The sequence below is a fragment of the uncultured Microbacterium sp. genome (assembly GCF_964244775.1).
Taxonomy (GTDB): domain Bacteria; phylum Actinomycetota; class Actinomycetes; order Actinomycetales; family Microbacteriaceae; genus Microbacterium.
Genome location: NZ_CAXTJR010000006.1, coordinates 113,712 through 158,217 on the forward strand (window position 1 = coordinate 113,712; position 44,506 = coordinate 158,217).

The 44,506-nt window shown below is 68.5% G+C and carries 37 protein-coding genes and 3 tRNA genes (1 of these 40 running past the window's edge); 24 read left to right on the plus strand and 16 right to left on the minus strand.

All coding sequences use genetic code 11. The annotated features are described in order from the left end of the window. Positions 1 to 596, minus strand: the 5' end (the start) of a protein-coding gene (locus tag ACFE6Z_RS11805; protein ID WP_375385884.1) for a LuxR C-terminal-related transcriptional regulator. It extends 1,939 nt beyond the left edge of the window; only the first 596 of its 2,535 coding nucleotides appear in the window; it begins with the start codon at positions 594 to 596; its stop codon lies beyond the left edge, outside the window. Further along, positions 593 to 1,861: an Hsp70 family protein gene (locus ACFE6Z_RS11810; RefSeq protein ID WP_375385885.1), complete on the minus strand. Its 1,269-nt coding sequence runs from the start codon at positions 1,859 to 1,861 to the stop codon at positions 593 to 595. The genes ACFE6Z_RS11805 and ACFE6Z_RS11810 overlap by 4 nt, the downstream gene beginning before the upstream one ends. 224 nt (positions 1,862 to 2,085) lie before the next feature. On the opposite strand from ACFE6Z_RS11810, the gene groES reads away from it, so the two are divergent. The 3 genes from groES (at position 2,086) to ACFE6Z_RS11825 (ending at position 4,916) form a co-directional block, all read left to right on the plus strand. Next, positions 2,086 to 2,394, plus strand: coding sequence for a co-chaperone GroES (groES, locus tag ACFE6Z_RS11815; protein WP_375385886.1), 309 nt, complete (start codon positions 2,086 to 2,088; stop codon positions 2,392 to 2,394). Between the two features lie 90 nt (positions 2,395 to 2,484). Next, positions 2,485 to 3,429 (plus strand): EamA family transporter RarD, encoded by a 945-nt coding sequence (rarD, locus tag ACFE6Z_RS11820; RefSeq protein WP_375385887.1) that lies wholly within the window; start codon positions 2,485 to 2,487, stop codon positions 3,427 to 3,429. Between the two features lie 152 nt (positions 3,430 to 3,581). Next, a complete protein-coding gene (locus ACFE6Z_RS11825) occupies positions 3,582 to 4,916 on the plus strand; it encodes an ABC transporter substrate-binding protein (protein WP_375385888.1) in 1,335 nt (444 codons plus the stop codon). A gap of 58 nt (positions 4,917 to 4,974) precedes the next feature. On the opposite strand, the gene ACFE6Z_RS11830 is transcribed toward ACFE6Z_RS11825, so the two are convergent. The 4 genes from ACFE6Z_RS11830 to ACFE6Z_RS11845 are packed head-to-tail and all read right to left on the minus strand — an operon-like array spanning position 4,975 to position 9,051. After that, positions 4,975 to 5,754, minus strand: a complete 780-nt coding sequence (locus ACFE6Z_RS11830) for an ABC transporter ATP-binding protein (protein ID WP_375385889.1) — start codon at positions 5,752 to 5,754, stop codon at positions 4,975 to 4,977. Beyond that, entirely contained in the window at positions 5,751 to 6,716 is a 966-nt protein-coding gene (locus ACFE6Z_RS11835; protein ID WP_375385890.1) for an ABC transporter ATP-binding protein, read from the minus strand. The genes ACFE6Z_RS11830 and ACFE6Z_RS11835 overlap by 4 nt, the downstream gene beginning before the upstream one ends. Next, positions 6,709 to 7,704, minus strand: a complete 996-nt coding sequence (locus tag ACFE6Z_RS11840; RefSeq protein WP_375385891.1) for a branched-chain amino acid ABC transporter permease — start codon at positions 7,702 to 7,704, stop codon at positions 6,709 to 6,711. Before ACFE6Z_RS11840 ends, ACFE6Z_RS11835 begins: the two co-directional genes overlap by 8 nt. A gap of 12 nt (positions 7,705 to 7,716) precedes the next feature. Continuing rightward, positions 7,717 to 9,051, minus strand: coding sequence for a branched-chain amino acid ABC transporter permease (locus ACFE6Z_RS11845; RefSeq protein ID WP_375385892.1), 1,335 nt, complete (start codon positions 9,049 to 9,051; stop codon positions 7,717 to 7,719). A 291-nt stretch (positions 9,052 to 9,342) separates the two neighbouring features. Here ACFE6Z_RS11845 and guaB point away from each other — a divergent pair, with 291 nt between their 5' ends. Together guaB and ACFE6Z_RS11855 are read left to right on the plus strand one after the other, a co-directional pair. Further along, complete coding sequence (guaB, locus tag ACFE6Z_RS11850; protein ID WP_375385893.1) at positions 9,343 to 10,845, plus strand: IMP dehydrogenase; 1,503 nt, start codon at positions 9,343 to 9,345, stop codon at positions 10,843 to 10,845. 241 nt (positions 10,846 to 11,086) lie between these two features. Further along, the gene (locus ACFE6Z_RS11855; protein WP_375385894.1) at positions 11,087 to 12,775 is read left to right on the plus strand and encodes an ABC-F family ATP-binding cassette domain-containing protein; all 1,689 of its coding nucleotides are present in this window, start codon (positions 11,087 to 11,089) and stop codon (positions 12,773 to 12,775) included. 17 nt (positions 12,776 to 12,792) lie between these two features. On the opposite strand, the gene ACFE6Z_RS11860 is transcribed toward ACFE6Z_RS11855, so the two are convergent. Further along, positions 12,793 to 14,271 carry an MFS transporter gene (locus ACFE6Z_RS11860; protein WP_375385895.1) on the minus strand — a complete coding sequence of 493 codons (1,479 nt, stop codon included), beginning with the start codon at positions 14,269 to 14,271 and terminating at the stop codon, positions 12,793 to 12,795. A 105-nt stretch (positions 14,272 to 14,376) separates the two neighbouring features. On the opposite strand from ACFE6Z_RS11860, the gene ACFE6Z_RS11865 reads away from it, so the two are divergent. From ACFE6Z_RS11865 to guaA, 5 genes are all read left to right on the plus strand, one after another. Then, positions 14,377 to 14,994 carry a TetR/AcrR family transcriptional regulator gene (locus ACFE6Z_RS11865; protein WP_375385896.1) on the plus strand — a complete coding sequence of 206 codons (618 nt, stop codon included), beginning with the start codon at positions 14,377 to 14,379 and terminating at the stop codon, positions 14,992 to 14,994. A 96-nt stretch (positions 14,995 to 15,090) separates the two neighbouring features. Beyond that, a complete protein-coding gene (locus ACFE6Z_RS11870) occupies positions 15,091 to 16,209 on the plus strand; it encodes a GuaB3 family IMP dehydrogenase-related protein (RefSeq protein WP_375385923.1) in 1,119 nt (372 codons plus the stop codon). Positions 16,210 to 16,214: 5 nt separating this feature from the next. Further along, on the plus strand, positions 16,215 to 17,087 hold the full coding sequence (locus tag ACFE6Z_RS11875; RefSeq protein WP_375385897.1) for an SURF1 family protein: 873 nt from the start codon (positions 16,215 to 16,217) through the stop codon (positions 17,085 to 17,087). 41 nt (positions 17,088 to 17,128) lie between these two features. After that, complete coding sequence (locus tag ACFE6Z_RS11880; protein WP_375385898.1) at positions 17,129 to 17,662, plus strand: DUF3817 domain-containing protein; 534 nt, start codon at positions 17,129 to 17,131, stop codon at positions 17,660 to 17,662. Then, positions 17,659 to 19,257: a glutamine-hydrolyzing GMP synthase gene (gene guaA, locus ACFE6Z_RS11885; protein WP_375385899.1), complete on the plus strand. Its 1,599-nt coding sequence runs from the start codon at positions 17,659 to 17,661 to the stop codon at positions 19,255 to 19,257. Before ACFE6Z_RS11880 ends, guaA begins: the two co-directional genes overlap by 4 nt. A 389-nt stretch (positions 19,258 to 19,646) precedes the next feature. On the opposite strand, the gene ACFE6Z_RS11890 is transcribed toward guaA, so the two are convergent. Further along, the gene (locus tag ACFE6Z_RS11890) at positions 19,647 to 20,705 is read right to left on the minus strand and encodes a linear amide C-N hydrolase (protein ID WP_375385900.1); all 1,059 of its coding nucleotides are present in this window, start codon (positions 20,703 to 20,705) and stop codon (positions 19,647 to 19,649) included. A 107-nt stretch (positions 20,706 to 20,812) separates the two neighbouring features. On the opposite strand from ACFE6Z_RS11890, the gene ACFE6Z_RS11895 reads away from it, so the two are divergent. Beyond that, on the plus strand, positions 20,813 to 21,262 hold the full coding sequence (locus ACFE6Z_RS11895; protein ID WP_375385901.1) for a nitroreductase family deazaflavin-dependent oxidoreductase: 450 nt from the start codon (positions 20,813 to 20,815) through the stop codon (positions 21,260 to 21,262). Beyond that, complete coding sequence (locus ACFE6Z_RS11900) at positions 21,259 to 22,677, plus strand: glycosyltransferase (protein ID WP_375385902.1); 1,419 nt, start codon at positions 21,259 to 21,261, stop codon at positions 22,675 to 22,677. Before ACFE6Z_RS11895 ends, ACFE6Z_RS11900 begins: the two co-directional genes overlap by 4 nt. A 202-nt stretch (positions 22,678 to 22,879) precedes the next feature. Here the strand turns inward: ACFE6Z_RS11900 and ACFE6Z_RS11905 are convergent, their stop codons facing one another. From ACFE6Z_RS11905 to ACFE6Z_RS11920, 4 genes are all read right to left on the minus strand, one after another. Continuing rightward, positions 22,880 to 24,472, minus strand: a complete 1,593-nt coding sequence (locus ACFE6Z_RS11905; RefSeq protein WP_375385903.1) for an ABC-F family ATP-binding cassette domain-containing protein — start codon at positions 24,470 to 24,472, stop codon at positions 22,880 to 22,882. Positions 24,473 to 24,500: 28 nt separating this feature from the next. After that, positions 24,501 to 25,739 (minus strand): non-homologous end-joining DNA ligase, encoded by a 1,239-nt coding sequence (gene ligD, locus ACFE6Z_RS11910; RefSeq protein WP_375385904.1) that lies wholly within the window; start codon positions 25,737 to 25,739, stop codon positions 24,501 to 24,503. Between the two features lie 69 nt (positions 25,740 to 25,808). Continuing rightward, positions 25,809 to 28,388, minus strand: a complete 2,580-nt coding sequence (locus ACFE6Z_RS11915; protein WP_375385905.1) for a 5'-nucleotidase C-terminal domain-containing protein — start codon at positions 28,386 to 28,388, stop codon at positions 25,809 to 25,811. A 279-nt stretch (positions 28,389 to 28,667) separates the two neighbouring features. After that, positions 28,668 to 29,582 (minus strand): Bax inhibitor-1/YccA family protein, encoded by a 915-nt coding sequence (locus ACFE6Z_RS11920; RefSeq protein WP_375385924.1) that lies wholly within the window; start codon positions 29,580 to 29,582, stop codon positions 28,668 to 28,670. Positions 29,583 to 29,710: 128 nt separating this feature from the next. Here ACFE6Z_RS11920 and ACFE6Z_RS11925 point away from each other — a divergent pair, with 128 nt between their 5' ends. Continuing rightward, positions 29,711 to 30,703: a glycerophosphodiester phosphodiesterase family protein gene (locus tag ACFE6Z_RS11925; protein ID WP_375385906.1), complete on the plus strand. Its 993-nt coding sequence runs from the start codon at positions 29,711 to 29,713 to the stop codon at positions 30,701 to 30,703. 32 nt (positions 30,704 to 30,735) lie between these two features. Here ACFE6Z_RS11925 and ACFE6Z_RS11930 read toward each other — a convergent pair whose 3' ends face one another. Together ACFE6Z_RS11930 and ACFE6Z_RS11935 are read right to left on the minus strand one after the other, a co-directional pair. Further along, positions 30,736 to 31,569, minus strand: a complete 834-nt coding sequence (locus ACFE6Z_RS11930) for an LLM class F420-dependent oxidoreductase (protein WP_375385907.1) — start codon at positions 31,567 to 31,569, stop codon at positions 30,736 to 30,738. After that, the gene (locus tag ACFE6Z_RS11935; protein WP_375385908.1) at positions 31,566 to 32,054 is read right to left on the minus strand and encodes a YajQ family cyclic di-GMP-binding protein; all 489 of its coding nucleotides are present in this window, start codon (positions 32,052 to 32,054) and stop codon (positions 31,566 to 31,568) included. The genes ACFE6Z_RS11930 and ACFE6Z_RS11935 overlap by 4 nt, the downstream gene beginning before the upstream one ends. Before the next feature lie 98 nt (positions 32,055 to 32,152). On the opposite strand from ACFE6Z_RS11935, the gene ACFE6Z_RS11940 reads away from it, so the two are divergent. The 3 genes from ACFE6Z_RS11940 to ACFE6Z_RS11950 all read left to right on the plus strand — a co-directional run bounded on the left by ACFE6Z_RS11940 (position 32,153) and on the right by ACFE6Z_RS11950 (position 35,243). Beyond that, positions 32,153 to 33,559, plus strand: a complete 1,407-nt coding sequence (locus ACFE6Z_RS11940; RefSeq protein ID WP_375385909.1) for an alpha amylase C-terminal domain-containing protein — start codon at positions 32,153 to 32,155, stop codon at positions 33,557 to 33,559. A gap of 275 nt (positions 33,560 to 33,834) precedes the next feature. Further along, positions 33,835 to 34,335: an FBP domain-containing protein gene (locus tag ACFE6Z_RS11945; protein WP_375385910.1), complete on the plus strand. Its 501-nt coding sequence runs from the start codon at positions 33,835 to 33,837 to the stop codon at positions 34,333 to 34,335. Further along, on the plus strand, positions 34,332 to 35,243 hold the full coding sequence (locus ACFE6Z_RS11950; protein ID WP_375385911.1) for a PfkB family carbohydrate kinase: 912 nt from the start codon (positions 34,332 to 34,334) through the stop codon (positions 35,241 to 35,243). The genes ACFE6Z_RS11945 and ACFE6Z_RS11950 overlap by 4 nt, the downstream gene beginning before the upstream one ends. A 72-nt stretch (positions 35,244 to 35,315) precedes the next feature. On the opposite strand, the gene ACFE6Z_RS11955 is transcribed toward ACFE6Z_RS11950, so the two are convergent. Continuing rightward, positions 35,316 to 35,397 (minus strand) — tRNA-Tyr (locus tag ACFE6Z_RS11955). A 204-nt stretch (positions 35,398 to 35,601) separates the two neighbouring features. Between ACFE6Z_RS11955 and ACFE6Z_RS11960 the strand changes: the two genes are divergently transcribed. Beyond that, positions 35,602 to 36,585, plus strand: coding sequence for a hypothetical protein (locus ACFE6Z_RS11960; protein ID WP_375385912.1), 984 nt, complete (start codon positions 35,602 to 35,604; stop codon positions 36,583 to 36,585). Between the two features lie 136 nt (positions 36,586 to 36,721). On the opposite strand, the gene ACFE6Z_RS11965 is transcribed toward ACFE6Z_RS11960, so the two are convergent. Beyond that, positions 36,722 to 38,335, minus strand: coding sequence for a phytoene desaturase family protein (locus ACFE6Z_RS11965; protein ID WP_375385913.1), 1,614 nt, complete (start codon positions 38,333 to 38,335; stop codon positions 36,722 to 36,724). A 58-nt stretch (positions 38,336 to 38,393) separates the two neighbouring features. On the opposite strand from ACFE6Z_RS11965, the gene ACFE6Z_RS11970 reads away from it, so the two are divergent. From ACFE6Z_RS11970 to ACFE6Z_RS12000, 7 genes are all read left to right on the plus strand, one after another. Continuing rightward, positions 38,394 to 39,191, plus strand: a complete 798-nt coding sequence (locus ACFE6Z_RS11970; RefSeq protein WP_375385914.1) for an inositol monophosphatase family protein — start codon at positions 38,394 to 38,396, stop codon at positions 39,189 to 39,191. A 198-nt stretch (positions 39,192 to 39,389) separates the two neighbouring features. Then, the gene (locus tag ACFE6Z_RS11975; protein ID WP_375385915.1) at positions 39,390 to 40,820 is read left to right on the plus strand and encodes a peptidoglycan DD-metalloendopeptidase family protein; all 1,431 of its coding nucleotides are present in this window, start codon (positions 39,390 to 39,392) and stop codon (positions 40,818 to 40,820) included. 65 nt (positions 40,821 to 40,885) lie between these two features. Then, positions 40,886 to 40,957 (plus strand) — tRNA-Thr (locus ACFE6Z_RS11980). Between the two features lie 32 nt (positions 40,958 to 40,989). Beyond that, positions 40,990 to 41,066, plus strand: a tRNA-Met gene (locus tag ACFE6Z_RS11985). Positions 41,067 to 41,166: 100 nt separating this feature from the next. Next, positions 41,167 to 41,466 (plus strand): hypothetical protein, encoded by a 300-nt coding sequence (locus tag ACFE6Z_RS11990; protein ID WP_375385916.1) that lies wholly within the window; start codon positions 41,167 to 41,169, stop codon positions 41,464 to 41,466. Between the two features lie 728 nt (positions 41,467 to 42,194). Then, positions 42,195 to 44,027, plus strand: coding sequence for a hypothetical protein (locus tag ACFE6Z_RS11995; RefSeq protein WP_375385917.1), 1,833 nt, complete (start codon positions 42,195 to 42,197; stop codon positions 44,025 to 44,027). Then, on the plus strand, positions 44,003 to 44,494 hold the full coding sequence (locus ACFE6Z_RS12000; protein WP_375385918.1) for a hypothetical protein: 492 nt from the start codon (positions 44,003 to 44,005) through the stop codon (positions 44,492 to 44,494). Before ACFE6Z_RS11995 ends, ACFE6Z_RS12000 begins: the two co-directional genes overlap by 25 nt. Positions 44,495 to 44,506 lie beyond the last annotated feature (12 nt).

Genomic DNA, 44,506 nt, shown 5'->3' on the forward strand with positions numbered 1-44,506 from the left:
TCGAGGAGCCCGGTGTGCGCGTGGTCGTCCGCGCACCCGGACGCATCGTGGATCGCGAGGCACTCGCCCACGAGCCACGAGATGCCGCCCGTCAGATGGAGGATGGCATCCACGCATGCCGGCAGCGGGCCCGTCTCCGCCAGCACGCGGCCCACGTCCGCGCGCGACAGGTGCCCGAGCAGGATCGCCGGCTGGGTGTGCTCGAGGGCGTCCACGATCGCCGTCAACGCCGCATCCTGCGGCCAGGGCCGGGCGGCGAGGACGATCATGGCCTCGGGGTCGGCGATCCGTGCGGCGATCTGCGCGAGCCGATCGCTCGAGAGCAGGTGGGCGTCGTCGATGAGCGCGACGCTGTCAGCGGGGAGCGCCTCGATGCGGTCGCGAGCGCCGACCACGACGAATTCGCGCCCGGCGTGGGCGAGCGTGTGCCGGAGCTGCCGCATCAGCCGCGATTTGCCTGCCCCGGCCGGCCCCAGCACGACCGCGCGGTACGGCGCGTCGCCCGCCGCCATCGTTGCGAGATGGATGCCGGCGACCCGCGTCAGCATCGGCGCGTGAGAGGTCGTGGCGACGGGGAAGATCGTGGGTGCGGTCATAAGGGCTCCGGGATGCTGAGTGGGCGGTCCGAGAGATGAACGGGGATGCGGGGTGCCGTCGTCGAAGCGGTCGCCATGCCGCGCCCGAACCATCGCCGACGTCGGGGCGGCCGGCTCGTCGCGGATCCGGGCTCGGGCAGTTCCTCCTCGGCGTCTTCTTCCGCGTCGACGACCCGCGCGCGCCGGGCGGAGTCGGCCGCCACGCGGGCGGCACCGAGCGCGATGATCGCCTTCGGATCGGCGTCGACGGCGACCGGGCGATCGAACCGCTCCGAGAGCAGCTGCGCGACGCGGGGGATGCGTGACGAGCCGCCCGTCAGGAGAATCGCCTCGACGTCCGCGACGTCGACCGACGTCGAGTCGAATGCGTCGGCCATGAGATCGATCGCCGTCGCGATGCCGGCCTCGATCATCCCCTCGAACTCCGACCGCGTGAGGCGCACGGTGGCGTACCCGTCGGCCAGGAGCACGGGGATCACCGTCTCGGAGTCGAACGAGAGCGCCTCCTTCGCCTCGACGCATTCACGTCGGAGTGCCGCGAGTGCGACACGCTCGGCGGCTCCGCCGCGGAGATCGCGGGCGGATCGCCCGGCCGCGGCGAGGACATGCCGCACGACGATGTCGTCGAAGTCCGAGCCGCCGAAGGCATCCATGCCTCCCGGTTCGCCGAGTACGACGATCTCGTCCGTCTCGTCCTTGCGGAGCACGGCCGTGTCGAACGTTCCGCCGCCGAGATCGAATACGGCGATCAGGCGACCGGGGGGCAGAGGCCATTCGGCTTCGTAGTGCCGCGCCGCCGCGACGGGTTCGGCGATGACGGAGATGTCGCTCCACCCCTCGCGAGCGATCGCCGAGCGCACGAGGCCGATGCGGAACTCGGTCCACGATGCCGGCACGGTGACGCTGACCGCCAGCGGCGGTTGGCCTTCGCGCTCGATGACGTTCTCGACCGCCCAGGCCACCGTCTGCGCGTAGAGCTGTTCGGGCAGGAGCTGGCGGTCGCCGGCGAGGATCGGCACGTCGTCGCCGATCCGGCGCGTGAATTCGCGGAGGACTCGCTCGGGGTGTGCGATGCCGCGCCGGGCGGCGGCGTCACCGAAGAGCAGCTCGCCCTCGCCGACGAAGACCACGCTCGGCGCGCTGTCGGAATGGCGGCCGAGAGGAAACGATGCCGTCGAGATGGTTCCGTCATCGCGGATGCGGGCCGTGGCAGCCGCCGTGCGGCTGGTGCCGACATCGACGGCCAGGAAATACGGCGCTGCCATTTCTCAATCACCCCAGTCGATTGGATGCGGAGTGGGCTGGGCGTACCGAGGCAGCCATCACCCGCATACGATCGATTCGGATCAGAACACGAGTCGGATTGGAATCTTGCGTTGGCACTCGCGTTGCACGAGTGCCAGCTCTTGCCTACACTGGCGTTAGCACTCTCATGCAGTGGGTGCTAATCAGACTTAGTGTCAAGATCTCAAGAAAGCAGAGGTAGACCGTGACGGTTTCCACTCAGGTTTCCATCAAGCCGCTCGAGGACCGCATCGTCATCCGCCAGATCGAGGCTGAGCAGACCACCTCCAGCGGTCTGGTCATCCCCGACACCGCCAAGGAGAAGCCCCAGGAGGGCGAGGTCGTGGCGGTCGGCCCCGGCCGCATCGACGACAACGGCAATCGCGTCCCGCTCGACGTCTCGGTCGGCGACCGCGTGATCTACAGCAAGTACGGCGGAACCGAAGTCAAGTTCGGCGCCGACGAGTTCCTCGTGCTGTCCGCTCGCGACGTGCTCGCAGTGGTCGTGCGCTGACCCGCGACACCCCGTAGATGAAGGACCCGGATGCTGCGGCATCCGGGTCCTTCATCGTTGGGTCTCGTGCTGCCGCCGTAGGCTGAACGAGTGTCCGACGCTCCCGCCCCCACGCGTGAGCGCACACTCGGCGGCGTCTACGCGCTCCTGGCCTATCTGTTGTGGGGCATTCTTCCGCTGTACTTCCTCGCGCTCGCACCGATCGGGCCCTTCGAGCTCGTGGCGTGGCGTGTGCTCCTCTCCCTCGTCTTCTGCGTGGTGCTCCTGACCGTGACCCGCGGCTGGGCGACGCTCGCGCGGATCATGCGCCTGCCCAGGCTGCTCGGACTCTCCGCCCTCGCCGGCGTGCTGATCTACATCAACTGGCAGGTCTTCGTGGTCGCAGCCCTGTCGGGGCACGTGATCGAGACGAGCCTGGGCTACTTCATCAACCCGATCGTGACGGTGCTCCTGGGCGTCCTGCTGCTGCATGAGCGGCTCCGCCGCATCCAGTGGGTCGCGATCGGCATCGCGGCGGTCGCGGTCGGGGTGATCGTCGTCGGCTACGGCGCCTTCCCCTGGATCGCGATCACCCTCGCGCTGTCGTTCGGCGCGTACGGACTCGTCAAGAAGACCATCGGACCGTCGGTGGATGCGGTCAGCGGCCTCACTCTCGAGACCATGTGGCTCACCCCCGTCGCCGTGGTGACCCTGATCGTGGTCGCCTCGCTCGGCGGGGTCACCGGCTTCTCGCAGGGTGCGTGGCACACCGTGATGCTCCTCGGCGCCGGGGTGGTCACCGCGATCCCGCTGCTCCTGTTCGCCGCGGGCGCGCGCCGCGTGCCGCTGTCGGTGATGGGGCTGCTGCAGTTCCTCACGCCGGTCATGCAGTTCATCACCGGGGCGTGGCTGCTGGGCGAGCCGATGTCGCTCGAACGCTGGATCGGGTTCGGTCTGGTGTGGCTCGCCCTCGTGCTCCTCACGATCGACTCGCTCGCGGCAGCGCGCCGCGCGCGGAGCGAGACGGATGCGTCGGACCTCGCTGAGCTGACCTGAGCGACCCGCCGTTCATAACGATTTCGTCGCAGATCGTGAACGATTGCATGAGTGAAACATGTTCGTGACACAGGCGGGATAGCTTGGCGCGCAAGCGGACGAGGGGAAGTGGTTCCTGCACGCCGCGCATTAACCCGAAAGGACAGAGCCAGATGGTTCATCCCAAGAAAGCCTTCGTGGCGGCGGCAGCCCTGGTGGGCGCCGCAACGCTGGTGCTGGCAGGATGCTCGAGCTCGAGCACTCCCAGCAGCAGCAGCAGCGCGACCGAGACGGTCGCGGCCCACGTCGATCCCGCTGCGGCCTGCAAGCCCGGCACCCCCAGCACCGGTCCGCTGAAGGTCGCGACGATCCTGCCGCAGACCGGTTCGCTCGCCTACCTCAACCCGCCCGCAGAGGCCGGTTACGGTCTGGCCGTCTCCGACATCAACGCCGCAGGCGGCGTGCTCGGCCAGCCGATCGTGGTCGACCCGGTCACCGACTCGGGCGCCTCGAGCGACCTGTCGATCTCGACCGCTTCGGCATCTCAGATCGCCAGCTCGGACGCACAGGTCGTGCTCGGTGCCGAATCCTCCAGCGTCACGCTGAACTTCATCGACACCATCACCTCCAAGTGCAAGGTGCAGATCTCGCCGGCCAACACCGCGACCGCGCTCAGCGGCTACTCCAGCTACTACTTCCGGACCGCTCCGCCGGACACGGTGCAGGGCTCCGCGCTCGGCAACCTGATCGTCGGCGACGGCGTCTCGAACGTGGCGTTCATCGTCTTCAACGACGCGTACGGCACCGGCCTGCGTGACGTGGCAGAGCAGACGATCACGGATGCCGGCGGCAAGGTCGTGTACGGCGCGAACGGTGCGGGCCAGGAGTTCGCCCCCGGTCAGAAGACGTTCTCGTCCGAGGTGTCGGCTGCTATCGCCGCCAAGCCCGACGCGATCGTCATCCTCGCGTTCGACGAGACCAAGCAGATCGTCCCCGAGCTGCAGGCGCAGGGCTGGGACATGTCAAAGGTCTACATGGTCGACGGCAACACGGCCGACTACAGCAAGGACTTCGCAGCCGGAACCCTGACGGATTCGCAGGGCACCATCCCGGGCGCGCAGCCTGACCCGGCCTTCCGCCAGGCGCTCGTGGACTTCTACAAGACGACCGCCAACGCCGACCTGAAGGACTTCTCGTACGCTCCTGAGTCCTACGACGCCATCGTCCTGGCGGCCCTCGCCGCCGAGAAGGGCAAGGGCACCGACGGCCCGACGATCCAGGCCAACCTGGCTGCGGTCTCCGGAGCCGGCAAGGGTGAAGCGTGCACCGACTTCGCATCGTGCCTCACGATCATCAAGTCGGGCAAGGACATCACCTACACCGGTAAGGCGGGCATCGGGGCGTTCAACGACCAGAACGACCCGTCCAGCGCCTACATCGGCATCTACAAGTTCGGCGCCGACAACGTGCCGGTCTTCCAGAAGTCGGTTCAGGGCTCGGTTCAGTAACTGATCTGAACGAGGAGGGGCGGATGCTGACAGCATCCGCCCCTCCTTCTGTCTGTCGTCAGTGGCCCGCTGCATCCTCCACCTCGGCGGCGAGGGTGCCGAGGTACAGCTCGATGACCTTGGGGTCTTTGGCGAGATCCCGGCCCGTGCCCTCGTAGGCGTTGCGGCCCTGGTCGAGGACATAGGCGCGGTCGCAGATCTGCAGGCAGCGACGGGCGTTCTGCTCGACCATGACGATCGTCACGCCGGTCTTGTTGATCTCGCGGGTGCGGATGAAGGTCTCGTCCTGGCGCACGGGCGACAGGCCCGCGCTCGGCTCGTCCAGCAGCAGCACCTTGGGGTTCATCATGAGCGCGCGCGCCATGGCGACCGACTGGCGCTCGCCGCCGGAGAGCGACCCGGCGCGCTGACTGCGGCGTTCGCCGAGGACGGGGAACAGCTCCCAGATCTCGGAGACGCGCCGGGAGAACTCCTTGGGCTTGAGGTACATGCCCATCTGCATGTTCTCCTCGATCGTGAGCGAGGGAAACACGTTGTTGGTCTGGGGCACGAAGCCGATGCCTGCCCGCACGAGGCTGTTGGCCTTGTGATTGGTGATGTCTTCACCCGCGAGCGTCACGGTGCCGCTGTTGACCGTCACAAGGCCGAACAGGGCCTTGAGAAGCGTCGACTTGCCGGCGCCGTTGGGGCCGATGATCCCGACGAGTTCACCCTGGAAGGCTTCGAGCGTGCAGTCGTTGAGGATGTTGACGCCGGGGATGTATCCCGCGGTCAAGCTGTCGGCCCTTACGACGGGCGTGGCGGTGTTCGTGGCGGTCGTGGCTGCCGCGTCGGTCATCGGGCTTCCTCCTCGGCCTCGACCTGCTGCTCGATCTTGTCGATGAGCCCGGTCGTGATGGCCGAATCATCGCCCAGATCGGTGTCGTGGTAGGCGCCGAGGTAGGCGTCGATCACGGCGGGGTTCTTCATCACGAGCTCGGGGGCGCCTTCGGCGACGATCTCGCCCTGCGCCATGACGACGACCCAGTCCGAGATGTGGCGCACCATGTGCATGTCGTGCTCGACGAACAGCACCGTGGTGCCGTCGTCGCGCAGCGCCCGGATGTGCTCGAGAAGGCTCTGGGTCAGTGCGGGGTTCACCCCGGCCATCGGCTCGTCGAGCATGATCATCAGCGGGTCGCTCATGAGCGCACGCGCCATCTCGAGCAGCTTCTTCTGACCACCCGAGAGGCTGCCGGCCATGTCGTCGCGCTTGTTGTCGAGCTTGAAGCGCGCCAGCAGCTCTTCGGCCTTGAGGGTGTTGGCCTTCTCGGCTTTCGACCAGAGCGCGGGGATCAGACCCACGGCCAGGTTCTCGCCGGGGTTGCCCCTCGCCCCGATCAGCATGTTCTCGATCACCGTCATCCGCGACAGCGCCTTGGTCAGCTGGAACGTGCGCACCATCCCGGCACGCGCGACCTTCGAGGCTGCGGTGTTGCCCATCGTGCGACCGTCGAACGACCAGCGTGCGGCGTCCTCACTGGACGGCCCGCCGATCAGGCGCTTCGCGCTCGTCGGCTTGTCGAACCCGGTGATGAGATTGAAGAACGTCGTCTTGCCCGCACCGTTGGGGCCGATGAGCGCCGTGATCGCGCCGCGCTGCACTTCGAGATGGTCGACGTCGACGGCGGTCATGCCTCCGAAGTGGCGCACGATGTTGTCGACGACCAGGATCGGGTCGGGCTTGGTCGAGCCGGGCGTGTCGGGGACGGTCGCCAGCTGCGCGCGGATCGATGTGGTGATCGGGCCGAGGTCAGGCATTGAAGCTCAGCTCCTTCTTGTTTCCGAGTATGCCCTGTGGACGGAAGATCACCAGGAGCATGAGTGCGACGCCGATGAACACCCACGACAGCGCCTGCGTCTGCTGGGCGTTGAGGATCGAGGTCGGGATGAATTCGCCGGCGACCTGCACGATCGCGACGCGCACGACGAAGAAGATGATCGCGCCCAGCACCGGACCGAAGATCGTCGCGGCGCCGCCCAGGAGCATCACCGTCCAGAGGTTGAAGGTGAGCGTGCGGCTGAAGCCGTCCGGCTGCACGGATGAGGGCAGCACGATCAGCACTCCGCCGATGCCGCCGAGCACGCCACCGATGATGAGCGACTGCATCTTGTACGAGTACGAGCTCTTGCCGAGGCTGCGCACTGCGTCCTCGTCCTCGCGGATGCCCTTCAGGACACGGCCCCACGGGCTCCGCATCGCGAGGAAGGTGAACAGCAGGAACACCGCGACCAGACCCCAGGCCACCATGCGCGTCCACCAGTCGTTGCCGCTGCCCGGGTCGGTGTTCGGGTAGTTGAACCACAGGATCTGCGTCGTGCCGGGCGGCAGGGGCGAGAGCTCGGTGAACGGGCCGCGGTAGGTCGGGCCGACCAGGCCCGTCGATCCGCCCGTGACGCTCGCGAGCGCGGCGAGGCGTCCGACCATACGCACGATCTCGGCCGCGCAGATGGTCACGATCGCGAGGTAATCGCCACGCAGTCGCAGTGTCGGTATACCGAGGATGAACGCGAAGACCACGCACGCCACGATCGACACCACCAGAGCGAGCCAGAACCCGCCACCCGCGATGATCGTGAGGGCGAAGCCGTAGGCGCCGAGGAGCATGAAGCCGGCTTGGCCCATGTTCATCAGGCCCGTGAATCCGAAGTGAATGTTCAAGCCGATGGCGGCGATGACGTAGGCCGCCGTGACGGGCGCGATCGCCGTCTCCGACAGCTGCATGAAAAGAGAACTCCAGAAGTCCATCGCTGTTCCTCCTTAGCCGACTCGCTCGCGGCGGCCGAAGATGCCCTGTGGCCTGACCAGCAGGATGAGAATGAGCAGCGCAAGCGCCGTCGCGTACTTGAGATCGCCGGGCAGCCAGATGTTGGTCAGCTCGACGATGAGTCCGATGATCATGGCACCCACAAAGGCACCGAAGGCCGTCCCGAGACCGCCGAGGGTGACTGCGGCGAACAGCAGCAGCAGCAGCTGGCCACCCGTCTCCCAGCCGATGCCGTTGAGTACCAGTCCGAGCAGCACACCCGAGAGGCCGGCCAGACCCGCGCCGATGATCCAGACCCCGCGGATGACGCTGTCGACGTCGATGCCGGAGGCCGAGGCCAGCGCCGGGTTGTCCGACACGGCGCGCGTGGCCCGGCCGAACCGGGTGAACAGCAGCCCGAGGCCGACGCCCACGATCGCGATGATTGCGATGCCCATCGAGATGTAGGACTGCACGGTCAGGGTGACCCCGAGCAGCGTCACGGTCTGCGGGGTCGATCGGTCGATGCGCACCGTTCCGGCGCCGATCCACAGCTGCAGCACGTACTGCAGGGCGATGGACAGACCGATCGAGACGATCATCATCTGCGTCAGGCTGAGTCTTTTTCGCCGCAGCGGACGCCAGAGTCCGGCATCCTGCGCCCAACCGAACGCGGCCATCACGACGACCGCGGCAAGCCCGGCGAGCCATAGGTTGGCACCAAAGATCGGAATCGACATGAAAAACCAGGCCAGCACGCCGCCGAGGCTCACCATCTCGCCCTGTGCGAAGTTGCTGAGGCCGGTCGTGCCGAAGACCAGCGAGAGGCCGAGCGCGGCGAGTGCGAGCAGGAGCCCGAGCCGGATGCCCTGGGCGAACTGCTGCCAGAACCTCGGCCAGTCGAACCCGGTCGACGCGGCGGCCGCGCCGTCTGCGCTGTTACTCAGGTTGAAGATCGCCGAGCTGTTTGACCCCAGAGCCGCTGCGACCGTGCGGGTCTCGTCGCTGGCGAGGAACTGGCCGTCGGGGAGCGAGTCCTTGTCGATCTTCACGACGTAGGACCCGGCCTTGGTCACCGCGAACACCCACTTGCCGGTGTCGTCCGTCGTCGTGGACGGGTCGGTCGCGGCAGGACCGGTGATCGTGAGCTTGACGCCGCTCGCCGGCTCGCCCGCGCTCGTGCGGATGGTGCCCTGGATGCAGGCGGTGGTGGCGTCGGCGCTGCACACGTCGGCGGCGCGCGCCGCGCTCATCGGGACGAGAAGCGTGAACAGCAGGCCGACGGCGACCACCAGGGCGGCGATGCCGGCGAGCCGACGTCGCTGTGTATACGCGGGATGCACGGTCATCGTCCTCCACGGGTATCAGAGAAAGCATGAGTGCAGGACGGCACGCGTGCTTGTCGAAGACACTAGAACCCCCATGTGTCAGGGGTGTTTCGACGCTCCGCCCGGTGAGCACCGCGCATCAGCATCGATGACAGAGCCCGCAGGAGGAGGTGGGGGAATCATACCCATTCCCCGCGTAACCTCAGGCCTCCTCGGGGAATACGTGCAGGCGCCCGCCGTTAGAATCGCTACGCGGGAATTCTCCGCGCTTCGCCCGTTCGACACCTCCGGTGTGGCCGTATTGGAGAACGCATGGACCAGCACGACCCCTTCGGATTCGTCGGACTCACGTATGACGACGTGCTCCTGCTCCCCGGGCACACGGACGTCATTCCGAGCGAGGCCGACACGTCCTCGCGGGTGAGCCGCAGGATCACGGTTGCGACACCGCTTCTGTCGAGCGCCATGGACACCGTCACCGAGGCCCGGCTGGCGATCGCGGTCGCGCGCGAGGGTGGCCTCGGCATCCTGCATCGCAATCTGTCGATCCAGGATCAGGCCGCACAGGTCGACCGGGTCAAGCGCAGCGAGTCGGGAATGATCACCGACCCCATCACGACCACCCCCGACGCGACCATCGACGAGGTCGAGGCGCTGTGCGCGCAGTTCCGCATCTCGGGCCTGCCGGTCATCGACTCCGACGGGCGCCTGGTCGGCATCGTCACCAACCGCGACATGCGCTTCGTCTCGGCGTTCGAGCGGACCACCACCCTCGTCAGAGACGTCATGACCAGCGAGGGCCTGGTGACCGCCCCCGTCGGCATCGGCGCGAATGATGTCATCGCACTCTTCGCCAAGCACCGTGTCGAGAAGCTCCCGCTCATCGACGGCGACGGCCGCCTCGCCGGACTCATCACCGTCAAAGACTTCGACAAGAGCGAGAAGTACCCCCTCGCGACCAAGGACGAGCAGGGTCGCCTGCGCGTCGGCGCCGCGATCGGGTTCTTCGGCGATGCCTGGGAGCGCGCCGAGGCGCTGCGCGACGCGGGCGTCGACGTGATCGTCGTCGATACCGCCAACGGGCAGTCGCAGGGCGTGATCGACATTGTCAAACGGCTCAAGGCCGACCCCTCGTTCGAGCACATCGACATCATCGGCGGCAACGTCGCGACCCGCGAGGGCGCGCAAGCGCTCATCGATGCGGGAGTGGATGCTGTCAAAGTCGGCGTCGGACCGGGTTCGATCTGCACGACGCGCATCGTCGCCGGGGTCGGCGTGCCGCAGGTCACAGCGATCTACGAGGCCTACCTCGCCGCCCGCGAGGCCGACATCCCGGTGATCGCCGACGGCGGCCTGCAGTACTCGGGCGACATCGCCAAGGCCCTCGTCGCCGGTGCAGACACCGTGATGCTCGGGTCGCTGCTGGCGGGCACAGACGAGTCGCCGGGAGAGATCGTCTTCCAGGGCGGCAAGCAGTTCAAGCTGTACCGCGGGATGGGGTCGCTCGGGGCGATGCAGACGCGCGGCAAGCAGACCTCGTACTCGAAGGACCGCTACTTCCAGGCCGACGTGCCCAGCGACGACAAGCTGATTCCCGAGGGCATCGAGGGTCAGGTCGCCTACCGCGGCCCCGTCTCGGCCGTGGCGTACCAGCTGGTCGGTGGCCTGCGTCAGTCGATGTTCTACGTCGGCGCACGCACGATCGAAGAGCTCAAGGCCAAGGGCAGGTTCGTGCGCATCACGGCGGCCGGGCTGAAGGAATCGCATCCCCACGACGTGCAGATCGTTGTCGAGGCGCCCAACTACAAGCGCTGATCGAGCGCACGATGCGGTGATCGAGCGCGCGATGCGGTGATCGAGTAGCGAGCTTGCGAGCGTATCGAGATCCCTCGGACCGACGTGCTACGCAGGTTTTGATCTCGATACGGCGCGGGCGCGCCTGTGCGGGCTGCGGGCGGCGGTGGCCGCGATGCCGAGCCCTGGATAGACTGGTCGGCTCGCCGTCGTCGAGCCACCCGTGCTCTACAGGCGGGTGCAACCGGCCGGAAGCACTGACGTGGGATACATCGACATCAACGCCGTCTCGTTCGTGCTGCCCGACGGACGACCGCTGCTCGACGAGGTCGCCTTCCGCGTCGGCGAAGGCTCGACCACCGCGCTCATCGGGCCGAACGGCGCGGGCAAGTCCACGCTCCTGCGGATCGTGCGCGGCGACGAGCGCGCGCACGGCGGCGCGGTGTCGATCGGCGGCGGCCTCGGAGTCATGGATCAGTTCATCGGCCACGGGCGCGACGGCGCGACCGTGCACGACCTGCTCATCGAGGTCGCGCCCGCGCGGGTGCGCGGGGCGGCACTGGAGCTCGAGGCATCCGAACTCGCGATCATCGAGCGCGACGACACCGACACCCAGCTGCGGTACGCGTCGGCGCTCGCCGACTACGCCGACGCCGGCGGGTACGAGCACGAGACGGTGTGGGACCGGTGCACGATCGCCGCTCTCGGGCTGCCGTTCGAGCGGGCGCGGTTCCGTGAGCTGTCGACCCTGTCCGGTGGCGAGCAGAAGCGGCTCGCGCTCGAGGCGCTCCTGCGAGGACCCGACGAGGTGCTGCTGCTGGACGAACCCGACAACTACCTCGACGTGCCCGGCAAGCGCTGGCTCGAAGGGCAGCTGAAGGCCACGCCGAAGACCGTGCTCCTCGTCTCGCACGACCGCGAGCTGCTGGCGCGTGCAGCCGATCGCATCGTGACCCTCGAGACCGGTGGCGCCGGGAGCACCGCGTGGGTGCATGGCGGCTCGTTCCGCACATACGGGGCGGCGCGCGAGGAGCGGATGAGCCGGCTCGACGAGTTGCGTCGCCGCTGGGACGAGGAGCACGCCAAACTCCGTACCCTCGTCGCGACCATGCGGGCCAAAGCGACGGCGAGCGACGAGTTCGCCTCGCGCTACCGCGCGGCCCAGACCCGGCTCGCCCGATTCGAGGAAGCGGGACCACCCGAGGAGCGCCCGCCCGAGCAAGACCTCCAGCTGCGCCTGCGGGGCGCGCGCACCGGCAAGCGAGCCGTCATCGCCGAGAAGCTCGAGCTCACCGGGCTCATGAAGCCGTTCGACCTCGAGGTCTGGTTCGGCGACCGCGTGGCGGTGCTGGGTTCGAACGGCTCGGGAAAGTCGCATTTCCTCCGGATGCTGGCGCGCGGCGGCACGGATCCGGATGCCCTCCTCGGCCATCGCACGAGCGTGGGCGCGGGTCTGGATCCGGTGGCACACACTGGGCGTGCGGTGCTCGGCGCGCGTGTGGTGCCCGGATGGTTCGCCCAGACCCACCGGCATCCTGAGTTCACCGGCAAGACGCTGCTCGATCTGCTGCACCGCGGCGACGACGACCGCCCGGGGATGGCCCGCGAGGCGGCGAGTTCGGCGCTGGATCGGTACGGCCTTGTCGGCCAGGCGCAGCAGCCGTTCGAGACGCTCTCGGGCGGGCAGCAGGCGCGGTTCCAGATTCTGCTGCTGGAGCTGTCGGGCACGACCCTGCTGCTTCTGGACGAGCCCACCGACAACCTCGACCTCGCGTCGGCCGAGGCGCTCGAAGTGGCGCTGGCCCATTTCGAGGGGACGGTGCTCGCCGTCACCCACGATCGCTGGTTCGCGCGGTCGTTCGACCGGTTCCTCGTGTTCGGCGCCGATGGCGACGTGTACGAGTCCGCCACGCCGGTGTGGGAAGAGGGGCGGGTGGCGCGGGCCAGGTGACGGGTCGCTTTCGCCCGTCAGCCCCGGACGAGCGCGGGTGAGTCGGGAGTGCCGGATGCCTGGGCCCCAGCATCCTGTTCCGTCGCCGCCTTCTCGACCACGGTCGAGCGGCCCGCCGGCAGCCACAGCGCCACGATCATGCCCACCAGGAGCACGGCGGCTCCGGTCATGACGGCCGGCCGCGCCGCGTCCACGTAGAGGTCGGGGGAGAGCTGGCCGCCCGCCCCGACGAAGATCGCGGTCATGACGGCGGTGCCGAGGGCCACGCCGATCTCACGGACGGTCGAATTGACCCCCGACGCCTTGGCGTGGTCGATCACTCCGAGAGTGGCCAGCAGCGCGGTCGCCGACGGGGCGAACACCAGACCCATGCCGACGCCGGCCATGATGAACGGCACGACGAGCGCGGCGTAGTCGAGGTCGGTCGACAGGAGCAGCGCGAGCCAGGCCAGGGCGACGCCCTGGAGGAACAGCCCGCCGACCAGCAGCAGCCGCGTGCCGATGCGTGGAGCGAAGATGCCTGCGAGGGGCGCCACGACCATGGGCGCGAGGGTCCAGGGGGTCGTCTGCACCGCGGCTTCGAGCGGGGAGGCGCCCTGCACGACCTGCATGTACTGGATGAGGATGAAGATCGCGCCGAACGTGCCGAAGCTGAACGCGAAACCGACGACGTTGGTGACCGAGAACGATCGGTCGCGGAAGAGCCGCAGCGGCATGATCGGAGCGCGCGAACGGCTCTGCCAGAGAAGGAAACCGGCGATCAGCACCACGCCGAGCGCGAGTTCGGTCACGACCGGCACCGACGACCAGCCGTCGTCATTGCCCCGGACGATGCCGAGCACGATCGCGAGCACTCCCGCGCCGGCCAGCGCCGCGCCGAACACGTCGATACGCCCGCGGGCGCCGAAGTCGTTGCGCAGGGCGTACAAGGCCAGCGGGATCGCGATGACGGCCACAGGCACGTTCAGCCAGAAGATGGCCTGCCAGTTCCAGCCCGACATGACCGCGCCGCCGACGAGCGGACCCACGGCGACGCCGAGACCCGAGATACCGCCCCAGATGCCGATCGCGAGGGGTCTGCGCTCGGCGCTCACGCCACCGGCGAGGAGGGCGAGCGAGAGGGGGAGTACCCCGGCGCCGCCGAACCCCTGCACGGCGCGGGCGACGATGAGCTGCGTCGGATCGGTGCTGAGCGCGGCGGCGATCGAGCCCGCGGCGAAGATGCCGATGCCGATCAGGAACACCGTGCGTCGCCCGAAGCGGTCGCCGAGGGCCGAGGCGATGAGGATCGTGCTCGCGAATGTCAGCGTGTAGGCGTTCACGAACCACTGCAGCTGCTCGACGGTCGCGCCGAGCTCGGCGTGCAGCACGGGCAGGGCATTGGTCGTGACCAGGTTGTCGAGGGTGGCCATGAACATCGGGAGGGATGCTGCGGCGATGACGAGCCCGAAGGGCCGAGCTCGCCGGCCGTCGGCGGCGCGGGGGGAAAGGGACATCGGCAGATCCTTCGTCTCGGCTGGGTGGTGGTGAGATCGTGCTGTTGTAATCGAATGATTACTACGTCCGACTCAATGTAGTAATCGACTGATAACATGTCAAGCGTGAGTGAGAAAGCCATCCCCGACGCCGGTCGCCGCCTGAGTTCCGACGAACGCCGTGAGCAGATCGTCGAGGCAGCGATGGCCGTCTTCGGCGCACGTGGCTACGTCGGGACCACAACCGACGAGGTCGCACGCGCAGCATCCGTCAGTCAGCCCTATGTGGTGCGGCTGTTCGGCACGAAGGAGAACCTCTTCCTCGCCGCGATCGGCGAGGCGCTCCAGCGCCTGCTCGCCGCGTTCCGTGCCGCGCCGACCGGGGAGGACCTGCCCGCGCGCAGAGACGCGATGGGGGCGGCATACCTCGGCCTGCTCGAGGTGCGCGGGCTTCACCAGATCCTGTCCCACGCGTTCCTCCTCGGCGCGCACCCCGTGATCGGCCCCTGCGCCCGCGACGGGTTCGCCGAGGTCTGGCGTTACCTGCGTCATGAGGCCGGGTTCTCGGCCGAAGAGGCGCAGAAGTTCCTCGCGGCCGGCATGCTCATCAACACGATGGTGGGGCTGCGCCTCACCGACGAGTACGGCAAGGACGCCGGCATGACCGAGCTCTTCGATGAATGCTTCCCCGCCAGTGTGGGGTACGTGCTCGACGCGGCGCCCCGGGTCGACGAGCTCTGGTGAGTGGGCCGCGCGGGCAGCGGAAGCACGCCACTCGGGCTTCGTGCCGATGCACTGACGGCCCCCGATAACGGGCACCGGTAGGCTGAGGGTGTGAGCATGGAGATCGAGGTCGGCCGCGCGAAGCGCGCTCGCCGCGCCTATACCTTCGACGACATCGCCGTCGTCCCCTCTCGGCGCACCCGCAACCCGGAGGACGTCTCGACCGCGTGGTCGATCGACGCCTTCCAGTTCGCGATCCCGGTTCTCGGCGCTCCGATGGACTCGGTCGTGAGCCCCCGCACCGCCATCATGCTCGGTCAGCTCGGCGGTCTCGGGGTCCTCGATCTCGAGGGCCTGTGGACGCGCTACGACGACCCCACGCCGCTCCTCGCCGAGATCGCGGGCCTCGAGAAGGCCGCCGCGACCCGGCGCATGCAGGAGGTGTACACCGAGCCGATCAAGCCCGAGCTGGTGCGCGACCGGCTCGCCGAGATCCGCGCCGCCGGAGTCACGGTCGCCGGCGCCCTGACGCCCCAGCGCACACAGGAGCTGTACGAGACCGTCGTCGCGGCCGGCGTCGACCTCTTCGTGATCCGCGGCACGACAGTGTCGGCCGAGCACGTGTCGTCGGCCCTCCAGCCGCTGAACCTCAAGAAGTTCATCTACGACCTCGATGTGCCCGTGATCGTGGGCGGAGCGGCCACCTACACCGCGGCGCTGCACCTCATGCGCACGGGCGCCGCAGGCGTGCTCGTCGGATTCGGCGGGGGAGCAGCATCCACCACCCGCGCCACACTCGGCCTCCATGCCCCGATGGCGACCGCGGTCGCCGATGTGGCGGGCGCGCGCCGCGACTACCTCGACGAGTCGGGCGGTCGCTACGTGCACGTCATCGCCGACGGCGGGGTCGGCACGTCGGGCGACATCGTGAAGGCTCTGGCGATGGGAGCGGATGCTGTCATGCTCGGCGTCGCGCTCGCCCGCGCCACCGACGCTCCGGGTCTCGGCTACCACTGGGGCCCCGAGTCGCATCACCCCCAGCTTCCGCGCGGCAAGCGTGTCAAGGTCGATCAGGTCGCGCCGCTCGAGGGCATCCTGTACGGCCCTGCGCCCGTCGCAGACGGCACCGCGAACCTGATCGGCGCGCTCAGGAAGTCGATGGCGACGACCGGCTACTCCGACCTCAAGGAGTTCCAGCGGGTCGAGATCGTGGTCGCGCCCTACAGCGCGAAATGAGTTCGGTGACCGGGACGACGAGCTCGGGGACCACCGGTCCCGTCGTCTTCCCTCCGACACTGCGCGAAGTGCTGCTGCGCCCGCGCTGGCTCGGGATGCTGGCGCTCTGCCTCGTGGTCGCGGGAGTGTTCGCATGGCTCGGCCAATGGCAGCTGGGCCGTGCCCTGCAGACGGATCCGACGCCGCCCGGTGCCACCGAGCAGGTCGAGCCCATCGCCGACGTCGTGGCGCCAGGGGCGTACCTGCCCGAACCGCTCGTCGGACAGCGGGTGACCGTGTCGGGCACCTGGGTGCCGGATGACTTCCTCGTCGTCGCCTCGCGCTTCAACAACGGCACCGAGGGCTACTGGGTGACCGGGCAGCTGCGCGTCGTCCCGGATGCGGGAAGCACCGGCCCCACCTCGATCGCCGTCGCGATCGGCTGGGCGCCGAGCCTCGATGTCGCGCACGCCGCCATCGATCGACTGCAGCAGGATGCCTCGGCCGCAGGTGCGTCGTCGCAGCCGTTCGACGTGGTGGGTCGGATCATCTCCGATGAAGGCCCCGCGCTGCCTCGGCACGACATCGACCCGCAGACCATGACGAGCATGTCGCCCGCGGCGCTGCTCGGCCAGTGGCACGACGTCGACGGGCTCTCGGTCTATCGGCCGTACCTCGCATCCCAGACCGCGCCGCAGCCCCTCGCCGATATCGCCTCGCCGCCCCCGCCGACGGGGTCGACCGTCAACTGGCTCAATATCTTCTACGCCGTCGAATGGGCGGTCTTCGCGGGCTTCGCGTTCTACCTCTGGTACCGGCTCGGCAAGGACGCCTGGGAGCGCGAGGTGGAGGACATCGAGGATGCTGCGGCCGCCGCATCCCCGCCGCGACCTGCCTGAACCGGGCGAGGGCGCCGAGAGCGCCGGGTAGAGTGGAGCGCATGGCCCGCGCCCCGAAACTCGCCTCGTTCCCGGCCATCCGCGGTGCGCTGAAGTTCTACCAGATCTGCTCGGTCATCACCGGCGTCGGCCTGCTTCTGCTGTGCACCGAGATGGTCCTGAAGTACACGCCGCTGCACGTCGAGCTGTTCCTGGGCGGATCGGGCGGGTTCCTCTGGTTCGCCCCCGTGGTCGAAGGCCCGACCGGTCTGGTCTCGACCGGCGACGGCATCAACCTGTCGCTGGGCATCCTGATCGTGCACGGCTGGTTCTACGTCGTGTACCTGTTCTCGTGCTTCCGCATCTGGAGCCTGATGCGCTGGCACTTCGCGCGATTCCTCTTGCTCGCGGCGGGCGGCGTCGTGCCCCTGCTGTCGTTCTTCATGGAGGCGCGCGTCGGCCGTGACGTCACGCGCTACCTCGCCGAGCGCGAAGCCGCCGAGCTCGGCAGCCAGACCGAGCACTCCATCCAGACCGAGCACTCCAACGTGACCGATTCCACCCCGACGCCGACAAGCGCGGAGAACCAGCGTTGAGCCAGCGCACGTCAGAAACAGCGACCGAGACCGACCAGCGCCCCGTTCTCGTCGTCGACTTCGGCGCGCAGTACGCGCAGCTGATCGCGCGACGGGTGCGTGAGGCAGGCGTCTACAGCGAGATCGTGCCGCACACGGCTACGGCCGCCGAGATCGCAGCCCGCAACCCGGTCGGCATCATCCTCTCCGGCGGACCGTCGTCGGTGTACGAGCCCGGCGCCCCGACGCTCGACCCCGGCGTGCTCGAGCTGGGGTTGCCGACGCTCGGCATCTGCTACGGCTTCCAGGTCATGGCGCAGCAGCTCGGCGGCGAGGTTGCGAACACAGGACTGCGCGAGTACGGGGCGACGGATGCCGAGCTCACCGGCGACGGCGGCACACTCCTCGGCGGCCAGCCGGCCGCGCAGAACGTGTGGATGAGCCACGGCGACCAGGTCTCCCAGGCGCCCGCGGGCTTCACCGTGCTCGCCTCGACCGCCGCCACCCCCGTGGCCGCGTTCGGCAACGACGAGCGTCGCTTGTACGGCGTGCAGTGGCATCCCGAGGTCAAGCACACCGACTTCGGTCAGCGCGTCATCGAGAACTTCCTGCACGACGGAGCGGGGCTCGCCGCAGACTGGAACTCGGGCAACGTCATCGCCGAGCAGGTCGCGCGCATCCGTGAGCAGGTCGGCACCTCCCGGGTTATCTGCGGCCTGTCGGGCGGAGTCGACTCGGCCGTCGCCGCGGCGATCGTGCACGAGGCCGTCGGCGACCAGCTCGTCTGCATCTTCGTCGATCACGGTCTCCTGCGTAAGAACGAGCGCGAGCAGGTGGAGAACGACTACGTCGCCTCCACCGGCGTGCGCCTGGTCACGATCGATGCCCGCGAGCAGTTCCTCACCGCCCTCGCCGGAGTCAGCGACCCCGAGCAGAAGCGGAAGATCATCGGGCGCGAGTTCATCCGCACGTTCGAGGCGGCCGAGAAAGCGCTCGTTGCCGAGGCCGCAGCCGACGGCGAGCCGATCCGCTTCCTCGTGCAGGGCACGCTCTACCCCGACGTCGTAGAGTCCGGCGGCGGCACCGGCACCGCGAACATCAAGTCGCACCACAACGTCGGCGGCCTCCCCGAAGATCTGCAGTTCGAGCTCGTCGAGCCCCTCCGCACCCTCTTCAAGGACGAGGTCCGCGCCATCGGCCGCGAACTGGGGGTGCCCGAGGTGATCGTCGGCCGACAGCCGTTCCCGGGGCCCGGCCTCGGCATCCGGATCGTCGGTGAGGTCACCGCTGACAACCTCGAGATTCTGCGTGAGGCCGACGCCATCGCGCGTGAAGAGCTGACCCGTGCAGGATTGGATGCTGAGATCTGGCAGTGCCCTGTGGTGCTGCTGGCCGGGGTCCGGTCCGTGGGCGTGCAGGGCGACGGTCGCACGTACGGTCACCCGATCGTGCTGCGTCCGGTCTCGAGCGAAGACGCGATGACCGCCGACTGGACGCGCCTGCCGTACGACGTGCTCGCCCGGATCTCGAACCGCATCACGAACGAGGTGCGCGAGGTCAACCGTGTGGTGCTCGACGTGACGAGCAAGCCGCCGGGCACCATCGAGTGGGAGTAGTCGCCGCGCGGCGGGGTGTCCCGGCCGCGCGCCAGTCCCCCGCGGCGGCCTTCGGTCGGCGCTCCCGCCAGACCCGATGCCTGTCGCGCCGACGGGACACCCCGCTGCGCGCGTGACCTGCCGCGGGATTCTGCGCAACTTCGGTGACCCGCGCAGGCTCGGCGGGTTCGGGCGCTGGCGGCCCGAAGAACGGCAGACTTCCGAAGTTGTGCAAGGCCATGTTGCGGTGATCGAGTAGCGAGCGCCAGCGAGCGCGCCCTCCTGCGGTGATCGAGTAGCGAACGCCAGCGAGCGTATCGAGATCCCTCGGACCGACGCGTTACGCGGGTGGTGATCTCGATACGGCCTGGCGCGCCTACTCGATCTCCGCGGCGGCGGGCCTGGCGCGCCTACTCGATCTCCGCGAAGAGGCGGCGGCGCGCCGCTCCGCCTGACGGGGTCAGACGGTGATCGTCTGGAACGCCCCCGCCGCGAGGTCGACCTGCCGTGGCGCATCCCCGGTGAAATCGGTGCTCGCCAGCTCGACCGCGACGGGCGTCGGATTCGTGGGTGCGCACGATGTAGCGCCGGGCGGTGAGGCTCGCGATGCTCGACCACTTCGTCTGGTCGTCCTGCTCCAGACCCGTCCCGCCGACTCCGCTCATCATGCCGACCGGGATGTCGAAGTTGTTGATCGCGTGCAGGCTCAGCTGCTCGAGGCTGTCGGCGTCCTGCGCCGGCTTCAGCGTCATGACGTAGGCCGTCGCGCGCAGGTAGCGACCGGGGCTGCCCGAATCTCCCGGCAGGCCGACGAAGCCCTGCCCCTGTGCAAGCGGCGCGAATTCCACGCCGTTGATCGTGACGGGTGCGGGGTTGGCGGCGCTGAGCCGCGGCATCCAATTCCGAACATTCTCGTGATGCCATGCGAGGTACGGCGCGTTCGTGGCCACCCCGAGCGGGTTGTCGCGGTGCTGCTGGGCGCCGTGCTCGAACTCGATGACTCCCGAGGCGCCGGTCGCGTCGTGGAGCACGATGTGCAGCGGCGGCACGCCGTTCACCAGCGGGTTGCTCGCGCCCCACACGACGACCTGGGTGAACGCGGCGAACACCTCGGCCACCGTGGCGCACGTGCTGAGGGCGTAGACGACCGCGTCGAGCACCTCCAGGTCGCGGGTCGGGTCATCGCCCGGTTCCTCATAAGATGCGAAGTCCGGCATATAAAGGGCGCCGGCATACAGGCCGGCCTCGTTCATGCCGTCGGTGAGCAGTTGCGGCGTGCCGATGGCATCCATCCCGACCACTCCGTATCGGGTGGTCCACGTCGCACCCGGTCCGCTTGGCGCCGACGATGTGAGCGTCAGCCCCCGCGGGATCACGGTGAGCTTGGCGCCGAGCATGTCGGGGAACTCCATCGTGCGCGCTACCGCCACGCTGCCATCGACGGCCCTCAGCTGAAAACTCGTGCACATGGCCCCGGCCTCTCCGCCTGCGCTTTTGGACGCGCTTCGCGTCAGGGTACACGCGACGCGTGACGACGTGCTCGCTCGGCGCGCAGCAGGGTGCCAGGATGGACAGCGTGAGCCCACGCTATGTGAAACCGACCGGGATGGATGCCGTCTTCAACGGCGCCGTCGGATGGTTGACGCGGATCGGACTGCCCACGGCCGGAAGCCGCGTGCTGTCTGTGCAGGGGCGCAAGAGCGGCGAGTGGCGCTCGACACCGGTCAATCCCCTCCGTGTCGCGGGGGAGCGCTACCTCGTCTCACCGCGCGGGCACACCCAGTGGGTCCGGAACATCCGCATCTCGGGCGAGGGCCGACTCTCGAGCGGGCGCCACGTCGAGGAGTTTCGCGCCGAAGAGGTGCCCGACGAACAGAAGCCGCCGATTCTGCGGGCATATCTGAAGGCCTGGGCGTGGGAGGTCGGCCGCTTCTTCGAGAACGTCGACAAAGACTCGCCCGACGCGCGACTGCTCGAGATTGCGCCGGGGTTCCCGGTCTTCCGGGTGCTGCCTCGCAGCGCATGACCGTGACGCGGCCGGCGGACTTTCCGGACGCCGAGTACCTGATCCTCTCCAGCCGCCTCATCCCCGACATGGACGGCGGCTACACCTTCGCCACCCTCGCTCGCGCCCGGCAGATGGCGGCCGCAGGGGTCGACGAGGGTCGGGGGCCGCTCCTCCTCACGGTCGATCCCGGATCGATCGCCGATCATGCCCGGCATCGCGCGGTGTTCGCCGCTCGCGACCTCGTGCGCGACGCCGACCGCATGCGCAACCTGTTCGACGAGGCGGCCGATCCGCGCGGTGGCGCCACAGGGTGGCTGCGCGACGCGGTCCACCCGGGTGACCCCGACCCCGCGCTGGAGTATCGAGAGATCCCGGATGCTGTGGGCCGCCCCGTCGTGTCGCTCCCGGTCATCGCGAACGACCCCGATTGGCACATCAGCACCGCCCCCGTCGCCGTGCACGACGCCGACGGCTCGATCATCGGCATCCTCGATGGGTTCGGCGCCCTCTACCGGGCCTGGCTCGACCACGTCGTGCACGACGTCCGCGGCGGCGAACCCGCCCGCCCGGTCGTGGTGCTGTGCGAATCCCGCCAGCTCGGCGAGCTTCTCGCCGGCTGGGACGACCCGCACGCCCGCCTGCTGCACACGATCCACACCAGCCACCTCGAGGCGCCGCACACGCCGGACGCGCCGGTAAACGACCTGTGGCGGCGGTGGTTCTCTGTGGCCGACCGCTACGACGCCGTGCTATGGCCGACCACGGCGCAGCGCGACGACGTGCTCGAGCGGTTCGGCTATCGGTCAGGCGGAGCCGAGGTGCACGTCGTGGTGCCGCAGGCCGTCGCCGTGCAGGAACGCATCACCCCGGCGCAGGAGCGCACGCGGGGGCGCGTCGTGATGCTCAACCGGCTCGCCCCGGGCAAGCGCATCGACCAGGCGATCCGCGCGTTCGCCGCCGTGATCGACGCCGTGCCAGACGCCACTCTCGACGTCTTCGGCGAGGGTGCATTGCGGGGGTCGCTGCAGCAGCTCATCGACGACCTCGGGCTCGGCGCGCACGTCACCCTGCGCGGAAACACGACCGAGCCCGGTGCGGTGCTCGACTCGGCATCCGTCTTCCTGTCGACCTCGGCCTACGAGGGGCAGGGGCTGTCGATCGCCGAGGCGCTCGCCCACGGGTGCCCGGTGGTGGCGTACGACGTCCGGTACGGGCCGCGCGAGGCCCTTGCCGGCGGCGGCGGCGTGCTCGTGCCCGACGGCGATGAGGCGGCGCTCGTTGCCGCGCTCGTCCGTGTGCTCAGCGACGCTGGTGAGCACGCGCGGCTCGTGGCCGAGGCATCCGATTCCGCCCGTCGAGTAGACCCGGTGCGCGTGATGGATGCTCTCGCCACCGCTGTGCGCGACGCCCTGTCGCGTCCGATCCGGCGCTGACAGCGTCCCTGCTCGCGGGCTGCGTGTCGGTGGGTGGCTGTGTCGGTGGGTGGCTGTGTCGGTGGGTGGCTGTGTCATAACTCCGCCTGAGCCGCTCACCGTCTGAAGGCCAGCGCGACCAATCCAGGGGAACCCCGTGAGGGAATCCCCGCTCAGGCGGAGTTGCGACACACCGGGCCGAGAGGCCGTGGGCTCCGATCGGTCAGAGGGCTCCGGTGGCCGCGGTCTCGCGCACGTTCGGCGTGCCGTCGAAGATCAGAAGGCGGTCGGCCAGCTTGTCGACGAAGAACCGGTCGTGGCTGACGACGACCACCGCACCGGGGAAATGCGCGAGGGCGCGCTCCATCACCTGAGTGCTCGTGATGTCGAGGTGGTTGGTCGGCTCATCGAGGATGATGACGGCGGCGCCCGACAGGAGGCACTGGGCGATCGCGACGCGCGCGCGCTGCCCGCCCGAGAGGGTGCCGATGCGCGCGTGCAGGTCGGCCTCGGAGAACTGCAGCATCGCGAGGAATCGCGCGACGCTCTTCTTGGTCGCCAAGAACGCGAGCGAATCGGGGTAGGCGCCCACGGCGTGCCCGACCGTGTCTTGGAGGTTCAGTTCGGCGAACACCCGGTTGTATGACACGAACCGGGCGCCCTTGGCCCACCGCACGGTACCGGAATCCGGGGTCGTCTCGCCGGTCAGCACCTCCAGCAACGTCGATTTGCCCGACCCGTTCGACCCGAGAACTGCCACCCGGTCGCCGCGGTGGAGGCTGAAGGTGAGCCCTTCGAAGAGCGGCTCGCCGCCGAATCCCTTGCCGAGGCCTTCGACGGTGAGCAGGTCGTTGCTCACGCGCAGGCCCTCGTAGATGCCGGTGATGATCTGGTCGATCGGGCGCGGTGCCTGCTTCTTCTTGATGTCGGCCAGGCGCCGGGCGATCGCGTTCGACGGATTCCGGGCCGCCTCGCGGCGTGCGGCGCTCGCCGCCTGCTCGTAGGCGAGCAGCTCCTCCTCGTGCGCGAACTGCTTCTCGAGCATCTTGAGCCGCGACTGCTTGGCCTGCACGTAGTCGGAGTAATCGCCCTCGTACTCCTGCAGGCGGTTGTTCTCGATCTCGATGATCCGAGTGACGACACCGTCGAGGAACTGCCGGTCGTGCGAGATGACGAGCACGGCTCCGGCGAAATTCTGCAGCCACCCCTCGATCCACTTCACGCCCTCGAGGTCGAGGAAGTTGGTCGGCTCGTCCAGCAGCAGCACATCGGGGTTCTGGATGAGCAGCAGCGCCAGCGCGGCGCGATTGCCCCATCCGCCCGACAGGCGACCGACGGGCAGCGATCGTCGCTCGTCGTCGAAGCCGAGCCGGGTGAGCACCGTGTCGATCGTGTTCTCGTAGGTCCACGCGCCGAGGCGGTCCATCGCCTCGAGCAGCTCACCTTGTTCGGCGAGCAGCCGGTTCATCTCGACATCGGCCATCGGCTCGGCGAACAGCAGGCCGATCTCGTCGAGGCGCGCCTGCGTGCGGTGCACGTCGGCGAAGTGCGCGCTCAGGATTTCGAGGATGCTCTGCTCGCCGTCGAGCTCGGAGAACTGCGAGAAGTAGCCGATCGTCGTGCCGAGCGAGACGTCGACCGTGCCGGCCGTCGGCTCCTGACGCCCGAGGATCAGCTCGAGGAGCGTGGACTTGCCCGTGCCGTTCTTGCCGATCAGCCCGATCCGGTCGCCGGCTCGCAGCTTCAGGAAGGCGTCGCGGACCACCAGCCGGCCGTCGTAGTCCTTGCTCACGTCGTTCAGGCGGATGAGGCTCACAGGGGTCCAGACTACGTGCGCGCGCCGCCTACTCGCGGCCCGGCCAGGTCTTCCCGGCCCACGGGTCGTAGTCGGCGAGCAGTTCGCCCTGCTCCGGGCGCTCCGCCTCGGGCACATGCTGCAGATTCACCCGCACGCGGTACCAGAGCGAGCTCGACCCGCGCATGCCGTCGACGAGCACGTCGGCGGGTTGCAGCATCCCGGACACGGACGGATGCTGCGACTGCCACTCCGCGAGGGCTGCGAGCGCTTCGGGTTTGGTCTTGGTGCGGGCCACCTCGATGAGCGGCATGGTCGAGGCGCGCCGGCCCGAGCCGTCGCCGGCGCGCGGAGGCTTCTCGGCCGGGCCGAGCTGTGTCGCGAGCGCGAGCAGCCCGCCGAGCGAGCCGACGGCGTCGTCGATGCCGGCGTGCGGGTCACCGATCTCGGCGTAGCGCTCCGGCACCGTCAGCACCGTGAACTCCTCGGGGCGGCGCAGCCGCACCTCGTCCCACCCGAGCGGCGTCGAGACGCGGGCGTCCGGCAGCGGACGCACTGAGTAGGCGGATGCCACGGTCCGGTCTTTCGCGTTCTGATTGAAGTCGACGAACACGCTCTCGCCGCGCTCCTCCTTCCACCACCGCGCGGTCGCGAGCCCGGGCGCTCGATTCTCCACCTCGCGCGCGAGCGTCTCCGCGGCCAGGCGCACCTGCCGGAAGTCCCACTCGGGCCGGATGCGCACGACGATGTGAAGGCCCCGGGATCCGCTGGTCTTCGGCCAGCCGACGAGGCCATGATCGTCGAGCACCTCGCGGGCGACCATCGCGACGTCGACGATCTGGCTCCAATCCACGCCGGGCATGGGGTCGAGGTCGACCCGGAGCTCGTCGGGGTGATCGAGGTCTTCTGCGCGGACAGGGTGAGGGTTCAGGTCGAGGCAGCCGAGGTTGATCACCCAGGCCAGGCCCGCGGCATCCCGGATCACGGTCTCTTCGGCCGAAGTTCCGCGCGCGTAGTGCAGCGTGGCGGTGTCGATGAAGTCGGGGTGGTTCTCGGGCACGCGCTTCTGGAAGAACGCCTCCTGCGCGATGCCCTTCACGAAGCGCTTGAGCACCATCGGGCGCCCGCCCGCTCCCCGCAATGCACCCTCGGCCACCGAGAGGTAGTACTCGACGAGCGCGAGCTTCGTGATGCCCGGCTCGGGGAAGACGATCTTGTCGGGGCTCGAGATGCGCACCTCGCGGCCCGCGACGTCGATCGTGGTGTCTTTGCGCGCAGCAGGACTCACGCCTGCCACGCTAGCCGCAGGGGATGCTGCGGGCCAGCGTGGCAGGCGTGATAAGAGGCAGACCAGGCGCTAGAAGACCAGCACGGCCGCGGTGGCCTTCGATCCTGCCACTGTGTCGGAGCCCGCATAGCTGACCGTCAGGATCTTGAGCCCCCAGCTCGGGAAGCCGGCGACCTGCACGTTCGCGGTTCCGTTGGAGATCGTTCCGGTGCCGACGGTCTGGCCGTTGTAGCTGACCGTGACCTGCCCATCCACCGCAACGCCGTTCGCGACGCTCACGACGAGCACGTTCGAGAGCTGTCCTTTGCGGACGATGAAGCTCGTGTTCAGCGCGTACGTGCTGGATTTCGCCTTGGCCACCACGACATCGACCGTCGTAGACGACGGGGCGATGGTCGTGGATCCGGAGTAGGTCACCGTCAGGGTCTGGGTGCCCGGCGCAAGCGCCGTGCGGCCGAGCGTCACCGTGGCCTTGCCCGCCGCCAGCGTGGCGCTGCCGAGGGCTGCGCCCCCGGCATCCGTCACCGTCACCGTGCCCGTGGGCGTCTGGCCGGGGGAGGCGACGGTCACGGCGATCTTCGCGCCCGTCCCGTACTGCGCGGGTGCGGCGGTCGCGGTGACCGTGCTGGCGGGCAGGCTGACCTGGAGCGGGATGATCGAGCGGGTGCCCGAGGGTGCCGCGTCGAGGATCAGGTAGCCCGCACCCGACGCGGTGGTCGGCAGCGTGATCGACAGGGTCGCTGCACCGCCGGTCACGGTCGCCGTGCCCACCGGCACCGCGCCCACTCCGTCGGCGGACGGGCCGAAGGATGCGGTGAGCGTGGTGTTCGCCGGAGCGCCCGAGCTGGTCAGGTCGAGGTTCGAGACCGAGAACGACTGCGTCGATCCGGCCGCCGGCGACGTATTCAGCCCCGACACCGACACCCCGTGCTTCGCGAAGCTCGGGCTGACCGGCTGGTGCGCGCCGAGGTAGGCGATCCACGCGTCACGGTCGATCAGGCCCGAATCGCGCAGGTTCGTCGCCTGCGTGAACACGCGGAAGTTGTCGCCACCGCCGGACGCCGTCGTGCCCAGGCCCGTGAGGAACGTGAACGTGCCGATGCGGTAGGTGGTCGCCGGGTCGATCGGTGCGCCGTTGAGCATCATCGACGTGATCCGGCTGCCCTCGGGCAGGGCGGCGTCGAACGTGTAGGTGAAGCCCGTGTTCGTGCCGAGCTGCAGGTACGGCCGCGAGGGGATGTTTCCGGCCGCGTCGCGCTGCCACTGCTGCTCGAGCATGGTCTTGACCTGAGCGCCGGTCATGTCGACCGTGGCGAGGTTGTTGATGAAGGGAAGGATGCCGTTCGCTTCGGCGTAGAGGATCGTGCCGTCTGCGTCGGCGGCGTTCGCCGCGGACTTCGCGTAGAGCAGCTCGGCCCGGAGGCCGCCGGGGTTGACGACGGTGATCTGCGCGCCGCCGCGATCGGGTGGCGAGAGCGTGGCGAGCAGGGCGTCGGCGACGAGGTTGCCGAGCGTCGATTCCTTCGCCCGGTCGTCGCGGTTCGACGTCGATGGCGGGGCGGCCGGATTCGGGATGGCCGTGGTGATGTCGGCCGTGAGCGTGCCGACCGGCCGATTGCCGATCACGGCAGCGGCCGCGATCGCGTTGTCGACGGTCGTCTTCACCGCCTGCAGCGACGGGTACTGGCCGATGAGCGTGGCGGCGTCGGTCGTGACCCGCGGGACGTTCTTGACGGTATAGCCGCTCACCGTCTTGCTGTCGCGCTCGACCGTGAGCTGGATCTGGCCCACGTTCGTGGCGTAGTTGCCGGTCTGGAGAACGGGACGCGTCTGACCGGTCGTCGAGCCCGGGACCGGTGCCTGGTAGGCGTAGGTCTGGTGGGTGTGGCCGTTGATGATCGCGGCCACCTTGGGTGAGGTGGTGTTCACGATGTTCGCGAAGACGGGGCTGAGTACTTCATTGGCCGCCAGCGACTGCGCGCCGTCGGTCGCACCCTCGTGGACGCTGGCGATGAGCACGTCGGCCTCGCCGTTGGCCGGGTCACCGTCGGTGAGCCGGTCGGCGACGCGGTTGATCGCCGCAACGGGATCGCCGAACGTCAGCCCGCTCACGCCGCTGGGTGAGACGAGGGTCGGGGTCTCCTGGGTGACTACGCCGATGACCGCGACATTGAGGCCGCCGGCCTGGTAGATGCCGTACTCGGGCAGAGCGGGGGTCTCGGTGCCCGTGAGATACACGTTGGCGCCGAGGTAATCCCACTTGGCGTTCGTCTTGTTGGCCACGACGCGATCTCTCAGGTCGGCCCAGCCCTGGTCGAATTCGTGATTGCCGACCGCAGAGGCCACCATCCCGAGTTCGTTGAAGACGTCGATCGTCGGCTGGTCCTGGGCGCTGGCCGAGGTGAACTCGGAGGCCCCGATGAAGTCGCCCGCGCCGACCAGCAGCGTGTTGGCGCCGTTCGCGCCGTCCGCCGCGCGCAGACCCTCGATCGTGCCGGCGAACTGCACGGTGCTGCTGTTGATGCGACCGTGGAAATCGTTGACGGTGAGGATGTTGAGGGTGATCGGGTCGGCGGCCTGGGCGGGGACTGCGATGCCCACCAACGCGACCCCGGCGGCGAGCGCTACTGCGCTCGCGCCGACGCGCATCCCGGTTCTGCCACTGTGATTTCGAACACTGCGAATTGCCATCGTTCTGCTTTCGGTCCGGTGCTGCTGGGGGAGGGAGGCCGGAGCATCCAGACGAGGGAGCGACGTGAGCGTCGCGCGATGTCCGGCGCGATCGACGCTAGCCAGAACCTCGGCGACCTACAAGGAAACGGCAGGTTACGCGACGGGGTAGGCGGGGCGCGGTCAGCGGAAACGACGATGGGGCCGCCCTTTCGGACGGCCCCATCGGGAGGTACTGCGCGGTGATCCGGCTCGTGTCTAGTTGCTGCCGCGCGCGATGGCGAGGATCCGCAGGATCTCGACGTACAGCCACACGACGGTGACCATGATGCCGAAGGCGCCGAGCCACGCGTACTCACGGGGAGCGCCGTTGCGCACGCCCTGCTGCACGTTGTCGAAGTCGAGCACCAGCGAGTACGCCGCCATGATCACGACGACCACACCGATGATCAGTCCCAGCGGGATGCCGAAGATCTTGTTGCTCAGCAGGCCGAACGCACCGCCGGCGATCGGAACGTTGAAGATCATCAGGCCGACGTTGATGAGCGAGAACACGAGGTAGCCGATCATCGCGATCATGAAGACCTTGGTGGCCTTCTTGGATGCGCGGACCTTGCCGCTCGCGAAGAGCGCCAGCGTCACGCCGACGACCGAGATCGTCGCGAGCGTGGCCTGCAGGACGATGCCCTGGAACTGCACCTCGAAGAACGCGGAGATGCCACCGATGAACAGGCCCTCGAACGCGGCGTACGCGAAGATCAGCGCGGGGCGGATCTTCTTGCGCGACGTGAAGATGACGACCATCGCGAGCACGAAGCCACCGAGCGCGCCGACGATCCACGGGAGGATGTTCAGGGCGGCGGGCTGGGTCGTCGAGGTCCCGCCCAGAGTCCAGAACCATCCGACGGCCGCGGTGACCAGCAGGATCGCGAACAGGCCGACCGTCTTCCAGACGGTGTCTTCGATCGTCATCCGACCGGTTTCGATCGCTCCGGCGGGCGGGGCGGCGAAGGCGCCCTCGAGCCGGGCGTTGGCGGCGGCATCGACCGTCGCGTGCTGGGCCGACGCGGTCTGCGTGCTGTATGCCGCCGGCGGGGTGTTGGTCGGGTACTGCTGACCCGCCTTCTTGTCCTGGAAGGCCGGGTTGTTGAACGCGGGGTTGTTGAGGGCCACTGCTCTCACACTCCAAAGTAGGGTTTCACAGCCCTGTGCTGCATATCCACGATAGCCGACGGCCGCTCGCGGATCGCAGGCGGTGCCTGACAGTGCGCCCAGAGGCCGTGCGCCGTTAGCCTGAAGCCGTGGCCCGCACCCGACCGCTCGTGATCGGGCATCGCGGTGCCCCGGGCTATCGGCCCGAGCACACGCGCGCCTCGTACGAGCTTGCGATCGCGAGGGGGGTGGATGCTGTCGAGCCGGACGTCGTCGTCTCGAAAGACGGTGTGCTGGTCGTGCGGCACGAGAACGAGATCGGATCGACGACGGATGTGGCGCAGCATCCGGAGTTCGCCGATCGCCGCACGATCAGATCCGTCGACGGCGAGGCGCTCACGGGCTGGTTCGTCGAGGATTTCACGTGGGACGAGCTGGCCACGCTCCGCTGCCGGGAGCGCCTGCCGGTGCTCCGGCCCGGGAGCGCATCGTTCGACGATGAGCAGCCGATGCTGCGGCTGCGCGACCTGCTCGACCTCGTGCGGGAGGCCGGACAGGAGCGCGGGCGCCCGATCGGCGTGGTGCTCGAGATCAAGCACGCGACGTATCTCGCCGCGCTCGGGTGGGATGTCGCCGGACTCGTGGATGCCGAGCTGCGCGCCGCGGGCTGGGGGAGCGGTGAACTGTCGCTCGTGATCGAGTCGTTCGAATCGACCGTGCTCGAGCAGGTGAGCGAGCGCGGCATCGTCGCCTCGTACATCTATCTGCTCGCCGCGGAGGGACGCCCCTTCGACCTCGTCGAGCGTGACGGAGACGCGGCACCGACCTATCTGCAGACCGCCGCGCCCGCGGGGCTCGACCTGTTGGCCGGCCGGTTCGACGGGATCAGCATCGACAAGGCGATGATCGTCGGGTCGGCCGCCGGCTCACGGGTGGTCGCCGACGCGCATGACCGGGGCCTGCAGGTCTACACCTGGACGTGCCGGCCAGAGAACGCCTTCCTGACTGCTCGGTTCCGTCGCGGCGCGGCCGAGGCGGCCTTCGGCGACTACGAGGGAGAGTGGGCGATCATCCGGGATGCCGGCATCGATGGCGTCTTCGTCGACCACGCCGACCTCGGGGTGGCGTTCTTCGGCGGCTGACAGCATCCATTCGTCATGCTGATCGACGAGGGTCAGCGCAGGCCGAGCGCTCCCGAGATCTGCGTCAGCGCAGGCAGCACGTCGGAGTTCGCGGGCAGCACCTGCACGCACACATGATTCGCCCCGGCATCCAGGTGAGCGCGTACCGCGGTGGCGAGATCGTCCGCGGTTCCGTGTGCGACGATCTCGTCGACCAGTCGATCGCTGCCGGGCGCGGCGATGTCGTCGTCTGCGAACCCGCCGCGCTGCATGTTGGAGGTGTAGTTGCTCATCGTGAGGTAGGTGGCGAGGAATCTCCGCGCCGTCGCCCTGGCCTGCGCGACATCCGAGTCGAGCACGACCGTCTGCTCGGGCGCCACGATCGCGTCGGGGCCGAGCGCGGTACGGGCCTCGGTGGTCTGGGCGGGAACGGTGAGATACGGATGTGTTCCCGCGCTCCGGTTCGCGGCGACCTCGATCATCCGGGGCCCGAGCGCCGACAGCACCCGCGCGTCGGTGGGCACGCCGCGCTCATCGAGCACATCCAGAAACGCGTTCATGCCCGCTATCGGTCGCACCCGTTCCGGCGTCGCCTCACGGTGCCCCGTGCCGATACCCAGCAGCATCCGCCCGGGGTGACGCGCCTCAATGCGGTGGAATGATGCGGCGAGCTCGACCGGATCGGATTTCCAGATGTTCACGATGCCCGTCGCCACCACGAGGCGCTCCGTGCCGTCGAGAAGCTGCTCGGCCGCGCGGAGGTCTGCGGGGGGCGAGCTGCCTTGCCAGATCGCACCGTAGCCCAGTGCCTCGATGGATGCGGCCATCGAGGCGTCGATCGCGCTGTAGCCGCGCCAGACTCCGACGGTGCCCAGCGACCGGCTCACCGGTAGTTGGTGAACTGGAGATCGACGTCGAGGTCGGCGGCCTTGAGGAGCCGCTGCACTTCCTGAAGGTCGTCGCGGCTCTTGGACTGCACGCGCAGCTCATCGCCCTGGATCTGCGACTTCACGCCCTTGGGGCCTTCGTCGCGGATGATCTTGCCGATCTTCTTGGCATTCTCCTGCGAGATGCCGTCCTTGATCGTGGACGAGATGCGGTACTCCTTGCCGCTCGCGAAGGGTTCGCCCGACTCGAGGCTCTTCAGCGAAATGCCTCGCTTGATGAGCTTGGACTGGAACACGTCGAGCACGGCAAGTGCGCGCTCCTCGGTGCTCGCCTTGATGAGCACCGTCTCGCCGCTCCACTCGACCGAGGCGCCGGTGCCCTTGAAGTCGTAGCGCTGTTCGATCTCTTTGCGGGCCTGGTTCAGGGCGTTCTCCGCCTCCTGGTGATCCACCTTGGAGACGATGTCGAATGAGGAATCAGCCATGGCCGCAAGTCTAACGGCGGGGTCGGATGCCGCATCCTGCGACTCTTGCTGCGATCGCACATCTTCGACCGCCGCGGTGCCGGTAGCGTGAAGCGGATATGTTCCGCACGACATCTGCCCTGGCGGCGCTCGCGGTCGCAGCGCTCGCGCTGACGGCATGCACGGCGCCGCCCCCGGCGCCCGTCGTCGCTGCGGACGCGGCACCCGACGTCGGAGTCGAGCTGTTCGAACTGCCGTGGACCTCGGTCGCGCAGGAGTGCGAGACGACCGTGGGGCCCAACGGGTTCGCCTGGGTGCTCACCTCGCCCGCGCAGCAGCACGCGGCGGGCGATCAGTGGTGGACCTCCTATCAACCCGACGGGTACACGATCGACTCGAAGCTCGGCACGCGAGACGAGTTCGCCGACATGGTCACGCGCTGCAACGCGGCAGGGATCGAGGTGATCGCCAGTGCGGTGATCGTGAGCCCGCCGGGGGAGGGTGCCGCCGCAGATAAGGCGACCGCTGCGCCGTCGCCCTCGCCCTCGCCCTCGCCCTCGCCGACCGTGTCGCCGACGTCGGCGGTCGCGCCCGCGGAGTTCGTCGCCTACCTCGAAGACCTGCTCGCCCTGGGGGTCTCCGGCTTCCGGATCGACGGGGCGATCGGCATCGACGGCACGTTCGGCATCGCCGGCACCACGCCCGTCGCCGCCGACGAGGTGCAGGCGATCGCCGACGCACTGCCGTCGGGCACCATCCTCATGAGCGATCTCACCGACAGCGGCTCCGAGGTTCCCGTCCGGGAGACCTACGCCGGCACGAGTCGCATCTTCGAGTACCAGTACGGGCGCGATCTCAGTGCGCAGCTGTCCACCGGCGCCCTGCACGACCCCGCGCTGGTCGATCCTCGCTCCGCGCATGTGCCCTCGGCATCCGCTGTCGTCTTCGTCGACGATCACGTCTCCGAGCGCGGCGACGCGGGAATCACCTACCGTGACGGGCCGCTGTACCTGCTCGCGAACGTGCTCACCCTCGCCGACGACTACGGCACGCCCATGATCTCGTCGGGGTACGCGTTCCGGTCGCGGGATGCCGGTCCGTCGGCGTCCGCCGACGGCGACGTGCTGCCCGCGTCGTGCGCAGGGCTGACCGAGCCGCGCAACGGCCTCGTCGATGGCGACCGCACGTGTGCGCAGGCATGGACGGCCATCAGCGGCATGCTCGCCTGGCGTTCGGCCGTCGGCGATGCGCCACGACTGGCTGCTTCCAAGGGCGGCGATCTGTACGGGTTCGAGCGGGCGGGGCGCGGCGTCGTCGCCGTCAACCCGGGCGGCACCGAGGGGTGGGTGATCGTGCCCACCTCGATGCCCGACGGCGAGTACTGCGACGTCATCACCGGCGGGGCGGATGCTGCTGCCGACGGCGCGTGCGCGGGTGAGATCTACGAGGTCGACAACGGTTCGGTCACCTTCCACCTGCCCGCGCTGAGCGCGGCGGCGATCCATCTCGGCAGCCGCGCGCCCTGACGACGCCGCCCGACCACCAGATCGGCCCGAGTCGGTCGCCGAATGCCGCTCGGTGACAGCGCATGCCTGCCAACTGGCGGACATGCGCTCGCGCATCGACCATCTCGCAGACACGGTCGCGTTCCCCAGAACGACATGTCGGTGAGACGGCGATTTTGTCTGGCGATGTCCGCCAGCTGGCGGACATGCGTCGTCGATGCTCACGCCTGAGCGGCGGCGAAGGGTGGCGGCAGCATCCCTCGTTCGTAGACTTGCTGCAGACGCGAGGAGGTTGCATGCGCCCCATGACGGAGGAAGGCGTTCGCGAGTCGTTCGTCAACGCGACCCAGGACGACCTTCGCCTGGTCGCGGTAGCGCCCGATTTCGTGCTGACGGATTGGGACCATCTCGACTTCCTGGCGTGGCGCGATCCCCACACGCGGGGCCGCGGATACCTCCTCATCGAGGTCGACGGCCACACCGTCGGGATCGTCCTGCGCGCGGCTGAGACCACATCGAGGGCACGCTCGGGCCTGTGCAACCTGTGTCACACGATGCAGCCCGCCGACCAGGTGTCGCTGTTCACCGCGCGCAAGGCCGGTGACGCGGGCAGAGACGGAGACACCGTGGGCACCTACATGTGCGCCGACCTCTCGTGTCATGAGAATGTGCGGCTCGCCGCCCCGCTCGCGCCGAACGAGATCCGCACGAGCGTCGACCGGCGCATCGACGGCACTCGCCGCCGCACGGAGGCGTTCGTCGAGCGCGTGCTTGATTCGGTGCGGAGCGAGGCATGAGCGACCGCGTGGTGGTCATCGGCGATGCCCTCATCGACGAGCTGCGCGACGACCACGGCGTGCGCGAGTTCGTCGGCGGTGCCGCGCTCAACGTCGCGGTCGGCATCTCTCGACTGGGCGTGCCGGCGACCCTCATCGCGATGGTCGGCGACGACGAGGCGGGCGCGCACATCCGCAGCTATCTCGCCGACTTCGACGTAGAGCTGCTCGCCTCGCCCTCGCTCTACGGGTCGTCGCGCGCGGTCAGCGTGCGCTCCGGCGGAGCCGAGCCCCACTACGAGTTCAACGAGGCGGCACAGAACCGGCGTGTGCGATTCGGAGAAGCCGAGCTCGCCGCGATCGCGGATGCCCCCGTCGTCGTGGTCAGCTGCTTCCCGTTCGACGACGTCGCCCAGACGCTCGAGCTCGCCGCCGCCGTCGGCGGGGCGCGGCTCGCGATCGATCCCAATCCGCGGTCGGGGATGCTGACCGACCGCATCGAGTTCGTCCGCGGCTTCGAGGCGCTCGCCGCCCGCGCCACGCTCGTGAAGGTCGGCGACGACGATGCCGCGCTCCTGTACGACGCACCGCTCGACCAGCTGCGCGCCCGCCTCGTCGACCTCGGAGTCGATGCGGTGGTGGCGACGCAGGGCGCGAGCGGAGCATCCATCGAGGCAGGCGAGATCGTGGTCACGCGACCGATCACACACCTTGCCGGCGACGTCGTCGACACGATGGGCGGCGGGGATGCTGTCCTCGCCGTCGTTGCGGCAGCCCTGGTGGGCGGCGCCCCGGCCGGCGATGACGACTGGGGGGCGGTGCTGCAGTACGCGATGGATGTGGCGGCGGCGACCTGCCGGTTCGAAGGGGCGCTGCTGCGGCTCCCGTCTTCGCTGGAGGGCACCGACCTCGACCGCATCGGCACCTGACCGCGTCGTGGAACGCGAAAGCCCCGGCGCTGCGATTCGCAGCTGACCGGGGCTTTTCTCGAGTGGTGTACGTGGCGAGTGAGGGATTCGAACCCCCGGAGGCTACGCCGGCTGATTTACAGTCAGATCCCTTTGGCCGCTTGGGTAACTCGCCAGAACGCATCCGCCCGGCTTTCTCAGTCGATCGGAGGCGCGATCACCCATATTACAACGACTCGCGGAGTCGTCGAAATCGACTCCTCCCCAGGTCGGCCGGGTCGCGGCATCCCTCCTCGCTCGTGCGCATTCCTCCCGCTCGCGTTGTCCGCCGTGCCAGGATGATCGGGCGGGTGAAGACCCGCGCCGAGAGAGGATCGCCATGAGTGCGCCCGCCCCACAGCCCCCCACGCCGCCCGCAGACGGCGCGCCCACCTCGCTCATGCGCATCGCGATCTGGGTCGCGATAGGGGCGCTCATCGCGGCCGCTCTCGTCTGCGTCGTCTGGGTGCTGGTCGGCTCGGCCGATGGCATCATCGGGCGCGCCTTCCTGACGATCCTGCTGCTGGCGGCCTTCGCCGGCGTCGCGATCCTCGACGCGCACCTCGCACCGCGCCGCCCGGCGTGGTTCGCGCTGACGAGCATGATCGTGTGGGTCGTGACCCTGCTCATCGGGGCATTCATGATCTGGATGCCTGAGCCACCCTTCAGCTTCGGTGTGGGTCGGTTCTTCGCGTTCCTCGTCATCATCCTGATCCTGCAGCTCGCCGTGCTGCACGTGCGCCTCTTTGCGAGGTCGTTCCAGCGTCACGTCACGACGTTCACGAGCACGATCGCGTACATCACGATCGGATTCGTCGCGGTGCTCGCGCTCCTGCTGGTGCTGCCACTCATGCTCAGCGACTACGTCGACTTCGTGGACGGATACTGGCGGGTCGTCGTCGCCGTCACGATCCTCGCGGCGGTCGGTACGGCGTTGATCCCGCTCATGAACGTGCTGTTCGCGCCGAAGACTCCGCGCGTGCCCGTCTCCGGCCCGCCGCAGTACGCCCCGGTCGCCTGGCCGACGTACGTCGACGGCGCGACCCCGCTGCCTGTGCTGCCCGACGGCACGCCCGACTGGAACGCGTACTACACCGGGTACCCGTCCACCCCGCCCCAGGCGATCGCCCCCGTCCAGCCGGTGCCCCCGCAGTGGGCGGCTCCCGAGCCTCAGACGCCCACCCCCGTGGCGGCGCAGCCGGCCGCGGTGGCCACCGGGTGGGTCGCACCGACTACACCGCCCCCGGCCGTTCAGGCTGCCCCGCCCGCCCCGCTCGCCTACCAGGGCTACCCGCCGCCTCCGCCGCTCCCGCCGCAGCAGTAGCCCGTCGAGCCGGCCAGACCGACCCGAGAAACCACATTCCCGTCGAGACCACCCGCAACGCGGGGTGTCTCGACGGGAAGGTGGTTTCTCGGGCGCAGCGGCTCGGGCCGCGACGCCGCGGGCCGCGAGCGCGCGGTCAGCCCCCGAGCACCTCGAGGGCCGCCATCGCCGCGCTGTGCCCACCGAGTCCGCTGACGGCGCCGCCGCGACGCGACGCTGAGCCGCACACGAGGATGCGCGGGTGCGCGGTCGCGACGCCCCACCGGTGCCCGGGGGTCTCGAGCGGCTCGTCATCCTCGGCCCACGGCCACGACAGCGCACCGTGGAAGATGTCGCCGCCGGTCATGCCGAGCGAGTCCTCGAGGTCGGCGGTGGTGCGCGCCTCGATGCACGGCGCGCCGTCCGGCGCCTCGTACACACAGTCCGCGATGGGCTCGGCAAGGACCGAGTCCAGCGATCGCTGGGCGGCGCCCAGCAGCGCGACGCGCATGGCGACAGCATCCGCGCCCTTCACCAGCCGGTGCGGCACCTGGAGTCCGAACAGCGTGAGCGTCTGCGCGCCCTCGGCCCGCAGCTCCGGCCCGAGGATCGACGGGTCGGTGAGGGAGTGGTAGTAGATCTCGGCCGGAAGAGGATCGGGGATGCTGCCGCTCGACGCCGTCGCGAAGGCTGCGTCCAGCTGCGACATGGTCTCGTTGATGTGAAAGGTGCCCCCGAAAGCCGCCTCGGGTGCGACCGTCGTGTCGTGCAGGCGAGGAAGCCGCCGTAGGAGCATGTTGACCTTCACCTGGGCGCCCTCGGGCTCGTCGGCGTCGAGCGCCGCGGCGCCTCGTGCGTCGTCGTCGCCGGCCGCCAGCAGGGCCGAGAGGATTGCGGGCCCGACCCCGCTGAGCACCAGCCGCCCGTGGAACGTCGCGGGGTGCGCGCCACTCACCCGCACCTCGCCGTCGGGAGTGATGGATGCGACGGGCGAGCCCGTGCGCAGCTCGGCACCCGCCTCGCGGGCGGCTCTTTCGAGTTCGCCCGTGACCCGGCCCATGCCGCCGACGGGTACATCCCAGTCGCCGGTCCCTCCGCCGATGACGTGGTACACGAAGCAGCGGTTCTGGCGGAGGCTCTCATCATCCGACGAGGTGAACGTGCCGATCAGGCCGTCGGTGAGGGCGATTCCGCGGGCGATGTCGGTGGCGAGGCCGACGCGCAGCATGCCCCCGAGCGGCTGCTCGAACACCTGATCCCAGAGCGCGTCGTCGCCCAGTCGCGCCCGCACGTCCGACCGGCGGGCGAGCGGCTCGGTCATGAGGGGGAACAGAACGGGGCCCAGACCGCCGATGCGGCGCTGGAAGTCGGCGAACCGCTGCGCCTCTCGCGCGTCGCCGGTGGTGCGGGTGAAGGATGCGGCGGTCGCGTCGGCGTCAGCGTTGTCGACGAGGATGCCCCGCGACGGATCGGCAGGGTCGGGCGTGTACGACGAATATCGGCGACGGCGCAGCTCGATGCGCAGGCCCAGGTCGTCGATGATGCGTCGCGGGAGCAGGCTCACCAGGTACGAGTAGCGCGAGAGCGCAGCATCCACTCCCTCCCACGCGCGCTCCGAGACCGCCGCGCCGCCGACGTGGTCGAGTCGTTCGAGCACCAGCACGCTCTTGCCCGCTCGGGCGAGGTAGGCGGCGGCGACGAGCGCATTGTGGCCGCCGCCGACGATCACGACATCGTGCCTGGAGGCGGCGGACGAGAGGCGTGTGCTCATGCGCCCACGCTAATCGGATGCTGCCATCCCGCGCCCGCGCGACCGATAGCGTGAGGGCATGCCCGCCGTGGAAGACCTGGAGTCGCTCGCCGTCGAACTCGCCCGGGAAGCGGGCGAACTCGCCCGACGTCGCCGTTCGGAAGGGGTCGCGATCGCGGCGACCAAGTCGGCGCTCGCCGACATCGTGACCGAGGCAGACCGAGAGGTCGAGGCGCTGATCCGCGAGCGGCTCGCGGCAGCGCGCCCCGGCGACGGCTTCCTCGGCGAGGAATCCGAGGCGGAGCGCGGGACGACCCAGTTCACCTGGGTCGTCGATCCGATCGACGGGACAGTCAACTACGCGTACGGCATTCCCGCCTATGCCGTGAGCATCGCGGTCGTCTCGGGCGAGCCCGACCCCGAACTCTGGACCGCCGAGGCGGGCGTGGTGTTCGGGCCTGCGAGCGGCGAACTGTTCCGGGCGGCGCGTGGCCGTGGCGCGTGGCTCGACGGGGAACCGCTTGCCGTGAACGCGGAGCCGTCCGCCGCAGGTGCGCTGCTGGCGACGGGATTCGGATACGACCCGGCGACGCACGCCGGCGACCTCGCCCGTGTGGCACGGGTCATGCCGCTCGCGCGCGATCTGCGCCGCATCGGGAGCGCGGCGCTCGACCTTGCCTACGTGGCCGCGGGACGCCTGGACGGCTACTTCGAGCGCGGACTCCACCCGTGGGACCACGCGGCCGGTGCGCTCCTGGTCGTCGAGGCCGGGGGAGTCGTGGGCGGGGCGCCGGGCGGTCGCCCTGGGCGCGCGATGACGGTCGCAACAGTCCCCGCCCTCTTCGACGAACTTCTGGCAGCCGCGCTCGCCACGTGATTTCGCGGTTCGCCGAACTAATCGACGCGTCGAGGCCCGCTCGCACATGACATTCTCAGTGTCAACGGGGTAGTGTTTATCCGATCGTTACCTTTCGTCGCCCGAACGACGACCGGTGATCAGAGCCTGAAGTCCGAATTCGTTGCCCCCCGAGCGACCACGACCTGAGAGCCCCTCCGCTTGTCTTTCGATCCTTCCTTGGCTGATGCTGCGCCTACGCGCCGCTCCAGCCGCTCCCTTCCCGCGGCCCAGACGGCGCCGGCAGAGACCGCAGGGTCGTCGCGTGCAGAGCTCCGGCGCCGCGCGAGCGAAACCACTTCGGCCCGCCCCACCGTCGTCTGGGGTCGTGTAGCCGACGGCGCTCCGGCGGCCTCGGACACCGCCGCACCGCTCAGCCGCCGTACCCGCCGTGCGTCGGTCGAATCCACCACGGTGCCGGACTCGGTCGCCGACGCGCGGGCCGAGACGGCGACGAGCGTCGATGCCAGCATCCCGACACCCGATGCCCCGATCGAAGCCGACGCACTCGCGGTCTCGGCCGCCTCGAGCACCGAGCCGGCCGCACCGGCGAAGGCGATGAGCGACACGCTCGACGCCGAGGCGTTGCAGACTTCGGCGATGCCGTTCGAGCTGCTCGAGCCGGAATTCGAGCCGGCCGCCGAACCGCTGCGGGATGCTGCGACCACGACTTTTTCGAGCGCGACGGCGACCGCCACCGACGCGGGAACTGCCGACGAGGCCACTGCCGAGCACTCTGCGCTCGACGACTTCGAGCGGGCGGCAAGACTCTTCTCCTTCACGGGGGAGAACCCGATCCAGTCGCTGATCGATTCGCCTTCGGTCCGGGCCACAGCGAGCCAGACCACCGCGATCCACACCGCGCCGCACCGCAAGGCACGAGGCCACGGCTTGCGCCGGATGGCGACCGCGTCGTTCTCGGTCGGAGTGATGGGGCTGGTCGGGCTCCTCGCCGTCGGCATGACCACGCCGGCAGCCGCCGTCGCCGCCGCGACGGGCAACATCGCCCCGGCATCGGTCGTCGCCCCCGCCGGCGACGTGGCGGGCGCCGGCAGCGAGATCCAGGCCTACGTCGCGCCGGCAGAGGTGCAGAACACAGCCATCTCGCGTGACGACACGTTCGAGACCGGCACGCTCGTCGAGATGGCCGGTGTCGCGGGCATCACGCAGCCGTCGAACTCGGTCTTCACCAACAACCCCAACTGCCCGATCCAGTGGCCGTTCGCGGTCGGCGTCGGCATGAGCTACGGGTTCGGCATGCGCGACGGCGTCATGCACGAGGGCATCGACTTCACGCCCGGCGACGGCGCGCACATCCAGGCCATCGACCACGGCGTCGTGCGCATCTCGACCGACAGCGGCGGCAACTACGGCGTCATGATCGTCATCGATCACATCGTCGATGGCGTGCTGGTCTCCAGCCGCTACGGCCACATGCAATACGGATCGCGCCAGGTGCAGGTCGGCGACACCGTCGAGGTCGGCGAGTACATCGGTCGCACGGGCGACACCGGCTACTCGTTCGGATCGCACACGCACTTCGAGATCCTGGCCGGCGGCACCACCGCGATCGACCCGCTGCCGTGGTTGCAGCAGCACACCGTGTGCTGACCTGAATTCTTGACGACGGCGCGCCTCTGGTATTCTCTTCTAGTTGCCCGGGCTCGCCCGGGAATGCCCCGATAGCTCAGTGGTAGAGCACTTCCATGGTAAGGAAGGGGTCGACAGTTCAATCCTGTCTCGGGGCTCGGAGCTTCCGTTTCGACCGCGGATGCTGTGCGGCGGGGTAGCTCAGTTGGTGAGAGCGCACGACTCATAATCGTGAGGTCGCGGGTTCAAGCCCCGCTCCCGCTACCAGACTAATCCCACTCGAACGAATGACCTTGAGATAAAGGTTTGTAGGTTCGATAGAAGAAGCGCCGGAGATCTCTCCGGCGTTTTTTTCTTTGGTCGCGCTGTGAAGGACGGCGTCGCGGATTTCAGCGGGGAGCGGCTGGAATTCGCGCTGGACAGTGACGTGGTGGCCATCGTCGTCGACCCAGATGCGGGTAAAGAAGGCGGCGAGGAGCTTGCGCTTGATGGCCCCGTCGGCGCTGGTGAAGAGTGCGTCCGGTCGTTCCATGAGGTCGAGGTAGCTGAGCACCATGTTGGTGCGCTGGTAGAGCTGCTCGTCTGTGGTGGCGAGAGCATTCTTGAGCTGGTGCTTCTTGACCTGCACTTCGCGCAGGCGACGACGAAGCGTGTCGGTGGCAAGTGAACCATCGGGAACGAGGTCGACGAGACGCTCTTCCTTGACGTCGAGCTTCTTGAGCTCTTTGGCCAGCCGGAGTTGCTGTTCCTTCTGCGACGCCAGCAACGTGTCGAGCGCCTGAGAAACGTAGTCTCTCGCTTCAGTGAGCTGCTCTGATGAGAACGCAGGGTCGTGAACTCGCGGGCAACGTAACGTCCGGTCGGCCTCCATCCAGCTGCGAGACATCGAACACGGCCTCGACACGGTTCGGGACAAACGCGTTGAACGTCGGCATTAGGGCCGCCGTCATCGTATTCTCATTGCCCCCGCTGAGCAGCACATGCGCGAGGCGGATCTGGGTTCCGTGCTCGGTGGGAGGCACGCTTTGACCCTATCGACGCGAAGACCCGGTCACCGGATTGCGAGCCGACGGATTATCGGAAGCCCACGCAAGCAGCACTCGCCCATCGCGTGACGATGTTCCGGATGGCCGAATCTGTCGCAACAATGGTGGACGGGCGTACGCGCACTGGTGGGCGATCGAGGAACAGCTCGCGAAGCAACCGCCGCGCTTGCATGTCCGCGCCGCGAATCATCTCAAAGAAGTACTTAAGCGCACCCAGGCGCGCGCACAGCTGAAAAATCTTGAGGATTTCATTACCAGTTTGTGATTTGCCTGTGTGTAGCTTATGTCCTACCTGGGAGTCAGGTCCGAAGAATTCGCGCGCCGAGGCCGCCGCGGAGTAGGAGATTGCGTGAACCGCTGGACCTGGGTGCGGGCTACCGCACTGTCTGCTGCCGGGATTCTGATCGTGAGTTTGCTCCAGGTTGTGCCTGCCACTGCGGACACACCCGATGATCAGGACACCTCCAGCGTTCTAGACCTTCCTGCTCTTCCCTCGGGGTCACCTGTCGACCAGACACCCGACATGCCGGTCGGTGAATTCACGGGTCCAGAGGAAATTCCTCAGCCGGTACAGACGATGGATCCGAATCCGAAGGTGATTGAGGCTCCGGATCTCGCCACTAGCACGGTCGATAAGGCCGGTTTGTCTGTTGAGTCGATGACCGAGAACACCACGACGTACAAGCGCGCGGATGGTGCGAACGTCCAGCGCATTTCACAGGAGCCGCTGAACGTTCGTCTCGACGACGGGAAGTGGTCCGAGATCTCGACGGACGTCCAGAAGGTCGACGGGGGTTGGCAGGTTCCTGTGCACCCGCTACGTCCTCGCTTCGCGGATCGCGCGGACCGTGACGACGCGGTCACAGTAACGAGCCAAGGTCATTTGGTCTCTTTTGCGCTCACTGGTATTGGCGCGGGCCGGACGGAGTCGCCCTTCTGGCCGTGGGACGAGAAGGACACGCTGGCGTACCGAGGCGTCGCCGCTGGGACGGACCTCGAGTACGACATTCAGGCTGGCGCGGTCAAAGAGACTGTCGTGCTGAACGAGGTCCCGTCGCGTGCAAAGCCGTCATGGACGTGGCGGATGTCTCTCGGCGACTTGACGCCAAAGCTCGTCGATGGCGACGCGGTACAGCTCCTTGACCGTAGCGGCGCAGTCGTGATGATGATCCCGACCCCGTTCGCGGAGGATTCGTCGGGCATCGATGGGGAACGCTCGCCTGCAACCAGCGCCCTCAAGGTGACGCTTTCACGGGGCGTCGGGGTGAACGTGTGGCGGTACACGATCTCCGCAGACGCGGAGTGGCTCAAGAGCAAGGACCGCGTGTACCCTGTCCGCATCGACCCGACGTTCAATGTCGGACCGTATATCCGGGAAGCGTACAAGTCGGACGGCACGCACTTCAGCGGTGTGCTGCACGTCGGCAATACACGTGAGAACTACACGAACCGCTATTGGCGTTCTATCGTTGGCTTCGACTACGGCGGCATCCCGGGGAACTTCATCGCCGGCGCGCAGATCGGAATCGGCTATGCCGGATACGGCACCACGTCGCCGATGTACGGCAACGTCCGCCATGCGAGCGCATTCGACTACAACGGCACCGGTTCGTACGTCACCGACTACACGCTAGGTACAGGCTGGATCGATACCGGAGGCTGGGCGGTCGCGCAGCGGCTCGCCGATAGGTTCGCGGTCGGTGACCGCCCAGCGTGGATGATCAGTGGCGACGAGGGCAGCACATATTCGCACAAGCAGATCGACGCCGACATCTGGATCGAGTACTGGGGATATCCCACCCCATACACGGGTGCGCCTGCGAACGGCGCCGTCGTTGGCCTCACGCCGACGCTGAACGCGTCCGCGTCGAACCCGGGTGGACGCGGCCAGGCGTTCGGCTTCGACATTTCGACGGACTCGACGTTCACGAATACCTCGGTGAGCATGGGCTCGGGATGGGTGTCGGATCTACCTGGCAGGTACCGGACGGGTTCTTGCGCCCCGGTACGCAGTATTTCTGGCGCGCATGGGTGTACGACGATGCGAATGGACATCTCGGACAGTCGACAATGCGCATCAGCGGGGCGTCTTCCTTCACGACGAACCAGGTACCTACCGTGTCGGAGTCGACGGCGTCGCCGGGAACATCGACCGGTGTGCCCCAGACGCTCACCACTTTGACTCCCGAGTTGCAGGTCGGGGCGGTCACCGACACCGACTCGGTCAACGATGGTCAGCCGATCAGATACCGCTTCAAGATCGCGTCGGGCCCGGATGGCAAGTCTGGTGCCGTCGTGACTTCGGGGTGGGTCAACGCGGTCAGCAATGTCGCGAAGTGGACCGTTCCTGAGGGGACGCTGCAGGACGGCGGCGTCTACACGTGGCTAGTCCAGACTTGGGATGGCCGCGATGAGAACAAGTTCAACACGTGGACCAAGAAGGTGAAGGTTGATCTACGTCTCGGGGCCACCGGCCCGTCGCCGTTCGATAGTTCCGGGCCCGTGACGGTGAACTTGGCGAATGGCAACGCGAATCTTTCGTTCGCGTCGCCGACGGTGCAGACGCTGGGTGGCCCGATGGGGATGTCGTTCAGCTACAACTCTCAGAGCGTGTCAAATGGTGTGTGTAAGGGGTGGGTCTCCTTATGAAAGGAAACACAC

Bases quoted from the DNA above. Each gene is read 5' to 3' on its own strand.
- ACFE6Z_RS11860 (WP_375385895.1), bottom strand. From the start codon at position 14,271: ATGTCCCTTTCCCCCCGCGCCGCCGACGGCCGGCGAGCTCGGCCCTTC.
- ACFE6Z_RS11825 (WP_375385888.1), top strand. From the start codon at position 3,582: ATGGTTCATCCCAAGAAAGCCTTCGTGGCGGCGGCAGCCCTGGTGGGC.
- ACFE6Z_RS11970 (WP_375385914.1), top strand. From the start codon at position 38,394: ATGCCCGCCGTGGAAGACCTGGAGTCGCTCGCCGTCGAACTCGCCCGG.
- ACFE6Z_RS11965 (WP_375385913.1), bottom strand. From the start codon at position 38,335: ATGAGCACACGCCTCTCGTCCGCCGCCTCCAGGCACGATGTCGTGATC.
- ACFE6Z_RS11870 (WP_375385923.1), top strand. From the start codon at position 15,091: ATGGAGATCGAGGTCGGCCGCGCGAAGCGCGCTCGCCGCGCCTATACC.
- ACFE6Z_RS11950 (WP_375385911.1), top strand. From the start codon at position 34,332: ATGAGCGACCGCGTGGTGGTCATCGGCGATGCCCTCATCGACGAGCTG.
- ACFE6Z_RS11830 (WP_375385889.1), bottom strand. From the start codon at position 5,754: ATGACCGACGCGGCAGCCACGACCGCCACGAACACCGCCACGCCCGTC.
- ACFE6Z_RS11840 (WP_375385891.1), bottom strand. From the start codon at position 7,704: ATGGACTTCTGGAGTTCTCTTTTCATGCAGCTGTCGGAGACGGCGATC.
- ACFE6Z_RS11835 (WP_375385890.1), bottom strand. From the start codon at position 6,716: ATGCCTGACCTCGGCCCGATCACCACATCGATCCGCGCGCAGCTGGCG.
- ACFE6Z_RS11880 (WP_375385898.1), top strand. From the start codon at position 17,129: ATGGCCCGCGCCCCGAAACTCGCCTCGTTCCCGGCCATCCGCGGTGCG.
- ACFE6Z_RS11940 (WP_375385909.1), top strand. From the start codon at position 32,153: ATGTTCCGCACGACATCTGCCCTGGCGGCGCTCGCGGTCGCAGCGCTC.
- guaB (WP_375385893.1), top strand. From the start codon at position 9,343: ATGGACCAGCACGACCCCTTCGGATTCGTCGGACTCACGTATGACGAC.
- ACFE6Z_RS11810 (WP_375385885.1), bottom strand. From the start codon at position 1,861: ATGGCAGCGCCGTATTTCCTGGCCGTCGATGTCGGCACCAGCCGCACG.
- ACFE6Z_RS11915 (WP_375385905.1), bottom strand. From the start codon at position 28,388: ATGCGCGTCGGCGCGAGCGCAGTAGCGCTCGCCGCCGGGGTCGCGTTG.
- ACFE6Z_RS11845 (WP_375385892.1), bottom strand. From the start codon at position 9,051: ATGACCGTGCATCCCGCGTATACACAGCGACGTCGGCTCGCCGGCATC.
- ACFE6Z_RS11960 (WP_375385912.1), top strand. From the start codon at position 35,602: ATGAGTGCGCCCGCCCCACAGCCCCCCACGCCGCCCGCAGACGGCGCG.
- ACFE6Z_RS11900 (WP_375385902.1), top strand. From the start codon at position 21,259: ATGACCGTGACGCGGCCGGCGGACTTTCCGGACGCCGAGTACCTGATC.
- ACFE6Z_RS11945 (WP_375385910.1), top strand. From the start codon at position 33,835: ATGCGCCCCATGACGGAGGAAGGCGTTCGCGAGTCGTTCGTCAACGCG.
- ACFE6Z_RS11890 (WP_375385900.1), bottom strand. From the start codon at position 20,705: ATGTGCACGAGTTTTCAGCTGAGGGCCGTCGATGGCAGCGTGGCGGTA.
- ACFE6Z_RS11935 (WP_375385908.1), bottom strand. From the start codon at position 32,054: ATGGCTGATTCCTCATTCGACATCGTCTCCAAGGTGGATCACCAGGAG.